Source organism: Dakarella massiliensis, from assembly GCF_001182045.1.
GTDB classification, from domain to species: Bacteria; Pseudomonadota; Gammaproteobacteria; order Burkholderiales; family Burkholderiaceae_F; genus Mesosutterella; species Mesosutterella massiliensis.
Map to the genome: position 1 here is coordinate 862,407 of NZ_CVTY01000007.1, position 57,671 is coordinate 920,077.

Consider the following 57,671-nt stretch of genomic DNA (forward strand, 5'->3'; position numbering starts at 1 on the left):
TGTTCCGGAGCAGAGCGAGTTCATCAAGATACCCCGCGATATCGGCGGGTTCGGTCCGAAGGTTCCCGCTGTCGCGCCTCGCGCCTGAAGGCATATCCGGCGCGTCGGTTTCAAGCACAATGCTTTCTATCGGAAGCGTAGCCGCGAGACGCCTGATCCGGCGGCTGCCGCTATACATCATTGCGCCGCCGAATCCGAGCTTGAGCCCAAGAGAAATCAGAATCCTCGCCTGCTCCTCGGAGCCATTAAACGCGTGCGCGACACCGCCTGAAATCGGAATCCGCCGAAGCCACTTGGTGACCCAGTCGACAGACCGCCTCACGTGAAGCGAGACCGGCATGCCGGTGTCCCGTGCCACCTTCAGCTGGGCGACGAACACCGCTTCCTGTTTCGCGCGGTCGAGATCCGGCACAAAACCATCCAGCCCAATCTCCGCGACCGCCACCACGCGGCTCGCGGGATCCGCCATTTCGCGCCTGAGCGCGTCACGCAGCTCGTCCGCCACTTCGGGGGTCACCGCGGGACGGGCGGTCGCGAGCGGATGAACCCCGAGTCCGACGCACCACCCAGACTCGGCCCCCACCTGGAGACATTTCGTCCAGTCGCCTGAAATTCCCGCCGCAATGAGCGCGCAGCCGACACCCGACTCTTTCGCCCGACGGAAGACATCCGGCCGGTCGCGGTCAAACTGCTCGGACTGCATGTGGTTATGCGTATCGATAAGACAGGCCACGGCCCCCTCCTCCCGATCACTCCTCAAAGGGTTCGATCGAGCCGCCCTTCAGCCTCAGAATCCGGCCGCAGCGCTTCGCGAGCCCCAGGTCATGCGTCACAATGATGATCGCGGTGTTCTTTTCGCTCGCGAGACTGAGGAACCGGTCCCAGACCGCCTGCGCGGTGTCCTGATCAAGGTTCCCTGTCGGTTCGTCCGCAAGAATGCAGGCGGGAGAGGTCACGACCGCGCGGGCAATCGCGGTTCGCTGCCGCTCGCCACCTGAAAGCTGGGACGGCAGGTGATCAAGCCGCTCACCGAGCCCGATTTCTTCCAGCACCGCCTTCGCGGCCGCATTGGCTTCCGCCTCGGGCGTTCTCCGGATATAGAGCGGCATCGCCACGTTTTCCAGCGCCGTGAATTCCGGAAGCAGATGGTGGAACTGATAGACAAAGCCGAGACGCCGGTTTCTCAGGTCGCCGCGTGCCTTCTCATCCATCGCACCAATATCGACGCCATCCACCACGACGCGCCCGGCGTCGGCGTCATCCAGTCCGCCGATACAGTGAAGGAGTGTCGACTTGCCGGCGCCTGACGCCCCGACAATCGCGACGGTTTCCCCCGGTTTCACGCGGAGCGACACATTCTTCAGCACCGGCGTTTCACGGTCTCCCTCTCGGTACGCCTTGGCGAGACCCTCAACCTCAATCGCAAACTCACTCATATCTCAGAGCCTCAGCAGGCCGGATGCGGGACGCACGCCAGCTCGGATAAACGGTCGCGGCAAGCGACAGAATAAGAGACAAAACAGCAATCGGAATAATGTCCGACGCCCGGGGTTCGGACGGCATGCCGGAAATCAGGTAAATCGACTGCGGGAGGAATTCCACATGGAAAACCGCCTCGATCGCGGACACGATCGAGCCGAGATTGCAGGAGATGAGGAGTCCGATCGCGACGCCGGATGCCACACCGATCACGCCGATCACCGCGCCCTGGATCATGAAGATCTTCATGATGGAGCCAGGCGACGCGCCAAGCGTCCGGAGAATCGCAATATCTGACTGCTTCTCGGTCACGGTCATCACAAGAGTCGACACCAGCCCGAACGCGCCGACAAGCACGATGAGGAAAAGAATGATCGACATCATCCGCTTCTCCACCTGCACGGCGGCGAACCACGTCTTGTTTTCCACGGTCCAGTCACGGGCGAAGTACCCAGGAGGCAGCGACTTCATGAGGCTCTCGGAGACTGCGGGCGCTTCCTGCATGTCCGCCACGCGGACACGGACGCCCATCGGACCCCCGGTGCGGAAGAGAGCCGCGGCGTCCTCAATATTCATGAAAAGCATCGTCGAATCGTACTCGAAGTGTCCGGCCGTAAAGATCCCGGACACCGTGAGCGTGCGGACCCGCGGAATCATGCCGGCGGGGGTGGTGGTGCCCTGAGGGACGACAAGCGCGATCTTGTCTCCGGGCGCCACGCCGAGCCGCGCGGCGAGCACCGACCCGATCACCGCGTGAAAGCTCCCCGGGGTGAGGGAGTCGAGCGTCCCTGCGGGCATCGTGGAAGCGACCTCACTCGCCTTCACTTCTTCCTTCGGGTCGACCCCTTCCACCATGGTGCCGATCACGCGGTCACCGGTCGAAATCAGCCCCTGCCCTTCAACGAAAGGCGCGGCGCCCCGCACTTCGGGGTTCTTTTCCGCGACCGCGGCGAGCGACCTCCAGTCCGACACGGGACCCGTGCCGCTGGAAATCTGGATATGCGGAATCACGGACAGCATCCGGTCACGGACCTGGGTCTGGAACCCGTTCATCACGGAAAGCACAATGATCAGCGCCATCACGCCGAGCGCGATCGACACGACAGACGTCGCTGAGATGAAGGAAACAAACCGGTCCTTCCGTCCGGTTCGCCGGCCGGAGCGCGTATAGCGGAGGCCGATCAGAAATTCAAAAGGCAGAGACACGGAGCTCAAATCCTGAAGTGTTGACTGTTGACTCCGGGCGGATCCCGGAGCTGTGCACACATTCTAAGCAAGAGCGGACCTAACCCGGGACCGTCTTCCGTCTAAAATAGGATCCCTATGTCCACTGCCTATTACCTGCTCCCCGGTGCCCGTCTGCCGAAGGACGTCGCTCCCGCTGTCATTCCTCGAATCGACCGGTCGCTCCTCGACCCCATCCTGGAAGGGCTCGGTGCCCCTGTCTGCCAGAGGCTCGCCGAGGGGCTGACGCTGCCCTTTGCCCGCTGCACCCATCACCTCTGGTTCTGGGGCGTGGTGCCGCGCGGCAAGACCACTCCGGCTCACGCGGCCTACGTGTGGCTCGAGGATCATGGTCCGACGCTCGGGACAGAAATCTGGTCCGTGACACCCTGCGTTGAGGAGAACGGTGTTTACCGGTCGCTCGGCAGCGATCCCCTCACCGCGGAAGAAATCGACCGCTGCTCGGAACCGCTCCGGAAGACGCTCGCGAAATTCGGCTTCGTGCTCCAGCAGTGGGATACGCTCTGGTACGCCACCCGCATGAAGGACTGGGAGGCCGTGCTCCGCCCCTGGGAATGCCAGAACGGCATGGGGCTGGATGAAGGCGCGATCGCGGGTGACCGCGATATGGCGCTTGAGTGCCTCAGGGCATGCGCCGAAACGATGGCCGGCACCGAGGTGACCGCGGACCGGAAGGCCGCAGGCCGCCCCGCTCCGAACGCGGTCTGGATCGCGGGAGGCGGGCGTCAGATCCGCTTCTATCCTCCGACCCTGATCCGCGCCGTGATGTCTGACGAGCCTGTCCTCCGCAGCTGGGCGATGGAGGCCGGAATGCTCTGTCAGTTTGTGAGCCACACGACAGGAAAAACGTGGCCTGAGGAAGCCGCCCCCGGCGACATGATCGCCGTGATCAGTGACCTCTGGGAACCGTGGCTCCGGGGGGACTGGGACGCGTGGCTCGCCGCGCTCCCTGGTGTTGCCTCCAAGATCGCGGAACTGAAGGCCGCCGCTATCGCGCGGAAGACTGAAAGCACTGCTATCGTAGCCTGCGGCCTCGGCACCACCGCGACGCTCCTCCCCAAAACCGAAGGACTGAAGAGCCGATTCCTCAGCCGGTTTGCCAAAAAGACGCCCCCCGACTACTCCTGGCTCACGGATTCAGACTGAAAACACTATGAAGACCCGCTTTATTACCCGACACTACGATCCGGCCGCCGCCGCAAGGCTGCAGTCGGAAGGTTTCTCCCGTCCTCTCGCTCAGGTGCTTGCCGGGAGGCGGATTGTCGGGAGAAGCGAAATGGAAACGGGGCTCGCCGGGCTGATTCCGCCCACGGCGCTTCCGCACGCGGCAAAGGCTGCGTCAATGCTTGCGGACGCCCTGGAGAAAGGGGAATCGGTTGCCGTTGTCGGCGACTATGACTGTGACGGGGCAACGGCGAGCACGGTTGCGTATAAGGGGCTGCGGCTTCTCGGGTTCCGGCCGGAGAAAGTGTCCTGGTTCATTCCGGACCGCATGTCGATGGGCTACGGGCTCTCCCCTGTGGTGGTTGACGCGCTCACTGAAAAATACGGCCGCCCTGACATCATTCTCACCGTGGATAACGGCATGGGAAGCGTGGAAGGCGTGGCGCGCGCAAACCAGCTCGGTATCCGCGTGATCGTGACAGATCACCATCTCCCGGGCGAATACCTCCCTGCCGCGGCCTGCATCGTGAATCCGAACGGACCTGACAGCGCCGGAGCGCCGGGGAACCTCGCCGGTGTCGGCGTGATCTTCTACGTTCTGATCGCGCTCCGCGCGGAGCTTCGGGCCCGCGGCGCCTTCGCGGCCGGACAGCAGCCGAAGCTCTCCAGGCTCCTTGACCTTGTCGCGCTCGGGACCGTGGCGGATGTTGTACCGCTCGACCGCAATAACCGCATTCTTGTGGCGCAGGGGCTGAAGCGGCTCCGGAGCGGCACGGGAAGCGCGGGACTCACTGCGCTTTACACACTTGCGAATCAGAATAAGCGCGATATTTCCCAGATCTCGGTCCGCGACCTCGGCTTCACGCTTGCGCCCCGGATCAATGCCGCCGGCCGTATCGCCAATATGGAGATCGGGATCCAGTGCCTGCTCGCGGGAGAGGAGAACGCCGCCGAGCTTGCTTCGCAGCTCGAAGACATCAATGATCAGCGGAAGGCGCTCGAACGCAGCATGCAGGAAGAAGCGCTGGATTCGCTCTCCGACGCCGATATCGAACACCGCATGAGCCTCGTGCTCAGCCACCCGGACTGGCATCAGGGGCTTGTCGGCCTTGTCGCGAGCCGCGTGAAGGAACGGACTCACCGCCCGGTGATCGCCTTCGCGCCGACCAAAAACGGCCTTCTCCGCGGCTCGGGCCGCTCGATCCCAGGGCTTCACCTCCGATACTGCCTCTCGCGGATTGACACAATGTTCCCGGGGCTGATTCTTCGCTACGGCGGCCACGCGCTCGCCGCGGGTCTCACGATCCGGGGGGACGGCCTTGAGCAGTTCCGCGACGCGTTTGAAAAGGTGGTATCGGAAAATATTTCACCTGAGCTTCTCACGGAAGACGTCGTTGTGGACGGAGCGCTCGCGCCTGAGGAGATTTCCTTCGGCCTCATCCGGGAAATTGATTCAGTCGTCTGGGGACAGTCCTTTGAGGCGCCGCTTTTCGCGAATGAATTCGATATCGTCAGCCAAACCCCGCTCCGGAGCGGCGAGCATCTCAAAGCGACCGTGTCGACCGCGGGTCAGCATTTCGACGCCATCTTCTTCCGCCGCAGCACGCCGCTTCCGGACCGCGTGAAGCTCGCCTATCGGCTGGACATGAACGAGTGGAAGGGCCGGAAGTCGCTCCAGCTCATGATTGAAAACGCTGAGGAGTAGGCGCTCCGCCTCCGTCCTCAGACTGACACGGGGTCAAGGGATTTCACCCGATCCGGTAAGCCCCCGCGCGGCTTTGCGGCGCCCCGTTCTACTTTATAATTTTCTTTTTTCGTTTCTGTACAGTAAGAGATATAAATGGAAGCTGAACAGCTTAATCAGATCGGGAACAGCATCACCGATCTGGGAGACCGACTTTCCGGTCTCAGGGGGTATCTTTGACATCGACCTCAAAGCCCGACGTCTTGAAGAACTGAACCGCGAGATCGAGAACCCCGATCTCTGGAATGACCCGAAGCATGCCGAACAGGTGTCCAAGGAGAAGAAGCTCCTTGAGGATACGGTCGGAACCTACCGCCAGCTTGAGGCCGGCATCCGCGACGCGGGCGAACTCTTCGAGATGAGCCGCGAGGAAGAAGACTGGGATGCGGTCGCGAGCGTCGGTGAAGACGTGAAGTCGATCGAAAAGAAGGTTGAGCAGCTTGAGTTCAAGCGCATGTTCAATAATCCGATGGATTCCTCGAACTGCTACCTTGAAATTCAGGCGGGCGCAGGCGGCACGGAAGCCCAGGACTGGGCCTCGATGCTCGAGCGCATGTATCTGAAATACACGGAAAGCAAGGGCTTCAGCGTGAAGCTCACGAGCGAAACCGCGGGCGACGTCGCCGGTATCAAGAACTGCTCCATTTATATTCAGGGTGACTGGGCCTACGGCACGCTCCGCACCGAGACCGGCATTCACCGTCTCGTGCGTAAGAGCCCGTTCGACTCGAACGCCCGCCGTCACACGTCCTTTGCTTCTGTCTACGTGTACCCCGAAGTCGATGACTCGATTGAGATCGAAATCAATCCGGCCGACCTCCGTATCGACGTGTACCGCGCCTCCGGCGCCGGCGGCCAGCACGTTCAGAAAACGGAATCCGCTGTCCGAATCACGCATATCCCGACCGGCATCGTGACGGAGTGCCAGGACGAGCGCTCACAGCATCAGAACAAAGACCGCGCCATGCAGCAGCTGCGCGCGAAACTCTATGAGTTCGAGATGAACAAGCGCCGCGCCGAGCAGCAGAAGCTGGAAGACGCGAAGGACGACATCGGCTGGGGCCACCAGATCCGCAGCTACGTGCTCGATCAGAGCCGCATCAAGGATCTGCGTACGAACGTCGAAAACACGAACACCACCGCCGTGCTGAACGGCGACCTCGATCAGTTCATCGAGGCGAGCCTGAAGCAGGGCGTCTGACGCCTGGCGCTCACGGAATAATTTTTAAATCAGGAACTGAAATGGCTGAAGAACAGAAGATTGCGCCGGAAGCGGATTCCGCCGCAGAAGAGAATCACATCATCGCTGAGCGCCGCGCCAAGCTGCAGCTGCTCCGCGACGCGAATGCCGCCTACCCAAACGATTTCCGCCGCAAGGACTACTTTGCCGATCTGCACGCGAAGTACGACGCCGAAGACCGAGAAACGTTTGAGTCGTCCGAAAAGGTTGAGGTTCAGACCGCCGGCCGCATCATGCTGAAGCGCGTGATGGGCAAGGTCTCCTTCCTCACCGTGAAGGACATGACCGGCACGATCCAGTACTTCGTCACGCGCGACGCGCTCGGCGAAGAGGCTTACAAGAACTTCAAGACCTGGGACGTGGGTGATATCGTCGGCTCCACCGGCTATCTCTTCAAGACGAAGACCGGTGAACTTTCCGTTCATGTCGAAACGCTTCGCCTTCTCACGAAGTCGATCCGTCCGCTTCCCGATAAGCATAAGGGCATCACGGATCCGGAACTGATCTACCGCCAGCGTTACGTCGATCTGATGACGAATGACGTGTCGCGCAACCGCTTCATCACGCGTTCCAAGATGATCACGGCGATCCGCGACTTCATGACGCAGCACCGCTTCCTCGAAGTCGAAACCCCGATGCTGCACCCGATCCCGGGCGGCGCGAACGCGAAGCCCTTCATCACGCATCACAACGCGCTTGACGTTGATCTCTACCTCCGAATCGCTCCGGAACTCTATCTGAAGCGTCTCGTGGTGGGCGGCATGGAACGTGTCTATGACATGAACCGCTGCTTCCGCAACGAAGGCATGGACGTCCGTCACAACCCGGAATTCACGACGATCGAGTGGTACGCCGCGTACTGGGATTACCGCATCCAGATGGACTTCACCGAAGAACTGATCCGCTACGCCGCGATCAAGGCGACGGGCTCCGCCGTCGTCCAGTATCAGGGTGTCACGGTGGATCTCTCGCAGCCCTTTGACCGTCTCACGCCGAAGGAAGCGATCATGAAGTACTCGGACTACACGTCCGAGCAGATCGATGACGAGGCGTTCCTCCGCGCTGAACTCGCCCGCCGCGGCGAGCCGCAGAAGGATTTCGCCGGCTACGGCACTCTCCTCATGGCGATGTTCGACCTCGTCGCCGAAGCGAAGCTGATCCGCCCGACCTTCCTCATCAACTTCCCGACCGAAGTGTCGCCGCTCGCCCGCGCCTCTGACAGCGATCCGAGCATCTGCGAGCGCTTTGAGCTCTACATCGTCGGACGCGAACACGCGAACGGCTTCTCCGAGCTCAATGATCCGGACGATCAGGCCCGCCGCTTCAAGGCTCAGGCTGACGCGAAGAGCAAGGGTGACGACGAAGCGATGTACTACGACGCGGACTACATCCGCGCTCTCGAGTACGGCCTCGCCCCGACCTCCGGCTGCGGCATCGGTATTGACCGTCTCGCCATGCTCCTCACGGACGCTCCGAGCATCCGCGACGTGCTCCTCTTCCCGCAGATGCGCCCCGAAGCGGATCTTCTGAAGTAAGAGCGCCATGACCGATACCAAGTGGCGGATTGGGAAATCCTTCGCGAAGTATTCGAAGCAGGCATCTGCCTCACTCGATCCTTCACGGAAGAGCCTTGTGATCGGCGGCAGAGCGGCCGGGGCGGTGTCTGAGGACGACGCCCGGCTGATCGCGGAGCGGATCGAAGGCGCGTCCTTTGACGGCGAGTCACTCGTGATCGGCGCCGCGTCTGACAGCGAGGAAATGCTCTCCGCGATCCTCGCGCTTGCCGCGGCCCTCCTCCGGGACGAAGGCAGGATTCACCGCTGGCGCGGCGAACTCGTGGACGTTCAGATGCCGGAAGGCGGTCCCCGCATCGCGGTGCTCGAGCGGAGCGCGTTCCGTCTCCTCGGTCTTCTCACGGTCGCCGTTCATATGAACGGTGTCACACCGGACGGCCGGATCTGGACCTCGCAGCGCTCTGACACGAAGGACATCAATCCTGGCAAGTGGGATAACCTCGCGGCCGGCATGGTGGCTGCGGGCGAAACCCCGCTTGACGCCATGAAGCGCGAAGCGGCGGAAGAGGCGGGGCTCGCGCCCGAGGACTACGAGCTCGTTCCCGAGACCGTGTTCCTCACGAGCCGCCCGACTGAGTCCGGCTGGATGCTGGAACGCGCCTACTGCTACACCGCGCGGCTGCGTGACGGCGTGACGCCTCATAACGTCGACGGTGAAGTGCAGGCGGCTGAACTCCTCGACGCGGACGCCATGGCGGAGCTCATTGCCCGCGACAAGGTGACGAGCGAAGCGTCTCTCGCCGCTCTCCACTGGCTTGCGGCGAAAACCGGGAAGACGCTCCCCGAAGGTTTCTATCAGGCGTTTGTCTGACCGATTTCCTTCACCCGCGGTTTAAAAAAATGAGCGCCGGAATCCTTTCCGGCGCTCATTTTCTTTTGTCTGACTCAGGTATCAGTCTCAGCAGGCAAGCGCTGCCACCATCACCGCCTTGATCGTGTGGAGACGGTTGCCGGCCTGTTCAAAGACGATGGAGGCCGGAGACTCAAACACCTCTTCCGTCACCTCGACACCGGTCGCGAGTTCCGGATGCGCGGCGATCACGGCCTGCCCGACCTTCGTTTCCGCGTTGTGGTACGCGGGGAGGCAGTGCATGAATTTCACGCGCGGGTTTCCTGAGGCCTTCAGGAGCGCGGCGTTCACCTGATAGGGCATCAGGTCGTGAATACGCTGATCCCAAACGTCCGTGGGTTCACCCATCGAGACCCAGATGTCCGTGTGGATGAAATCGACGCCCTTCACGGCTTCTTCCGCGTTTTCGGTCAGCGTGATCTTCGCGCCGCTCTCGCGCGCGAAGGCTTCGCACATATCGAGCACCGACTTCTCGGGCCAGTAGGCCTTCGGGGCGCCGATACGAACGTCCATCCCCATCTTCGCGCCGATCATGAGAAGCGAATTCCCGGTGTTGAAGCGGGCGTCCCCCATGTAGGCGAAGCTGATCTGGTTAAAGGGCTTGTGGCAGTGCTCACGCATCGTGAGGAGGTCACAGAGCATCTGCGTCGGATGCCATTCATCGGTGAGGCCGTTGAAGACCGGAACGCCGGCATACTTCGCGAGCTCTTCCACGGTCTTCTGGGCGAAGCCGCGGTACTCGATCGCGTCATAGATCTGGCCGAGCACCCGGGCCGAATCTTTCACGCTCTCCTTGTGGCCGAACTGAGAGGCCGAGGGGGCAAAGAAGGTCGTATGCGCGCCCTGATCGGCCGCCGCCACTTCAAAGGCGCTCCGCGTACGGGTCGAGGTCTTCTCAAAAATCAGGGCGATATTCTTTCCCTTCAGACGCGGCACTTCGTAGCCGCCTCGCTTCGCCCGCTTCAGGTCTTCCGCGAGGTCGACGAGATACGTGATTTCAGCAGGAGTGTGGTGACAGAGGCTGAGCAGGCTGCGATTCCGAAGATTGAACGGCATTTTTTGATCCTTATAAGAAAAGCCTCGCAGGAGGGGCTGCGAGGCTTTCAATAATAACGCAGAGCGGCTTTCGAGAAATCTGACCGGAGGCCGCTTCAGCGCCTGGCGCGGCAGGCGTTACTCACGCTCATCGAGCCACGCCTGCAGAATCGCTTCGAGAATCGCTTCAGAGGACTTCTCGGGATCATCCGAGAATCCGGGGAGCGCGCACACCATATCGTGCAGCTCCGTGAAGCGAAGCGTCGTCGGATCGAGATCGGGATCGTTGTCGTAAAGGGTCTCCGCAATGGTCCCCGTGTCCTTCCAGGTGAGCGCCATATCAGTCGTCCTCGGAAACCTGATTACGGGTGTACTTCGGAACTTCGATCGTGAGATCCTCGTCCCCCACCTTCACCTGGCAGGAAAGACGGGACAGAGCGCCGACACCCCAGGCCTTATCGAGACAGTCATACTCTTTGTCTGACGGCTCCTCGAGCGAATCAAACCCCTTACGGATGATCACGTGGCAGGTGGAGCAGGCGCAGGACATTTCGCAGGCGTGCTCAATCTTCACACCGTGCGAGAGAAGCCCGCGGATCAGGTTCTCACCCGTCGCCATTTCAAACTCCGCGCCCTCAGGACAGTATTTCGGGTTCGGCAGAACAGTAATCTTCGGCATCAGATGCCTCCTATTCGTTAAATGTCATTCACGTTCTGGCCCGCGAGCGCCTTCTGAATGCTGCGGTCCATACGGAGTTCGGCAAAATGCTCAGTACCCTTGGCGAGCGCGTCCATCGCGTCCTTGATCGCCTGGGTGTCATCTGCTTCAGAAAGCGTGAGCGTGTGGCGCACGAGGTCAAGAATCTTCGCTTCTTCTTCCTTCGAAAGCAGATCGCGGTCAGCAGCAAGCGCGGAGACCGTCGATTCAACAATACGCTTTGCTTCAACCTGCGCTTCACGCAGATCACGCGCGGCCTTGTCTTCCTCAGCGTTCTGGTTGCCTTCGCGGAGCATCTTCACGATGTCGTCATCGGTGAGGCCGTAGGACGGCTTCACTTCGACAGAGCTCTCAACACCGGTCGTCTGCTCACGGGCGCTGACAGAAAGCAGTCCGTCCGCGTCCACCTGGAACGTGACGCGGATACGCGCGGCGCCCGCCACCATCGGGGGGATGCCCCGGAGCTCAAACCTCGCGAGCGACCGGCAGTTATCGACGAGCTCACGCTCGCCCTGCAGCACGTGGATCGCCATCGCGGTCTGACCGTCCTTGAACGTCGTGAAGTCCTGGGCGCGGGCCACCGGAATCGGGGTGTTCTTCGAGATCACCTTCTCAACGAGGCCGCCCATCGTCTCAAGACCAAGAGAAAGCGGGGTGACATCGAGAAGGAGGAAATCGTTTTCCACTTCGTTGCCAGCGAGCTTATTTGCCTGGATCGCGGCGCCGATCGTCACCACCTTATCGGGATCGATACCGGCGAGCGGCTCCTTCCCGAAGTAGTCGCGGATCAGACGCGGCACCATCGGCATGCGGGTCGCACCGCCGACAAGCACTACGCCCTTCACATCCGCGGCATTGAGCTTCGCGTCAGCGAGCGTCGCGCGGACCGCGTCAAGCGTCTTCTGAAGCAGCGCCTTCGTAGCATCTTCAAATTCAGCGCGGCTGAGCGGAAGTGACACCTCGCGCCCATCCTCAAGCTTCACCTGGAATTCAGTCGATTCGGCGTCAGTCAGACGCTCCTTCGCGGCGCGGCTTTCTGCGAGCAGCCGACGCTTATCCGCGGGGGTAAGGCTGGTGTCCGAAACGCCCGTCTTTGTGATAGCCCAGGAGAAAACCGCGCGGTCAAAGTCGTCGCCGCCAAGCGCCGAATTGCCGCCCGTCGCGAGTACCTGGAAAACACCGCGGTCAAGCTTCAGAATCGACACGTCAAACGTGCCGCCGCCGAGGTCATAGACGATGTAAATTCCCTCTGCCGCCTTATCGAGACCGTAGGCCAGAGCAGCGGCCGTCGGCTCGTTCAGCAGACGGAGAACATTGAGGCCGGCAAGGCGCCCCGCGTCCTTCGTCGCCTGACGCTGTGCGTCATCGAAGTAGGCCGGGCACGTAATCACGGCGCCCACGAGTTCTCCTTCGAGATCCGCCTCAGCCCGGGCGCGGAGCACCTTCAGGACTTCAGAGGAAACCTCTTCAGGCGTTTTCACGCCGGCCGCGGTTTCAATCTTCACCATGCCAGGGTTATCAAGCAGACGGAACGGAAGATGCGAAGGATCCGCAATTTCCGAAAGGGTCCGCCCGATCAGCCGCTTCGCACTGGAAATCGTATTCTGCGGGTCTTCGGCCGCGCGCTGAAGCGCCTCGCGTCCGACCTGCACCGTGCCGTCCGCGAGATACCGGACGACAGACGGAAGAAGAGCTGAGCCCTTCTCGTCCTCGAGCACGACCGCTTCGCCGTTCTTCACGGTCGCAACGAGAGAATTCGTGGTTCCAAGATCGATTCCGACCGCCAGATGGACGGAGTGCGGAACCTCAGACATTCCGGGTTCTGCGATCTGAAGCAAAGGCATGGATTTTTTCCTTATTTTTTTCTTACTGATGGATGGCGGCGGCAATGTCGCGGGCCATCTTGTCGACGAACATCAGGCGGCGGACTTCAGGAACCGCTTTTTCGGGGCTCTGCTCATCATCGAGAAGGGCTGCGAGGCGGTCCACGAGCGCCGTCTTCTCCTCCTGCACAACGGAGGCGAGTTTCGCGAGAGCTTCGGGGGAATTCTTCCCCGCTTCAAACTTTTCGCGCCACTCCATCTGCTGCATGAGGAAGTCGACTGGCATGCGGGTGTTGTTCTCGGCGTTCACGGGGAAGCCCGCGGACTCGCAGAGATAAATCGCCCGGTTCAGGGGATCTGAAAGTGTGGAAAGCGCTTCGTTCGCGCGCTGAGACCACTGCTCGGCCACGCGCTTCATCGCGGGGGTGGCCGAAGCGAAGCGGTCGGGGTGAACCTGGAGCTCGACCCGGCGGTAGCCTTCGTCGAGCGCCTTCTGATCCACCCGGAATTTTCTCGGCACGCCGAGAAGCTGGAACATATCAAGCTTATCTGCCATGACCGGGGCGACCTTCTTCAGACGCTGAAGGACTTGCCGCAGCCGCAGTGGTCTTTTTCGTTCGGGTTATTGAACTTGAAGCCTTCCTGAATGCCCTCGCGGGTGTAGTCGAGCTGGGTGCCGTCGATGTAGACGAGGCTCTTCGGATCCACGATCACCTTGATGCCGTGGGAATCGAACACCTGATCATCCGGTTCGAGAACGTCAGCGAACTCGAGCTTGTAGGCCATGCCGGAACAGCCCGAGGTCTTCACGCCGACACGCAGGCCGATGCCCTTGCCGCGCTTCTCCAGAAACTGGGAAACGTGCTTGGCGGCGGCTTCAGTCATAGAAACGGTCATTCTTCTGCTCCTTTGCCTGGTAATCAGGCCTTCTTCGCCTGCTTCGCGCGGTAATCAGCGATAGCAGCCTTAACGGCGTCTTCGGCAAGAATCGAACAGTGAATCTTCACCGGCGGGAGCGCAAGCTCTTCGGCGATTTCGGAGTTCTTCAGAGCGGCCGCTTCGTCGAGCGTCTTGCCCTTCACCCACTCGGTCACAAGCGAGCTCGAGGCAATGGCGGAACCGCAGCCGTAGGTCTTGAATTTCGCGTCTTCAATGATGCCGGTCTTGTCGTCCACCTTGATCTGAAGGCGCATCACGTCGCCGCAGGCCGGGGCGCCGACCATGCCGGTACCGACGTCATTCGCGTCGGAATCGAGCGTGCCGACATTGCGGGGATGTTCGTAGTGGTCGATGACTTTTTCGCTATAGGGCACTTTAGTGTCCTCCTTTCAACGCTCCGGGCGGTGTCTTCCGCCCGGATACCGGTTAATTACTGAATCTGTTCCGAAGGGAATCCGGCCTTACATCTTGGCCCACTGAACCTTCGTCGTATCGATGCCCTTCTGGTGCATTTCCCAGAGCGGGGAGAGTTCGCGAAGCCGCGTCACGGCTTCCGTGAGCTCCTTGATCGTGTAGTCGATCTCTTCCTCGGTCGTGAAGCGGCCGAGCGTGAAGCGGATCGAGCTGTGAGCGAGTTCATCCGGGCGGCCGAGAGCCTTCAGCACGAAGGACGGCTCAAGCGACGCGGAGGTGCAGGCGGAGCCCGACGACACGGCGAGATTCTTGCAGGCCATCATGAGGGATTCGCCCTCGATGTACTCGAAGGAAACGTTCAGGTTGAAGCCCACGCGATGTTCCCAGGAGCCGTTCAGCACGACGCACGGGATGTTCTTCTGGATGCCTTCCCAGAGGCGGTCGCGGAGCTTGCGGATGCGTTCATTCTCCTCGTCCATATCCTCCTTCAGGATGCGATAGGCTTCGCCCATGCCGACGATCTGCTGCGTCGCGAGCGTGCCGGAACGCATGCCGCGCTCGTGTCCGCCGCCGTCGATCTGGCATTCAATACGGACGCGGGGCTTGCGGCGGACGTAAAGAGCGCCCATGCCCTTCGGGCCGTACACCTTGTGGCTCGACATGCTCATGAGGTCGATCGGCTGATTCTTCATATCGAAGTGGAGCTTTCCGATAGCCTGCGTGGCGTCGACGTGGAAAAGCACGCCGTGCTTGTGGCAGATCTCACCGATTTCGAAAATCGGCTGAATCGTGCCGATTTCGTTATTCACGCCCATGATGGAAACGAGCGTCGTATCCGGACGGATGGCGGCTTCAACAGCTGCCGGATCCACGAGACCATCACCGTCAACATCGAGGTAAGTCACCTCGTAACCTTCGGATTCGAGACGGCGCATCGAGTCGAGAACCGCCTTATGTTCGGTCTTCTGCGTGATGAGATGCTTGCCCTTATCCTTGTAGAAGTGGGCAGCGCCCTTCAGAGCGAGGTTGTCAGCTTCCGTGGCGCCTGAGGTCCAGACGATTTCACGCGGATCGGCGTTGATCAGCGCTGCGACCTGACCGCGGGCCTCTTCGACCGCCTTCTCCGCTTCCCAGCCGTAAGCATGGCTGCGGCTTGCCGGATTGCCGAAGATTTCCGTGAGGTACGGAATCATTTTCTTTGCAACCCGCGGATCAACCGGAGTCGTCGCGGAATAATCCAGGTAAACAGGCAATTTAAGCATTTAAAAGTTTCTCCTCGCTGTAAGGACGCTCAGTTACTTCTGAGTTTCCTTTTGGGCCGTATTCTTATGGCTCCGCCGCATAGCAGCCGGGGCAATTTTCACGTAGGCAATGCCGGACTGGGCAAGCTTCTGCCGCTCTTTGTTCTGCTCGACGAGTTTCGCGAGCGTCGCCTCAGAAAGCACATCTTCGAGTTTCTGATTGAGCGACGCCCACAGCTCGTGCGTCATACATTCAGCGCCGTCGTGGTGGCAGCTTGTTTTGCCGCCGCACTGCGTCGCGTCCAGATTGTCCTCAACAACATTGATGATGTCGGCAGCCGAAATCTCGCAGGCACCGCGGGCAAGGCAGTAACCACCGCCAGGTCCCCGGACGCTGACAACGAGTCCGGCGCGACGCAGCTTTCCGAAGAGCTGCTCGAGGTAAGCAACCGAAATCGATTGCCGCTCGGCGATCTCCGTCAGCGAAACGGGGTTCTCGCCGGCATGGATAGCCATATCGAGAAGAGCCGTTACAGCAAAGCGTCCTTTGGTCGTCAGTCTCATTATTTTTCGGTTCCCTATTCAATCCCACCTAGATGAAACACAGAGATCATACACCAATACCCGACAATTTAACTCAGGATTAAGTACGACGTGAGGCTTATTCGTATGGGGTAAAAAAAAGGCCGTCAGGAGACGGCCTCTAAATAAGGGGAAAAAATAAAACCTCTGAAACTAGTGCTCCGCTTCTCCCTTCTGGGGCTGGGGAGCCGGGGCATACATCGATACACGGCGCTTCACGATTTCAAGCAGCCCCTGGCAGGCATCCTCACAGTAGTCGAGCACCAGGTTGAAGCCATTCGTACCGCCGTAGTAGGGGTCAGGGATGACCGCGGCGTCGTACTCGCTCGCGTAGCGCATCAGCAGGTGCAGCTTATGGCGGAATACCGGGGGGCACTGGCGCTGAAGCTCTGAGAGATTCTCCCAGTCCATCGCCAGAATAAAGTCCGCGCTGGAATAGTCATCAAGCGTGATCTGGCGAGCCCGGTGGGCGGACAGATCGTAGCCGCGCTTGCGTCCGGCCAGCTGAGAACGGACATCAGGCGCTTCGCCGACGTGATAACCATGGGTGCCAGCGGAATCCACTGCGACTTCGGAACCTATGCCGGCGTCTGTCACCATTTTGCGAAAAACAGCTTCGGCAGTGGGGGACCGGCAGATGTTGCCCATGCAGACAAAAAGGACTTTGATCATATATTCCGAGAGTAAAAAAGTAGCTGTCCGCCGCCAAGGCGGGCAATTATCCGCTCTATCGTACCGCTTTTATTTACGAATTCAAGAGTAGGAATGATACGGATTGTTGCAAACGCTGTTCTTTTCCGTGTTTCAGGCCTTTTCGGGCAGGTCCGGAACCGAGGCTCCGAAGAGCCTTTTCTTAAGCGCATCAAGCTGATCACGGACTGCCGCAGCCTTCTCAAATTCGAGATCACGGGCATAGGCCGCCATCTGCTTCTCCAGCTGCTTCACGCGCTGAGAGACCGCCTTTTCGTCCGAGAGATCCGTCGTGTCCTCCTCAGACTTCACCTCAGGCGCCCGGTAGACGCCGTCAATGATGTCGCGGACTTCCTTCTTGATGCCCTTCGGAACAATATGGTGCTCTTCATTAAACGCCATCTGCTTCGCACGGCGGCGGTTCGTTTCCGTGATGGCGGCCTTCATGGAGTCCGTCATCTGATCCGCGTAGAGAATCGCCTTCCCTTCCAGATTCCGGGCCGCGCGGCCAATCGTCTGCACAAGGCTCCGCTCGCTTCGGAGGAAGCCCTCCTTATCCGCGTCCAGAATGGCGACAAGTGACACCTCAGGAATATCGAGACCCTCACGAAGCAGATTGATGCCGACCAGAACATCAAACACTCCCTGACGGAGATCCCGGATGATTTCGACACGCTCCACCGTATCGATTTCAGAGTGAAGGTAACGCACCTTCACCTTATTCTCGGCGAGGAACTCCGTGAGGTCCTCCGCCATCTTCTTCGTAAGCGTTGTGATCAGCACACGTTCGCCCTTGGCAGTGCGCTCATAGATTTCAGAAAGCACATCATCCACCTGGGTCTTCGCGGGCCGGACCTCAACCTCCGGATCGAGAAGCCCGGTCGGACGCACCACCTGCTCCACCACCTGAGCCGAGTGCTCGAGCTCCCACTGCGCGGGGGTAGCTGAAACGAAGATCGAGCGGCGCATCTTGTGCTCAAACTCATCAAACCGGAGCGGCCGGTTATCGAGCGCCGAGGGAAGGCGGAAGCCGTATTCGACGAGCGTCGTCTTGCGGGAGAGATTCCCGCGGTACATGCCGCCGATCTGCCCCATCGTCACATGGCTCTCGTCAAAAAACATGATGGAGTCCGCGGGGAAATAGTCGAGCAGGCACGCAGGCGGCTCCCTGGGCTTCAGCCCCGAAAGATGCCGCGTGTAGTTCTCAATGCCCTTGCAGAACCCCACTTCCTGCAGCATCTCAAGGTCAAAAAGCGTCCGCTGCTGAAGGCGCTGCGCCTCCACGACCTTCCCTTCCTTCTGGAAGAATTCGACGCGGTCCCGCAGTTCCTCTTTGATGGACTCAATCGCCCGCATCACGTCATCCTTCGGCGTCACGTAGTTCGAAGCCGGATAGACCACGAACCGCGGCACCTTCTGAATCACGTGACCGGTGAGCGGGTCAAAGAGACTCACCTCATCCACTTCATCATCAAAGAGCTCAATCCGGACTGCCGTTTCCGAGTGTTCCGAGGGGAAGATATCGATCGTGTCGCCCCTGACGCGGAACGTGCCGCGGCGGAACTCCATGTCGCTTCGCTTGTACTGCATGCCGACCAGCTGCCGCACGAAGTCCTCGCGGGTCTTCGTGTCACCGCGCCGGATGATGAGACGCATCTTCGTGTAGCTCTCAGGCTCCCCGATGCCGTAGATCGCGGAGACCGTCGCCACGATGATCACGTCGCGCCGCTCGAGGATTGATTTCGACGCGGAAAGCCGCATCTGCTCAATGTGATCATTGATCGCGGAATCCTTCTCTATATAGAGATCCCGTGACGGCACATATGCTTCCGGCTGGTAGTAGTCGTAGTACGACACGAAGTACTCCACTGCGTTTTCCGGGAAGAAATCCCGGAATTCCGAGTAGAGCTGCGCTGCGAGCGTCTTGTTCGGCGCCATGACGAGCGTCGGAACCCTGGTGCGCGCAATGATGTTCGCCATCGTGAAGGTCTTTCCGGACCCCGTGACGCCAAGAAGCGTCTGCCCCATCAGTCCGTCATCAAGCCCCTCACAGAGTTTTCGGATTGCCTCAGGCTGATCGCCGCTTGGCTCATAAGGCGCATGAAGGATGAAAGGCGAATGGGGAAATGAAATGACTTTATCCACGGAACCTCGCTTTTTTAACGCATTTGTTTGGCATTACCCGGCGTGCCATAAGGAGAAAATCGTAGCACCTGACGCCCTTTTGGGAACGGCCGGGGCATACACTCTGTATATACTTTTATTCACGGCTTTTTTCCATAACCCACTCCGAAGCACTCCTTCCCGACTGCTTGTGACGCCGGGACGCCGATGCTTCTCTTTTATTGCTGGAATCACATCAATATGACAGATAAGCTCTTTGCAGAAGTTGCTGGTGCCCCTGAAGACCCCATTCTGGGTGTCGGTCAGCAGTACAAAGCCGATCCCCGTGCCGAAAAGGTGAATCTGAGCGTCGGTGTCTATCAGACTGAAGAAGGCAAGATCCCGGTTCTGCGCGCTGTGCGTGAAGCCGAAACCCGCCTCTACAACGCCGCCGCCCCTCACGGTTACGGCCAGATTTCCGGCAATCCGGCTCTCGGCGCTTTTGTCCAGGAACTGCTGTTCGGCAAGGACTCTGAAGTCGTCCGCTCCCGCCGCGCCTGCACGGTGCAGTCGCTCGGCGGCACCGGCGCTATCAAGCTCGCCGCTGACCTCCTCCACGTTGTCGTCGGCAAGACCAAGGCCGCGACCTCTGTTCCGACCTGGGGCAACCACAACGCCATCTTCAAGCAGGCCGGCTTCGACGTTTCCCACTACCAGTACTACAACAAGGCTGACGGCACGATCGCCTTTGAGCAGCTGCTCGCTGACCTCCGCGCGAAGGAAGCCGGCACCGTCGTCATTCTGCACGCCTGCTGCCACAACCCGACTGGTCTCGACTTCACGGCTGATCAGTGGAAGGAAGTCCTCCAGATCGTGATCGACCGCGGCCTCGTTCCGCTCCTCGATATCGCCTACCAGGGCTTCGACCGCGGCCTCGAAGAAGACGCTTTCTCGATCCGGCTCTTTGCTGAATCCGGCATCAGCTTCCTCGTCTCCTCCTCCTTCTCCAAGTCCTTCAGCCTGTACGGTGAACGTGTCGGCGGCCTGACGGTTGTCTGCCAGAATGCTGATGAAGCGGCCCGCGTGCTCTCCCAGGTGAAGCAGATGGCCCGCGCCAACTACTCCAACCCGCCGAACTACGGCGCCTCCCTCGTCGCCACTGTTGCCGGTGACCCGGTGCTCCGCGCTCAGTGGGAAGAGGAACTCGGCGAAATGCGCGCCCGTATCCGCTCGATGCGTGTTGCCCTGAAGAACGCGATGGACGCCGAAGGCTCCCCGCGTGACTTCAGCTTCGTGACGGCACAGGACGGCATGTTCTCCTTCACGGGCTTCACCCCGGATCAGGTTGAGCGCCTGAAGAAGGAATACGGTATCTACGCTGTGGCGAACGGCCGTATCTGCATTGCCGGCCTCAATAACCACAACGTGCAGTACGTGGCAAAGGCTTTCACCGCCGTTCAGAAGAACTGAACGCGGTATACCGTAAATGCGTCAGAAAAGATTCCTTCAAAAATTTTTTCTTGACAATACGAGGATAAATCTGTAAAGTTAATCCTCGTTGATTCCCCGATAGCTCAGTCGGTAGAGCAACGGACTGTTAATCCGTGGGTCGTTGGTTCGAGCCCAACTCGGGGAGCCAGAATTTCAAAAGCCAGAAAGCGAAAGCTTTCTGGCTTTTTCTGTTTCAGCCCCGCAAACCGGGGCTTTCCGTAAATGAAAAGGGCGCGTCGCTGCGCCCTTTTCTGTTATTAAATCAATAAGTCACTAATCCGGAATGCCGCGTCCAAACCCCATCCGGAGTCCAAGTTCGCGCGCCCGCTCGCGGGTAAGCACATAGCCATAAATCCTGCGGCGCCCATCCGGATCCTTTTCGATATAGACCCCCTGAAGCTCAGGCGTAAATCCGGGAAGCCGGTTCACCCCTTCTTCAAGCGCGAGGAAGTAATCAAGCACCACACCCTCCCAGACTTCACCCGGAACGCAGGTGATGACACCCGGAGGATACGGGAGCGCTCCTTCAAGCGCGATCCGGCCCCGGGCTTCAGAAAGCGGAATCAGCTCGCAGTTCCCGCGCACCAGCTCGTAATTCGCCGCCTGGGGAAGCATCGCGCGGCGCGGCAGCTCATCCTTTCTGAACATCGCCTTCTGGATCGACTTCAGATCGTACTCGCGGTAGTAGTCGTGAAGCTCCTGGCAGAGGTCGCGGATTGTATAGTCGCGGTACCGTTCGGCGTGATTCCGGTACAGAACCGGGAGCACTTCGGAGAGCGGTGCGTTCGCGTCCAGGAGCCGTTCGAAATGCGCGATCCGGTTCACGAGGTTTTCCATCTTCGCGAGATCTTCCGCCGGAGTCATGAGGAAGAGGATCGAATTCAGGTCCGCCTTCTCCGGCACGATACCGTTTTCACGCAGGTACTCAGCGAGGATCCCGGCCGGCACGCCAAACGCCTCATACTCCCCGCGCTCCACATTGATGCCGGGAGTCGTGAGAAGGAACTTGCACGGATCCACGAAGTACTGATCGGGACCGTAGTCCTCAAACCCGTGCCACTTCGCGCCAGGCTCATACTTGAAGAACCGGAGGTCCTTCGCGATCTGCTCGGTCGGATAGCTGTCCCAGGGCTTCCCGTCCACCTCAGGCGGAATAAACGGGCGGATATAGCGGCAGGTCTTCAGAAGATACTTTCTCGCCTCGATCCCGACCTTCACGCAGTCATCCCAGAGGAGACGCCCGGACGCGCCGGCATGCATCTGCGCGTTGACGTCAAGCGCCGAGAAAAGCGGATAGAAGGGGCTGGTCGACGCGTGCATCATGAAGGCGGAGTTAAGCCGCTTATGCGATACGTAACGCTTCTGCCCCTTGATGTGGCTGTCCTTCTTATGGATCTGTGAGGTCTGAGAGAAACCAGCAAGCTGCTTATGCACGGACTGCGTGACAAAGATCCCCGGATCCTCAGGGCCCAGTTCAAGAAGGAGCGGCGAGCAGTCCTTCATCATCGGAATGAACTGTTCGTACCCCACCCACGCGGAGTCAAAGAGGATGTAGTCGCAGAGGTGACCGATCCGGTCAACGATCTGACGCGCATTCCCGATCGTTCCGTCATAGGTGCCGAGCTGAATCACCGCGAGGCGGAAGGGGCGCTTCGCTTTGGCGCGCTCCGGATCCGCTTCCGCCGCGATTCTGCGGATGTAATCCTCATCGAAGCAGTGGTTATCGATCCCGCCGATGAACCCATAGGCGTTCCGTGCGGTTTCGAGATACACCGCCGTGGCACCCGCCTGAATCAGGGCGCCGTGCTGCACGGACTTGTGGTTATTGCTGTCGTAGAGCACCAGGTCACCCGGCGCGAGAAGCGCAGTGAGCACCACCTGGTTTGAGGCTGACGTACCGCCGAGCACAAAGTACGTGTTATCGGCATTGAACACCTTCGCCGCGTTCCTCTGGGCCTCGTACGGGTAGCCCTCGTGAATCAGGAGGTCTCCCATCGACACGTCCGCGTTGCAGAGATCCGAGCGGAAGATGTTTTCACCGAAGAAGTTATAGAACTCGCGCCCCACGGGATGACGGCGGAAAAACGCGCCGCCCTGATGCCCCGGGCAGTCAAACTGGCTCTTCCCCTCCTCCACATACTTCTCAAGCGCGCCGAAGAATGGCGGGAGAAGCGAGTCCTCATAGCGCTGCGCGGCGGCGTCGATCTGACGGCCGTTATAAGCAAGATTAGTGGGATTGTTATCAATCACCTGGGAAACCTGACCGATCAGATCCGGAGGAAAGGTTCCCGTACCGTCCTTCACAAGGACAATCGGTATCTCAAAGGCGTGCGCCTTGACGCGGGAGAGCAGACCGCGGTCCGCCTCGGTCGCCGTCATGACAATGACAGAGGACTCCGTCAGGTCAGAGGAGCGGATATCGACAACGGTTCTTTCCGCCTGGAAGGCTTTGCGCGCTTCAGGCGTAGCTGCGATGGAAAGCTTTTTCAATTTTCCCTCTTCAATCGATAGGAACACTCCGGATCCTTCGCTTTGCGACTCTGCAGCCAATGAGGAAAGTCGGATCTGCTCCGGCAGGAGTTGACGATCAGGTGGTTCCGCTCAGGGCGAAACCGGCGTTTTCATGATACCAACTGAGGGGGTCAGCGTCTGCGGAAATTCTTCAGGAATTCGTAAGCAATTGACGGGAAAAATTTCGGCGCGAGGTCGGGCGATTTAGCGTAAAACGCTGAAGGAATAAAAAATCCGCACTGCGTAAACAGTGCGGATTTTTGGAAACTGGTGGAGAAGAGGAGGATCGAACTCCCGACCTCAGCGATGCGAACGCTGCGCTCTCCCAGCTGAGCTACTTCCCCGTGAGATTTAGTATTTTACAGAAATTGCCGGAAAATGCAAACCTGTCATCAGCGGTCAGCCGCATTCCCGTGTTTCCGCAAATTACTTCTTCCAGGTTCCGTTGCGGACGATCACGCGATAACCATCGGGATCCTCAAAAGCGGCGGAGTCACCGTCAGCGTAAAGCTGCGGGTTCGTCACCTGCTGGAAGCCGGCATCAAAAAGCTGCCCGAGTGTCTTCTTCCAGACTTCGTGCTCCGGAATGGAAAGCACAATAAAGTGATTGGGAGTCGGAGCGCGCGGCACTTCATCCTCGCCCCGCTTCTGCGAAAACTCGAACTGGTAGGGCCAGTCCTTGTGCCCGCAGATCACGCCGTCCCAGCCAACCTGGGCCTCATAGCGGTCGAGAACCTCGAACCCGAGCCCATTGCAATAGAAATTGATGAGCTTTTCGAGATTGTTCGTTGAGCGGGAAAGACGAATCTTCGGAACGACGGAATCCATGTAACGCCTCCACTGAAGGAAAACACATATAGTTAACATTATGGACAGGAGAGGCCCTCAAGGCAAAGATTTATCACCGCTCCAAAGCCCGGATTCCGGCCCAAACGCTCTATATGGCTGAATATGAAACAGATAGATTTTCACTTCAATGTCGGTAACCGACTCTTCTACGCCTGCCGTTTCGTGAATAAGGTCTGGGGAATGGGACTGTCGGTCGCCGTATGGAGCTCAGACAGGATGCGGCTCGATGACTTCAACCGCCGTCTCTGGGCGTTTGATGACATGTCCTTTATCCCGCACGCCTTTGCGGGAGGACCTGACGCGGAGTCGGCCCGCGTGATTCTTTCTCCTGATCCGACGGCTCTTCCGGATTCCGACGTGCTGCTGCTTCTCGATGAGGGAACGCCGCCTGACTATGAGAATCTCTTCCAGCGGTTTGACCGCGTGGTGGATATCGTCTCCTCCATTCCGGAAGAAACCGAAGCGGCCCGCAACCGCTATAGAATCTATCTTCATCACAAGTATCCTCTGAAGGCTTACGACCAGGGAAGGCGCTGAACACCATGACGGTTCAAAATTCAAACCCCATCCACACTCCGGTTCTCGCCCATCCTCTGCCGCTCAACTGGGGAAAGCTCAGCAGTCTTTCCGCTCCGATTGATCTGGCCGGAATCTCCGAGCTTTATCAGAGAATCGCTCCCGCCGCTGCCCCGCAGACGGAACCCCCGGCAGCAGCTCCCCGACAAGAAGGTGTCACCATGCAGAATAACGGCTCCCCGGCCCCGTCCTTCAACACTCCGAATTTCGGCAGGACAGAGCCTCAGAGTCCCGCTCCGAGCACCAGTTTCCCGCCCGAAGTCCCGGTTTTTTCGGGTGACGGCGGCTTTGATGAGCTGATGCGCGAGCCCCAGAAGCCGGCGGCTCCCGCTCACCCGGCGGCACAGGCTCCCCGCGAGGAACCCGTGTTCTCGAGACCTCAGAGCGAACCGGCCGCGGAACCCTCGCCCTTCGGCGTGTCGTCCTTCAAGACCCCGTCCTATGTGCCGCCCCATCAGCCGGATCCCGTTCCGGTTCAGGCTGCCTCTCCCCAGCGGGATCCGTCCCAGGAACTGGTTTCCTATCTGCAACCGATACTGGAACGCGCTATTTCGGACCGCCTCAGCACCGTGATCGACGCCGCGGCCCGGTCCGCGGCTGATGCCGCGGCAGACCGTATCCGCTCTGAGGTACTGTCGAAGATTGATCTCATCGTGCGCGACGCGGTCGAGCACGAAACCTCCCGTTTTCTGAGAATGAGAAGGTAACACCTGGCCTCCTGCCGGATGAATGACGGCCGGCTCCCCCGCTTCTCCCGGGAGCCCCGTCTCACTCTCTTCCGCCGGTTCACTCCGGATCGGCCCCGAAACACCACAGTCCCTCTGTTATCTCTGTCTGAAACATGAGAAAATAGCGGGTTACTTTATGTATTCGTATGTCAAGGCTCCTTTGAAATGACTACTCCTCTGATGACAGAGCTCGCCAAGAGCTTCGAACCCGCTTCCATTGAAGCGCACTGGTACCCGGAATGGGAAAAGCGCGGCTACTTCCGCGCCGGACTCGATCAGAACAAACCAAGCTTCTCGATCCAGCTCCCGCCGCCCAACATTACGGGCATCCTGCACATGGGGCATGCGTTCAATCAGACCGTCATGGATTCGCTCACCCGCTATCACCGCATGGCGGGCTACAACACGCTCTGGCTCCCGGGCACCGATCACGCCGGTATTTCGGCTCAGATCGTGGTTGAGCGCCAGCTCGAAAAGCAGGGAATCGATCCCCACTCCCTCACCCGCGAAGAGTTCATGCAGAAAGTGCTCGAGTGGAAGGAATTCTCCGGCGGCACGATTCTGAAGCAGATGCGCCGCCTCGGTGACTCCGTGGATTGGGAGCGCACCTACTTCACGATGGATGAAAAGCTTTCGCGCGTTGTCCGGAAGACCTTCGTCCAGCTGTACCGCGAGGGCCTGATCTACAAGGGCACCCGTCTCGTGAACTGGGATCCGAAGCTGCAGTCCGCGGTGTCTGACGTCGAAGTGGAGCCTGAAGAGGAAGACGGACATCTCTGGGAAATCCGTTACCCGGCAGCCGATGGCGGAAAGGACGTTATCGTCGCGACGACCCGTCCTGAGACGCTGTTCGGCGACGAAGCGATCGCCGTGAACCCGGAGGACGAACGCTACAAGGATCTCGTCGGCCACACGGTTCACCTGCCGCTCTGCGACCGTGAGATTCCGGTTATCGCGGACTCCTACGTGGACTGCGAATTCGGTTCCGGCTGCGTAAAGATCACCCCGGCTCACGACTTCAACGACTTTGAGGTCGGCCGCCGTCACAATCTGCGCTGCATCTCGATTCTCACGAAGGACGCGAAGATCAACGAAAACGCGCCGGCGAAGTATGTCGGCATGGACCGCTACGAAGCCCGCAAGGCCGTGCTGAAGGACCTTGAGGAGCAGGGCCTTCTCGTCGGCACGAAGGCGATCCGCCACATGGTGCCGCGCGTGCCGCGTACCGGTGAAATCGTTGAGCCGATGCTTTCCGAGCAGTGGTACATGGCGATGAGCAAGCCCGCGGGCGAAGGCTCCACCCATCCGGGCAAGAGCCTCGCTGATATCGGTCTTGAAGCGATGGAATCGGGTGATGTGAACATCTTCCCGGAACAGTGGCAGGGCGTTTACCGCCACTGGCTCACGAACATCCAGGACTGGTGCCTCTCGCGTCAGCTCCTCTGGGGCCACCAGATTCCGGCCTGGTACGACGAAGCGGGCAACTGCTATGTCGCTGAGACCGAAGCCGAGGCTCAGAAACAGGCGGGAGAAGGCGTGAAGCTGCGCCAGGACCCCGACGTGCTCGATACCTGGTTCTCGTCCGCCATGGTGCCGTTCTCCACCCTTGGCTGGCCTGCCCCGCAGGGTGACGACAAGATCGCCTACGATCTCTACCTCCCCTCCTCCGTTCTCGTGACCGGCTACGACATCATCTTCTTCTGGGTCGCCCGCATGGTGATGATGACGAAACACTTCACGGGCCGCGTGCCGTTCCATGACGTGTACATGCACGGTCTCGTCCGTGACGCCGAAGGTCACAAGATGAGCAAGAGCGAAGGCAACACGATTGACCCGCTCGACCTGATTCAGGGTATCGATATTGAAGGTCTCATCAAGAAGAACACGATGGGGCTGCGCCGTCCTGAAAAGGCTCCGAAGATCGCCGCGAAGCTCCGCAAGCAGTTCCCTGAAGGCCTCCAGGCCTACGGCGCTGACGCACTCCGCTTCACGATGGCCGCCTACGCGACCCTCGGCCAGAATGTGAACTTCGACACGAAGCGCTGCGAAGGTTACCGGAACTTCTGCAACAAGCTCTGGAACGCCACCCGCTTCGTGCTGATGAACGTTGAAGGCAAGGACTGCGGCTTCCAGGGCGGCGAAATGTCGCTCAACTATATTGATCAGTGGATCATGAGCGAACTCTCGCGCACGATCGAAGCCGTGACGAAGGGCTTTGAGACCTATCGTCTCGACCTCGCCGCGAACGCGATCTACTCCTTCATCTGGGATGAGTTCTGCGACTGGTACCTCGAGGCCGCCAAGGTCCGTCTGAACAACGGCACCGAGGCTGAGCAGCGCGCCACGCGCCACACGCTCGCCTCCGTGCTTGAGGCGACGCTGCGTCTCGCCCACCCGATCATTCCGTTCATCACGGAAGAGCTCTGGCAGAAGGTGTCGCTCATCACCGGCAGCCGCAAGGCTGAGGATGAAGCTTCCATCATGGTCGCTCCGTACCCGAAGGCTGAAGACTTTGCCCGCAGCGACGACGCTGACCGCGCCGTGGCTGTGACGAAGAAGATGATTGAAGCCGTGCGTTCGCTCCGCAGCCAGATGATGCTGCCGCCCTCTCAGAAGGTGCCGCTTGCGATCCAGGGCCCGAAGGAGATCGCGGCCGCTGTCGCTCCGTTCCTGCAGGGTCTTGCCCGTCTTGAGTCTGTGGATCTCGTGGACAACATCGATACGCTGAATCAGGACGCTATCGCTCCGGTCTCAATCGTTGACGACTGGCGCCTGATGCTCGTCGTGAAGATCGATGTGGCAGCTGAGCGCGCCCGACTCGAGAAGGAAATCGAGCGTCTTCAGAACGAAGTCCGCAAGTGCGAGGCAAAGCTCGGCAACGAGCGCTTCGTCTCCAAGGCTCCGGAAGCGATCGTCAATCAGGAGAAGGCACGTCTCGCCGACTTCCTGAAAGCGCTTCAGAACAACACGGAGCAGCTCGCGAAGCTTCCCGCCGCCTGATCGCGGTGAGTGTCTGAGGGCATGATCCTTCAGGCCGACATTCCCGGGTGAGGACTCTCTTCCCCCGGGAATTTTTTTGTCCCCCTTCAATCCGCTATGATTCAGAGCACCGGAAAAATGGATTGCGAGGTAATGACAGCATGCAGGTGAATACTCTTCTGAAGCCGACCTGGATCATCCCGATTGTCCCCGAAGGCGTTGTGCTTACAAAGCACGTGATCGCGATCGCGGATGGAAAGATCGCGGCAATCGTTCCTGAATCCGAAGCCTCTCAGTTTGAGGCGAAGGAAGTCGTGGAGCTGCTTGGCGAAATCGTGATGCCGGGTTTCGTTAACCTGCATTCGCACGCCGCCATGAATCTGCTTCGCGGCGTCGGCCCTGACCTCAGTCTGATGGACTGGCTGCAGAAAAAGGTGTGGCCGCTTGAAGGCCGCCTGATGAGCCCGGAATTCGTGTACGAAGGCAGCCGCCTCGCCGGAGAGGAAATGGTGCAGAGCGGTGTCACCTGCACGAACGACCATTACTTCTTCCCGGTGGACGCCGCGGCGGGGCTTCGCGAGAGCGGCATGAAGTGCGCGGTATCCGCGTTCCTTATCGGTTTCCCCTCCGCCTGGGCGAAAACTGACGACGAATATCTGAAGAAGGCGGGGGAAGTGATTGAGCACTTCCGGGGTGACCCGATGGTGCATGTCACGGTGAGTCCGCATGCGCCTTATACCGTGTCTGACGACGCGATGAAGAAGCTCGCCGCCCTGAGTGAACGGAATAACCTCCCGATCCATATTCATGTGCAGGAAACTGAGAGCGAAGTGAGCGACTCCCTGAAGCAGTATGGGATGCGTCCTATTGAGCGGCTGAAAAAACTCGGAATCGTGAATGAGCGTCTGATCTCAGTTCACTCCGTGCATCTTTCTGACAGCGATATCGATACGCTCGCGAAAGCGGGTTCGAGCGTCTGCCACTGCCCGAGCTCCAACCTCAAGCTGGCAAGCGGTTTTGCGCCTGTTGCTAAAATCATGGATGCCGGAATCAATCTCGGCATCGGCACTGACGGAGTGGCGAGCAACGACAAACTCGATATGCTTGGTGAGACACGTCTCGCCGCCCTCCTCGCCAAAGCTGTTGCCAAAGACCCCACGGCGGCCCCGGTACACAAAATGCTGTACGCTGCGACCATGGGGGGCGCCAAAGCCTTGGGATGGGACCGGGAAATCGGCTCTCTGGAAGCAGGAAAATCCGCCGATCTCTTCAGCTGTCTCCTCGAGGAAATTACCAGTATTCCAGTACTTGAACCTGCGGCTCAGTTGCTTTACAGTGCAGGTAGGGAAAGTATCACCCACGTCTGGATCAACGGTCAGCTTGTTGTAAAAAAACAACAAAAAGCCGAGTCCTTTAGGGGGATGTCCCGTACGAAAGCACTCGACATCGCTCACACGTGGCAGAATAAGTGTTAAGTTGTAGCCTGTGCGGTACACCTTTTTTCATAGAAGGCGCTTATACTTGCACAGCGTGCACGCAGTTATCAGCAGAGGGGGCGAAACCCTGCGTACTGCATTAGATAATGGTCTTCCGTAAGGGAGATCAAAAAAAAGGAAAGAGGAAAAAATGAACACTTCCGCGAAGATTGGTGGCCTGCTTGCTGCCGTCATGCTCGCCGCTTCTGGCTCCGCCATGGCTGCTGAACCGGTCAATCCCTATGTCACCTCCAGCGATGGCAAGGTTGTGATGGATCCGTTCGGCCTTTGCTGGCGCACTGGCTTCTGGACTCCGGCTCTGGCCGAAGCCCTGGGCTACAACGGTGCTGGCTGCCAGTGTGATAAGGAAATCCTGAGCAAGGCCGCCTGCACGGCTCCTGCTGCTGCTCCGGCTCCTGCTGCTGCTCCGGCTCCGGCCCCGGCTCCCACTCCGGCCCCTGTCGCTGTTGCTCCGACCAAGGAGAAGGTGACCCTCTCCGCTGACACCCTGTTCGATTTCGACAAGGCCACGCTGAAGGCCGAAGGCCGCAAGACCCTGGATGATCTCGTCTCCCGTATGGCTGGCGTGGATCTCGAGGTTGTCACCTCCACCGGCTACACCGACCGCATCGGTAAGGACGCTTACAACATGAAGCTGTCCCAGCGCCGTGCTGACGCCGTCAAGACCTACCTGGTCAACAAGGGCGTCAACGCCAACGTCATTACCGCCACCGGTAAGGGCAAGGCTGACCCGGTCGTGAACTGCCCGAATCCTTCCAAGAAGGGAAATATCAAGAACTTCAAGCAGCTGATCAAGTGCCTGCAGCCGAACCGTCGTGCCGTCATCGAAGTGACCGGTACCCGTGTCGCCAAGTAATTGAAAGCTGACTCTTAAGTCTTCGGACTAAAGAGCTGAACCTCGTCCGGTTTCCGGGCGAGGTTTATTTTTTGTGTCTTTTCTGTGAAGCCTGCCGTGTCTCAGAAATCCCTCACCTCTTTCCTCTTTGATATGGACGGAACACTGGTAGATTCCGCCGCGGGGCTTGCCGGAGCCGTGAATGATGTTCGCGCTTCCTTCGGATTTCCTCCTCTCCCTGCCGCGGATTTCCGCGAAGCGGCCTCAGAAGGATCCGCGACTCTCCTTCGCGTCGGTTTCGGTGTGACGCCTGAGAATCCTCGCTACCCGTCGCTCCGGGAATCGTTCTTCACGGCTTACGAGGCACGCTGCCGGAAGCCGACTCTCTTTCCGGGTGTCACGGAGCTCCTTGCCGCGCTCGACCGCAAAGGGCTTGTCTGGGGCATTGTCACCAATAAGCCTCAGGAATTCGCCGAAGCGATTGCCGCTTCCACCCCCGCCATGGCGCGCTGCGCGATCGTCGTCGGCTCCCGCCCCGGCGTTCCTCTGAAGCCGGCCCCTGACGGGATCCTCCGCGCCCTGAAGGACCTCACCCTGAAGCCTGAGCAGACGCTCTACACCGGGGACGACAGACGGGATATCGAGGCCGGCAAAGCGGCCGGCACATCCACCCTTCTCGCCCTCTGGGGTTATCGCCCGAAGGACGCGGACACGTCACTCTGGGATCCGGACTTTACGGCCTCGTCTCCTGAGGACATCATCCGGCTCCTTCCCTGAGTGCGGCTGGAAGACCGTCCCCCAGCCTGCCTCATAAAAAAAGTAACGCATTGATATAATGCCCGTTCCCCTGGAAGCCCCTCCTACAGAGGGGTCGGATGGCGCTCTCCCGCCCCGGCGGCCCCTTCCTGTCTTCTTTCCTTTCTGCCATCGAACGATCGCGGCCTCCGCCGCGGGAAAACTCATGAAACCACAGAATCCCCCAATGACACTCTCCTACAAACTGATCCTTTCCCTTTTCTCGGCCGCTTTTGCCGCATCCCTGATCGCCTGCTTCTTCAGCTTTCCGGCTACGGCCGGCGGCATTGCCGGAGTCGCGGTCTGGCTGCTTTATCTTCTCTACATGGTGATCGCGGTCGCCCGCCAGGCAAATCGCCTGATCATCCGCACGCTGCTCGTTCTGATGACCGCGAACGTGGCGCTGGCATCGGTGCTTCTCATCTATCTCGCGCTCCGTCCCGCCGCCAACCCCTGCCCGCTCGTGCTGGGACCACTCGGCCTCCTCACGCTCGCCGCGGACTTCACCTTCCATATCTGCCTCTATAAATTCTTCAGTTTCCACGAGGCGCTTCGGAACGGCAAACGCGAAATCTGACACGGAAATCATTTCCTCACATATCGTTACTTCGTACGCTATTCAATAGCTTCTGATTTCCGGTTAGCTCTTTAAAAAACCCCTCCTCTGACAGGATGAAGGGCTTTTTTCATGGTGTGATCCAGTGCCTGGATAAGAGCACCAGAAAGACTTTTTGCCTACTAACCCGAACTGACTCTTCACCCTTTATCTCCTTCTATTTCTTTCTTTTCAGCTCTCACAATGGGTTATTTTGGTTTAAATCTATTAGACTGATCTCAGTCATAGTTGGAGAGTTCTGACCCACGCGCTGTCACGAGCCTGCGCGCCGACAGAAAAAGAAGGATCAAATGATGAAGCTCAACCGTCTTTCCAAGGTTGCAATCGGCGTCGCCGCGGCCTGCGGCGTTTATTCTGCGATCGGTTTCTGGGGTGTTCCCGCGGGACTCAAATGGGCGGCTTCTAGTCCGGTGTCCGACATTCTTGGGCGCAAGGTTTCGATCCAGGAAGTGAAGTTCAACCCGTGGACTCTGGAGCTCTCGGCTAAGGGAGTGGAGATGGCGAGGCGTGACGCCTCGGATCAGCCCGTCTCAATCGGAAGTCTCTACACGAATATGGCAGGCTTCTCTTCACTCACACGCTTCGGTGTTGTGCTCGATGAGCTGAAGGTTGATCACGTGAGCGGGCTGCTCTCGATTGATGAAAACGGAAAGACGAATTTCCAGGACATCATCGATAACATCAACCGCCGCTTCCCGCCGACGGAAGAAAAAAGCAAGGAACCCTTCCGCTTCAGCCTCAACAATATTTCTCTCACGAATTCAGACTTCCACATCGTGGTTCCGTCGCATCACGTGGATGAGAAACTGACTGAAATCAATCTCGGTCTTCCCTTCATCGGGTCTATCGGCACCGACCGTGATATCTACGTGAAGCCTGAACTCACGCTGAAAGACAATGGGGCGCCGTTTGAGCTGCATGGCGAATCGCTTCCCTTCAAGAACACGAAGGCGACCCGGGTGCATCTCGCGCTCGACGGCTACGATCTGCCGCACCTCGGTGCCATGCTGCCGCTGGATATGGATGTCACCTCCGGCACTCTGAAACTGAATGCCGACATTACGTTTGCCCAGGGTGTGGATGGAGGAAAGAACACAATCCTCGTCGACTTCACGGGGAACGCGGATGACTTCGCGGCCGCTATGCGGGGATCTGAAGCCAAGACGAACGCGATCGCCTTCAAGAGCCTCAAGATCGATCAGGGATCGGTTGATGTGATCGGCCGCGCGGCAACCGTAAACGGCATCACGCTTGAAAGCCCGACGATCGCGCTTGAGCGGCTCGCAGACGGATCAATCGCCTGGGCGAAGGTAGCGGGAACGTCAGATAAAGCGGAGCCGCCCAAGACGGATGACGCTAAGGCGGATGAAAAGAAGCCTGAGGACACCACGCCCGCTTTCGCCTGGACCGTGAAGAACGCCGCCATCACTGACGGTACGCTCCGATTCATTGACCACGCGGCGCATGACGCCCGGATCGACGCCTCAGCTCTCAATGCCACCGCTGAAAATGTCACGATGATCCCGGGGCAGACCACGAACTTTGATCTCTCAGCAAAGATTCTCGACGGCAGCCTGAAGACGAACGGCAGCCTCGATATCAGCGCTCTGAAGGGAAAGGCCTCTGTTGACGCCCAGAACCTGAATCTCGACCGGATCTCGGGCTACGCGGAACTCGCCGGTCTCACGATCGCGAGCCGGGCAACCGCGAAGGTCGACGCCGAGTATTCGCTGATGGAAGAAAAGCCCTCAGTGAGTGCCGGCGGTACGCTGAATCTGAAGAATTTCGCGCTGACGAAGAAGGGGGAGAGCCCGCTCTCCGTCAAGGCGGCTAACGCCCGGGCTGAGAGCTTCAAGGCGCTCTACGACGGCGATGTATCGCTTGACCTAGGGAAGCTCGCACTCGCGAAGCCCGCAGTAGAACTCCCGAAGAGCTCCTTCAGCGCGGGGTTCGGCGGAATCGACGCGCAGAATTTCTCGCTTGGCTGGAAGGGCAAGACTGAGGCGCTCCGCCTCGGCGCCCGGTCGCTCGCGCTCGCGGCTCCGGAAATTCACGCCGGCAGCTTCTTCGGCAAGGCCGGCCGCCTCTCCGGGAACACGGTAAAGGTTGGCTGGAACGGCAAACAGGATACGGTGACGTTTGACGGCGGCAAGGTCCGCGCGGAGAACACTGACCTCACGGCCGGCAACTTCAAGAGCACCATCACGGATTCGAACGCTGCGAAACTCGCGGTCGACTGGAACGGAAAGAAAGAACTGCTTGGCGTGACCTCTCAGACCACCGGGCTCGCGGGACTCGACTTCAAGGTTGATCCGGTGACAGGCGGCTCCACCGCCGTGAACGCCCAGGCACTGTCACTCAGCGTTGCTACGCGTGAGGACGGCGGCGTCTCCGTCAAAGCGGCGGACGTGAATTCCAAGGGCACCCGGCTTCAGGTTACCGGCGGCACTCCTGTGAAACTCGCGGTCGGCACGCTTGACGTCAAGAAGAGCGCGCTGGATATCAAGAAAGCGCTTGCCTTCACGGGATCCAGCGTTTCCGCGGGTGACATTCAAAGCACGGTCGACCTTCTTAACTTCAATACGGGCCACGCTGATATCAACTCCATCAGCTTCACGCGTGACTCCGACATGAGCCTCAAGGTCGCGAGCGCGAATCTCAGCAAGGCTCAGGTTATTTCGCCTGTGAACGCCGCGAAGGTGTCGACGCTTTCAGACACCGTCTCCGCGTCGAACTTCGACTGGAAGAGCGGCTCGTCCGGCCACGCCAATCTCGCCTCCCTCAATATCAACTCCACCGCCTTTGAAATCTCGGGCGGCAAGTCAAAGTTCGGCCGCGTGGACCGTACGACGGTAACGGGCGTCGAAGCGCCGGCCGCCGGCACCATACGGGTATCCGCGGTTGAAATCGCGAAGCCCCGCATGATGCTCTCGCGTGACGCGAAGGGGAACCTGGATATTGATCCGCTGCTCGGAAAGCGGAAGGCTGCCACTGAAGCGAAGAAAGTGCAGGCTGTGGTAAAGCAAAAGGTGGAGGAAGCGAAGAAAAAGGCCGGCGTTACCGGCTCGCAGCCGATCCGTATCGGTGAATTCCGGATCACGGACGGCGGCTTCTCCTTCGTCGATAATTCGATCAAACCTGCCGGTCAGTTCCGGTTCGCCGATCTCAATACCACAGTGAAACCGGTCGCGATCGGAGGCGAAAACACGCCTTCGTCACTCACGATGACCGGCGTCGTGAATGGGGTTTCCAAGATCAACGTCACGGGCAGCGGCTCGCCTTTCGTAGATAAGGGGAAACTCACCGCCAAGGGAACGATCTCCGCGGTCTCGATGCCGTTCTTCTCGCCCTACACCGTTCACTATGTGTCCTACCCGATTCAGAAGGGCAACCTCACGATCAAATCGGATATCTCGCTGAAGGACAAGACCTACCTCAGCGTCGATAACCACATCCTGATTGAGCAGCTCGCCTGGGGCAACTACATCCCGAACGACACGTCGACCAGCCTCCCTGTGACGCTCGCCACCGCGCTCCTCACAGACGGTCAGGGGAATATCGAATTTGATCTGCCGATCTCGGGCAACCTCGCGGATCCTGAGTTCTCGTTCTCGAGCCTCATTCTCACAGGGCTTGAAAACCTGATCATCAAGGTCGTGGCAGCGCCTGTGAATCTGCTTGCCTCGATCGGAAACCTCGTGCTTGGCGGCTCTTCCTCCAGCGCTGCGGCTTTTGTCCCGTACATGTCCGGCAGCGGCCACATGACGGCTGATCAGCAGAAGAGCACGCTCGCCCAGATCACGAAGGCGCTGAAAGATACCCCCAAGATGAAGGTTGAAATCACGCCGGTGGTCAGTGTGAAGGGGGATGACAACGCGCTCCATCAGAACACGTACCGCGGCCTTCTGAAGATCGTTCAGTCGACGCTTCCTGAAGCTGAACGGAGCCGTGAGAAGGCAGTCGACGCGCTCTATGCCCTCCAGTTCCCCACCGACAAGGCAAGCCATACGCTTGAAGAGAAGGAGGCGAAGCTCTACACCGCTGTGCAGCCTGATGCGAGCAACCTGCATAACCTCGCTGACTGGCGCTCGAGGAATCTCTCGAAAGCACTTGCCGACGCGGGTATCGCGGATAAGCGGATCTTCATCACCGCGCCTGAAATGGATAAGAAGGGGAACCTCGGCGGCGTGAAGATCAAGTTCATCAAGTAACCGGCTTAACAAAAAAGGATCCCCGTGAAGGGGATCCTTCTTCAGTCTGCAGGCCCGGCAGCAGTGCCGGGCCGCTCTTTTTTATCAGAGCGTATCCTTCTTCGACGTGAAGGAGTCGCTGTAGGTGCAGTCCTTATCGAGACCGGCTGCCGTCAGCGCGTTCACGGCATCCGTCACGAGACGCGGCGTACCGCAGATGTAGGCGTCATACTGGGACGCATCCGGATGATCCGCGAGGAACTGATCCTGCACGTGACCCACGCGGCCAGTCCAGCCTTCGGACTCGTCCGGGCGGCTGAGCACCGGGCAGTAGTGGAACCACTCGTGCTCGGCGTCCCACTTGCGGCAGAGCTCATCCATGTAGAGGTCGACCTTATGGCGGCCGCCCCAGTAGAGATAAACCTGGTGAGGCTTGGCGCTCGGGAGCTTGATGAAGTTTTCAATCATCGCCTTCGCCGGAGCGAAGCCCGTGCCCGTCACGAGGATCAGGATATCGTGCGGGGTGCGCTTATGCAGGTGGAAGTCGCCCGCGGGAGCGGCGATTTCAAGCTTCGTGCCAACCTGGATCGGCTCACCCTTGACGCCAAAGAGACGGTCCGTGAAGAGACCGCCCGGGACGTGGCGGATGTGAAGCTCAAGGCCATTCTCAGCCGGCGTATCGCAGGCGATCGAATAGCTGCGGCGTTCCTTGTTTTCCAGAAGAATGTCGACAAACTGTCCGGGGATGAATTCGATCGGCTTGCCGGAATCGGCCTTCAGCACGAGGCGGATCGCATCGGGGGCCACACGGTCCATCGCGGCAACCGTAACGGGGATGTTGCGCACGAGCTTCTTGATCTGCACGGCGATTTCCACGTCACTCGCGGCTTCCGTGCTGCAGGTCAGAATCTTCGGGCCGTGGGACGGCACACCTTCCTTGCTGCCCGGGGCATACGTGATGAAGTCGCCAGAGACAACGTTAGCGGAGCAGGAGCCGCAGAAACCGCTGCGACAGGCGTGAGGGATGTCATAGCCAGCGCGCTCGGCGGCATCCAGAATCCGCTCGCCCTTCTCAGCCGGAAAAGACACATCGGTTCCGGAAATTTTCACCAGAAAAGCCATTCTTTGATTTTCCTTATCGTTTTTCCCGCGGGGGGGGGGCGTTCCCGAAGGAAAGGTATCCATGTAATTCTGAAAAGAATACCAGTACTCCACTGAATCAGCACGGCTTATTCCGGTGACACTATCCCACTTTCGGGGTAAAGTGCGATACACAGTAAATGCTCTTTCCAAAAACTTTTTTCGGAGACGAAATGACGGATTCATCTATTGAGGCGATTTCCCCAAAGGCAGTGGCGGCGGCCCTCTCGCGGGTCCGCACCCAGAGACCGCTCGTGCAGTGCATCACAAATGACGTCGTACAGGAAATCACGGCCAATGTGCTTCTGGCAGCCGGAATGTCCCCGGCCATGGTGCCGGCTCCGGAAGAAGCCGCGGCCTTCGCTCAGTTCGCTGCGGACGCTCTACTCTGCAATGTCGGAACACCTTCTGAAGAAAACAGCCGGGGCATGAAGCTCGCCGCGGCGACGATGTCTGAAGCCGGAAAGCCCTGGACACTCGACCCCGTGGGAGCGGGCGGCACCGCCTGGAGAGACGATCTGATTTCCGATCTGATTGACCTCAGGCCCACCGTGATCCGGGGAAATGGTTCTGAAATTCTTGCCTGCGCCGGGTTTGCCCATCAGTACAAGGGCGTCGACTCACTCGACTCCAGCCGCTCGGCGCTCGACGCCGCCAAGGCGCTTGCCCAAAGGTCAGGCGGCATCGTCTGCGTGTCAGGCGAAACGGACTACGCGACTGACGGTACCCGCGTGCTCGCGGCGGTGGGCGGCAACGTCATGGCGACGCTCGTGGTGGGCACCGGATGCTCGCTCTCCGCTCTGACCGCGGGTTTCGCCGCGAAGGCGGAGGATCCGCTCGTCGCCACCATCGCCTGCTGTCAGTTCGTGAAACGGGCCGCGGAAATCGCGGGGAAAGCCTCCCGGGGCCCGGGTTCCTTCCACGACGCTTACCTCGACGCGCTCTACACTCTGCAGCCCGAAAACTTTCTTGAAGAGGCCGTCTGATGGCGCTCCCTGATCTGTCGCTTTACCTGGTGCTCGACCCCGTACTCTGCGGAGGCGCGGACGGCATGGTGTCCACCGCGGTCGCTGCTGCCCAGGGAGGGGCCGGCATTATCCAGCTCCGGGCTCCGGACTGGAAGAAGCGGGAGCTCGCGGCCTGCGGACGAGCTCTGATCCGCGCCCTTGCGCCCTACGGCGTGCCGCTCGTCGTAGATGATCAGGTGGATGTCGCGATGGCAATCGGCGCGGCCGGCGCTCATGTCGGGCAGAAGGACCTCCCGGCAGAAGACGCGCGGCGCCTCATGGGACCGGAAGCGATCATCGGGCTCTCGGTCTCAAACGCGGCGGAGCTTGAGGCAAGCCGCAGCCTCGCCGCGGCCGGCGTGGTCGACTATCTCGGTATCGGTCCGATCGAAAGCACCTCCACGAAACCAGACGCGGCCGCGCCTCTCGGGCTCCCGGGGTTTGCTGCGCTCGCTGCCGTGAAACCCTGCCCGGTTGTCGCGATCGGCTCCGTGAAGATCCATAACTCCGCGGCTCTCGCCGCGGCCGGAGCGGACGGCATCGCTGTCGTTTCGGCAATCTGCGGCACCGCGGATCCCCGCGCCGCGTCAGAAGCGCTTCTCGCGGCTTTCCGTTCAGGATTGAAAAAATAACCTTAGGTGTCAGGAAGGGCCCCGTTTCCCTGAATTGATTCCGCCGCCAAAAGAAGGCGGAGCCGCGGGGCAATCCTGATAAAATCGAGCTGCTGACCATACGGTCTGAGGCTCACGCCCGGACCGTACGGAACCTTATTTCTTTTGAGGCATCCGAAGAATGGCTTTGTTCTCTGAAAGCAAACTGAAAAAACTCCGCTATCCCTACAACACAGCAAGGATGGTGAGTCTCGTGAAGGCAATCGAAACCTCGGACGCAGGCGGCAAATACTGGTCCAAAACCGAGGCTGAAGAGATCACCGCGGAGCTGATCCGGGAAACCACCCCGGGCTCCAAGGCGTCGGACTTCATCCAGAAGCGCGCCGCGCTCGCCTTCTCCCGGATGTCGAAGCGTTCCCCGACGCTTCTCACGATGAAACTGAACTACGGCTCCCGATCGCTTGTCGCGCTCTGCCTCATTCTCGGTTCCTACCTGCTCGGCGCATTCGGTGAGCGGTTCCTGTCGACCGACGCGGAAATCAATCTCTTTTCTCCGATCTACCTCTTTATCTTCGGGTGGAGCCTCTTCCTCTACGCGGCGCTCATCATTCTGGGGCTTGTGAGCATTGTCCGGCGCCGTCATATCGAATTCCCGCTCCGCACGACGCTCGCGAAACTTTCCGATGGACTTTTCGCCCCGAAGATCATCACCTCCGGTATCCGCCAGGAGTTCCTGAAAATCTGGACTCCGACCGTTCTGAGGCTCTCCCAGTTCCGCATTGCCCGCATTCTGCACTGGGCGTTCCTCGCCTTCACGGCCGGCGTGATTTCCAGCATCATCGTCCGGGGACTCGGCCACACCTATCTGATCGGCTGGGATATCGTCGGGCTGCATAATTCGCCGGATAACGTCTGCGATATCTTCAATACCCTCTTTGGCTGGATCCCCGCGGCACTGAATCTCGGCCCGCTGCCGGACGTGAACACGGTGGCCGCGATGCGTCTCGACCGTCTGCAGGACGCCGCTACAACCTCAGCCGCCGCGGCTTCCGCTTTCGCGCCCGCCGCCTCCTGGCTCCCGCGTCTCTTCATTCTCTACGGCGTTGTCGTGCTGATCCCGCGTCTCCTTCTGATCCTCTGGGATACGATCGGGATCCGGATCCGCTCCGAACGCCTCCCGTTTGAGATGGATGGGTATTTCGCGGATATCCTCCGCACCGCTGAAGCGGCTGTCGCGGGTGTTGCCGCTGCCACAGCGGCCGCCGCCGAAACCGTGCACGAAGCCGCCGCGTCGGATGTGAAGGACGCGGTTGAAGTGAAGCCTGATGAGGAATCCGGAAAGCAGTCCTGATTCCTTACGAAGTCTTCTTTCCTTTTAGCCGCTTTCCAATCCGGAAAGCGGCTTTTTTGATGCCTCCATCAGGAGCGCCTGCTCGCCCCCCCCTTCCTTCAAAAACGTGAAGCAATCGGGTTCAGACGGCTTCAGGGGACCTCCTGCCTGACCAAACCTTATTCATCCTGCTCCACGCTCTTTCCGCCCTCAAAGGGGGCTCTCCGCCGCGCCACTCCCGGGGCCGGCGGATATCCGTCGCCAGGGTCCGCTTCCGGCCAGACGCTTTACAGGTAAAAAAATTCCCGGGCTGGAAAAACCAGACCGGGAATCTGAAGATCAGAGTCTTTCAGAAAGCGGATTCCTTACGGAACCATTTCGGAAATCTCAGGCTTCTTCACCTTGTGCACGAGGTCTTCACGCTTCACCTTCAGGTACATGGCGATAGCGGCTGCAACGAACACGGAAGAGTAAACCGAGCAGCAGATACCGACCGTCAGAGCCAGAGCGAAGTAGTGCAGCGCCGGGCCGCCGAAGAAATACATCGACAGCGTCATGCACAGCGTTGAGGAGTGGGTGATCACCGTACGGGAAATCGTCGCGGTAATAGCCGAGTTAATCACCTCAACCGTGCTCGCCTTTCTCATCGTCCGGAAGTGCTCACGCACTCGGTCGAAAATAATCACGGACTCGTTCACCGAGTAACCGAGCACGGCGAGCAGACTGGTCAGCACCTGCAGTGAGAACTCCCACTGGAAGAACGCGAACAGACCGGCAACAATCACCAAGTCATGCATATTCGCGATCACGGCGGCGACTGAGAACTTCCACTCGAACCGGAACGCGAGGTAGATCATGATGCCCAAGCAGACAAGCGCGAGAGCGGTGGCGCCGTCAGTGGCGAGCTGCTTGCCGACCTGAGGACCGACAAACTCGACGGAGTGCTGCTTCACGCCCGGAGTCTGGGCGGAAAGAATATCCATCACCTGCTTCGCCTGCTGGCCGGAGGTTTCATTTCCCTTCAGCGGCACGCGGATCAGGATGTCTTTGGCCGTACCGTAGTTCTGCACGGAGACCTCAGGCGAGATCTTCTCGGCCAGAACCTTTCGGATCTGATCCGTGTCAGCAGCGCTCGGATACGTCACTTCAATGTTCGTGCCGCCCGTGAACTCAATCGAGAAGGCAAGCCCCTTCGTCGCAAGGAAGAACACGGCGAGGCAGAACATGATGATCGATGCAATATTCAGGTACAGCGAATAGTGCATGAACGGGATCGTTCGGCGAATGCGGAAAAATTCCATTATTTATCTCCTTGATCCGTTCGGTTATTTACCCGCGGACCCGGTGCCGGCAACCTTCTTGGGAGGGTCGGGGCGCCAGATCTTGCCGATGTGAATCTTCTTCAGGTGCTTCTGACGGCCATAGACCAGATTCACAAGACCGCGGGAGACAAACACCGCCGTGAAGAGCGAGGTCAGAATACCGAGACAGTGCACCACAGCGAAACCGCGGATCGGACCGGAGCCGAAGATCAGCAGAGCGATACCGGCGATGAGAGACGTCACGTTCGAGTCCACAATCGTCGCGAAGGCTCTGTCATAACCTTCCTTGATAGCCACCTGAGGCGTCCTCCAGGCTCTCAGTTCCTCTCGGATACGTTCGTTGATCAGCACGTTCGAGTCGACGGACATACCGATTGAAAGCGCGAGAGCGCCGATACCCGGCAGCGTGAGCGTTGCCTGCAGCATCGAGAGGATGGCAACAATCAGGATCACGTTGAAAAGCAGCGTGATCGCTGAAATGATGCCGAACACCTCGTAGTACATCATCATGAAGATCGACACCACGATGAAGCCGTAGATCGACGCCTTGAAGCCCGCGGCAATGTTTGCCTGGCCGAGGCTCGGGCCGACAAGTCGTTCTTCCACGATTTCCATCGGAGCTGCCAGTGAACCGGCTCTCAGCAGCAGAGCCGTATCCGTCGCTTCGATCGTCGTCATCGCACCGGAAATCTGCACGTGACCGCCGCCAATTTCCTGACGGATCACCGGGGCCGTCACCACCTGGCCGTGTCCCTTCTCGAAGAGGATGATCGCCATGCGCTTGCCGACGTTATCGCGGGTCACTTCCTTGAAGATCCGGGCGCCCTTGTTGTCGAGCGTCAGATTCACGGTCGGTTCCTGCGTCTGGGAGTCGAAGCCCGGCTGCGCGTCCTGAAGGTTTTCACCGGTCAGCAGCACGCGGCGGCGGACGAGCACCTGGTGGTTCTCGCGGTCAGTGAAGACCTCGTCACCGAACGGAACCGTGCCGGATGCCATCTGGGTATAAGCCTCAGGCGTGTCATCCACCATGCGGATTTCGAGCGTTGCCGTACGGCCGAGAATGTCCTTAGCCTTCGCCGTATCCTGCACGCCCGGCAGCTCAACCACAATGCCGGTCGCGCCCTGCTGGGCAATCACAGGCTCCGCAACGCCGAGTTCATTGATTCGGTTATGCAGCGTGGAGATATTCTGCTTGATCGCGTAGTCCTGAACATCGCGGATCGCCTTATCGGTCATGCGGGCGACAATCTGATAGGTGCCGCCGTCCTGACGGTCTTCAAGCGCGAGATCTGGATCGGTGCTGCGGATCAGATCGAAGGCCTTATCGCGGGAATTCTCATCCGCGAACTGCATCACGATCGTGTCGCCGGAGCGGTCAACGCCGTTATTGCGGATGTCCTTATCGCGGAGCTGCGTGCGGATATCAGCGGCGTTCGAGTCAATACGCTTATGAATGGCGGCCTTCATATCAACTTCGAGACGGAAATGCACGCCGCCACGAAGGTCAAGACCAAGGTACATCGGCTTGCCGCCGATCGCCGAGAGCCATTCCGGAGTGTTCGGCACGAGGTTCAGCGCGATCACATAATCCGGGTTCGTCGGATCCGGGTTCAGAGCCCGTTCCAGCACCTCACGGCCCTGAAGCTGGAGCTCGGAGTCCGTCACGCCGAAACGCACGCGGACGCTGGCGCTCGACTGCTGGCTGCCGGCATCCAGGTGTACGGCCTGAGGCTTGATTCCTGCGGATCGCAGCGCGTCCTCAACCTTCGCCATGGTGGCATCCGTTACCTTCACCGTCGCCTTTCCGGGAGAGACCTGAATAGCAGGCGACTCGCCGAAGAAGTTCGGGATCGTGTAGAGAATACTGATGACGAGGGCAAACAGGATGATGAGGTATTTCCAAATGGGATAACGATTCATCTTGACTACCCAAAACCCGGCCTGATAAGCCGGGCATAAAGAATAATGCAGACCCGCTCGGGCGCTGTATCCAGCGTGAGCAGGGCCTGCCTCAGGAAGCCCGGAAAGGCTTCCTCAATAAATCTGTCCTGCGCGAAACCGGCTTCTCAGAACTTGACGGTTCCCTTCGGGAGCACGTTCGCGATGGTCTGACGGGCCATGACGATCGTCACCGGGGTGCCTTCGACGGTCGAGATCTGGATCTTGACGTTCTGTTCGTCGAGATCAGCGACCTTGCCCATGATGCCACCGGCGGTCATCACTTCATCGCCCTTGTTGAGACCTTCGACCATCTTCTGGTGTTCCTTCGCGCGCTTCTGCTGCGGGCGGATCAGGAAGAGCCAGAAAACGACGATGATGAGAATGAGGGGCAGGAACTGCATAAGAGCGGCGGAAGCACCGCCGGCTGCGGCGTCTGCCGCGAGAGCATCAGAAATCAGAAACATGAGGTCTCAAGTCCTTGTTTATTCATTAGCCGAAAAGGGTACAGTCCCCCGGCCGGAAATCAATCAGCTGATTATAAAGGAATAGGCCTCCCCGCTGTGCCAGCCGGGGAGGCCCTTCAGAGTGCAGAGCGTCAGCCTACGCCGCGGGCGCGGTCGCGGTAGAACTGCTCTTTCCACTCCTCAAACGTTCCCTTCTCGAGCGCGTCGCGCATCTCAGCCATCAGCGTGAGGTAGAAGTGAATGTTGTGGATCGTATTCAGACGGGCGCCGAGAATCTCACCCACCTTGTGCAGGTGGTGGAGGTACGACCGATCGTAGTTGCGGCAGGTGTAGCAGTCGCAGCTTTCATCGAGCGGCGCGAGGTCCTTGATGTACTTCGCATTCTTGATCTTCACGTCGCCGTAGCGGGTGAAGAGCCAGCCGTTTCTCGCATTCCGGGTCGGCATCACGCAGTCGAACATGTCGATACCCTGGGAGACGCCTTCAACCAGATCCTCAGGCGTACCGACACCCATCAGGTAGCGGGGCTTGTCGTCCGGGAGCTGGCTCACGATCTCCTCTTCGATCCGGTTCATCTCAGCCTTCGGTTCTCCGACCGAGAGGCCGCCTACCGCGTAGCCGTCAAAACCGATATCGACGAGTCCGTGAAGCGACTCTTCGCGCAGGTGCTTATACATGCCGCCCTGAACGATGCCGAAAAGCGCGTTCGGGTTCCCGAGGCGGTTGAATTCGTCCTTGCAGCGCTTCGCCCAGCGAAGCGACATGCGCATCGAATCCGCCGCCTGCTTCTCAGTCGCGGGCTTGCCGTCGATTTCGTACGGCGTACATTCGTCAAGCTGCATCACGATGTCGGAATTCAGCACAGTCTGGATCCGCATCGACTCTTCAGGCGACAGGAAAAGACGACGGCCGTCAATCGGGGAGGCAAACTTCACGCCCTCCTCGGTGATCTTCCGGATACCGCGAAGTGAGAAGACCTGGAATCCGCCCGAATCGGTCAGGATCGGACGATCCCAGTGCATGAAGTCATGCAGCCCCTTATGGAGCCCAACCACTTCAAGCCCCGGACGGAGCCAGAGGTGGAAGGTGTTGCCCAGAATGATCTGGGCGCCGTTGTCCTTCAGCTCCTCCGGCGTCATCGACTTCACGGTGCCGCAGGTGCCGACCGGCATGAAGATCGGCGTCTGCACGACGCCGTGATTCAGGTGCAGTTCACCGCGGCGGGCTTTGCCCGACGTTTTCAGAACTTTAAAAGATAGCGCCACGGGCGTGTCCTCCGTTATTTGGCCTGGGGGGCATTCTCGAGGAACATCGCGTCCCCGTAAGAGAAAAACCGATATTTGTTTTCAATCGCGTGACGGTACGCGTCAAGGATCCGCTCGCGGCCCGCGATGGCGGAAACAAGCATCACGAGAGTCGACTTCGGGAGATGGAAGTTCGTGATCAGAGCGTCAATCGTATTGAACTTGTAGCCCGGGGTCACAAAGAGCGTCGTATCGCGGGCACCGGACTGAATCCGGCCCGGAGCCACCGCCGCGGCTTCAAGCGTGCGGAGCGACGTGGTGCCGACCGCCACAATGCGGCCGCCCTTCGCCTTCGTCTCATTCACCTTCGCCGCCACTTCAGGCGACACCGAGTACCACTCGGAGTGCATCTTGTGCTCGGAAAGCTTCTCCTCACGGACCGGCTGGAAGGTGCCGGCGCCGACGTGCAGCGTCACATACGCTTCGTCGATCCCCTCTGCCTTCAGTTCATCGAGGAGCTCGCGCGTAAAGTGCAGACCCGCGGTCGGCGCGGCCACCGCGCCCGGGATCTTCGCGTAAACCGTCTGATAGGTCGACTCGTCCTTCGCGTTCGCGTCGCGCTCAATATAAGGAGGCAGCGGCGTGCTGCCGAACTTATCAAGAAGCGGCAGCACAGCATCCGGGAACTCGAGCTCAAAGAACTCGCCCTCGCGCTCACCCACCTTCACCGGGAGCTTCTCACCCTCGTGGTTCTCGAAAATCACTTCCGTCCCCGCCTTCGGGGACTTGCTCGCGCGCATCATCGCGATCGCGCTCTTCTCTCCGGTCACGCGCTCAATCAGAGCCTCAACTGCGCCGCCCGTGGCCTTGTGACCGCGGAGGCGAGCCTTGATCACGAACGTGTTGTTCATGACGAGGAGATCGCCCGGACGGAGGAGCTTCTTGATGTCGTGGAAAAGGAGATCTTCGTATCCGCCCTCAGGCACTACATGCAGCAGCCGGCAGTTGTCGCGCTGTTCCAGCGGAAACTGGGCAATAAGTTCTTCGGGAAGATCGAAATCAAAATCAGATAGATATTGTTCTGTCATGGCTTGACTGGCCAGATAAAGAAAGGAAACGTGGAATTATACGCAGTGGGCAGATTTCGGCAGAGAGAAACCCAAGAGAAACGTAAATTTGACAGATGTCAAATCTTCTCAAATGTTAAATGAGAATTATTTTCAATTTGTGATAGTATTTGGCTCATCAGTTCCACGGGGTCGGGACTGGTTAAGCAGTTGGATCGGCAGAGCTTCTCCTCTCTGCTGGTTTTCAGGTATCTCTTTTAGGGGCGGCGTGGACAGACGGCCGCCCCCTTTTTTTTGCGGTTTGGACCAAAGAGAAACCTTTTTTGGCATAATATGACGTCTTTGCATCATGCATTGTCACATTGCCCGGGTGGCGGAATGGTAGACGCAGCGGACTCAAAATCCGCCGACTAAACATCGTGAGGGTTCGAGTCCCTCCCCGGGCACCATCTGATTTTCCCCTTCCTCTTCAGCTCGATCGCGTTCCGCGGTCAGGCTTCCCGTACTCCTCAGACGCTTATCTCGTGATATCAAACGAGAGCTGCACGTCAGACGCTTTTCCCCGGATAATGCGGCACTCGACCGGAATATGCCCATAGGTCTTCGAGACACGCTTATAGAAAATCAGCGGCATGTTGGCGAGTTTCGGCGCGAGAAGCCGCTTTGCGAGGTCTTCGGTCCCGATATCCCAGGCGATGAAGTTTGAGGTCTCCACAATCTCAACACCGAACTCCCGCTCGTAGAAGCTGTAGAGCGACTCATCGGGTTCGAGATGCTTATCAAACCGCTCGAAGGTGAGCCCCTTGAAATAGTCACCCCGGAGAAAGAGCTCATCGATTCCCTGAAATTCCCCGTTTTTATCGATCTGGTGACGGAGCACGTGGATCACAGGATCGTCCTTCTTCAGGCGAAGGCGGACAGAGAACTCGTCTCCCGCGGGAATGGTTTCGAGGAAGAGGACCTTCCGGTCCACCATGATCATCGGCATGCCGTCCCGCGTCTGGAAGGGCTGAAAGCGGTTCCAGAAGCCTGCGCCCCCGTCCCGATAGGACCGGACATAGGTGCCGGATCCCTGACGGCGCCAGAGGATCCCCTCTTCACAGAGTTCCCCCACCGCGTGACGGAGCGTTCCGACACTGACTCCGAGTTCGCGCGAGAGCTCGCCTTCCGGCGGCAGCTTCGCCCCGGGGAGCCACTCCCGCGTCTCCAGACGCTTCAGGATCTTCCGTTTTGCTGCTTCGTAAAGCGGTACGCCGTTTCCCATCTCCCCTTCTCTTTTTTTGCCCGGAGTATACGGATCACATCCGGATTTTCACCGCGAAAGATGTATATGACTTCGGTTTTACCCGTTATTTTAAACAGCAAACGTCACAATAAAGTGTTATATGCGGGCATCAGATCCGCGCTATTCCGGCGGTTTCACCGGACCTTTTATTGGAAGGAGACATCAAGATGGCAGATGCATTTGACCGTTACGTACCCGAAATGATCGAAACCCGGCGCCGTATTCATAAGCGCCCGGAGCTCGGTTGGACGGAGTTTGAGACCACCGCGATCGTAGCGAAGAAACTCACTGAACTCGGCTTTGAAATCCATCTCGGCCGTGAAGTAGTGAATCCCGAAGCGGTCCTCGGACGTGATCCGAAAGCGGTCGAAGAAGCCATCGCCCGTGCCCGCGAGGCCGGAGTGCCGGAGGAGCTTCTCAAGCGGATGAATGGGTACACGGGCTGCGTCGGAATTCTCGACACCGGCCGCCCCGGTCCGACGCTTGCCTTCCGTCACGATATGGACGCGCTCCCGATTCAGGAGATCACGGATCCCGCGTCTGACCATCTGCCCGCGCGTGAAGGCTTCGCCTCCACGTTCAAGGGCAAGATGCACGCCTGCGGCCACGACTCCCACACCGCGGTCGGCCTCGGCGTCGCGCACTGGCTCGCGGATAACAAGGACCGGCTCTGCGGCCGCATCAAGCTGATCTTCCAGCCTTCCGAAGAAGGGACTCGCGGCGCGGGCGCCATGGTGGCGGCTGGTGTCGTTGATGATGTTGACTGGTTCTTCGGCGCACACGTCGGCGTCACCGCGAAAACCGGACATATCCAGCTCTGCGCGGACGGCTACCTCGCGACCACGAAGTTCGATGTGAATTTCACCGGCATTCAGTCCCACGCCGGTGCGAAGCCTGAGGCCGGCCGCAGCGCGCTTCTCGCCGCCGCTAACGCCGCGATCATGCTGAACGCCATTTCCCGCACGTCAGAAGGTGACACCCGGGTGTCCGTCGGCCGGCTTGACGCCGGTGAAGGACGCAACATCACGCCGGCTCACGCCCACATGGAGTGCGAGGTCCGCGGTTCCACGCATGAAGCAAACGAATTCATGTTCTCCCGCGCGCAGGAAGTCGTGAAGGGGGCGGCCGACATGCTCGGCGTGAAGTACGACCTCATCAAGACTGGTCAGGCCACCACACTCGTCACAACGCCGAAGGCTATGGAAACGATGCGAAAAGCGGCTGAAGCGGTTCCCGGCGTCACCGTAGAGGATATCCACCACTGCGGCGGGTCCGAAGACTGCACGCTCTTCATGCGCCGGGTCGCGGAGCACGGCGGAAACCCGGGCTTCTTCCTCTTCGGCTGCGAGAACAAGGGGCACCACCGTCCGGACTTCGATATCCAGGACACGGTGAACCTGAAGCCGGGCTTTGAAGTCTTCACGAACATTGCCACGGCGGTCTGCGGGCGCAAAGACTGACCTCTGATACCGGGGCACCGCTGGCCCCAGCGGTAAGAAAAAGGGCGATCCGTCGGGATCGCCCTTATTTTTGGCTTCCTCAGGCCGCTTTCACAGGCCCCAGCTCCGGGAGCCAGAGTTTCACGGCCGCGCCTCCATCCGGCATATTCGCGGCGGACACCTTCCCGTGATGCGCCTCAGCGATCACGCGCACCAGAGCGAGTCCAAGCCCCGCCTTCCGCTCTCCGCTTTCCGCAGGCGGCGCGGAAGAGGCTTCTCCTGCCGCCACCTCGGCCGTAAAGGCTTTGATCCCCTGCGGGATGCCCTTCCCGTGATCCCGCACCACGATCTCGACCCCGTGATTCTTCCCCTGAGCCGAAATCTCAACCGGCGTTCCCTTCGGGGAATACTTTTCCGCGTTATCGATCAGGTTCTCAAGCGCCCGCATGACGAGCGACCGGTCGATCCGGACCTTCGGCAGGTCAGACGCGACATCCGTCTGAATGGTCTTCCCGGAATCGATGCTCCAAAACTGTCCTGCGGCTTCCGTAATGAGCTGCGAGATATCTGCCCCCGTGAGGTCGAGTTCCGCGTTACCGGCCTGCAGCCGCGCCATTTCCTTCAGGTTCCCGGTAAGGCGGCGAAGCAGCGCGGCCTGCCCCTGAATCGAGGACACCGCGGCTGAGTACGGGCTTCCGAGCAACTCAGGGAGAAGTTTCTCCGTGGTCTTCAGAATCGAATTCACCGGGAAACTGATATCGCGGGACACAGCGCCGAGCAGCGTCGCGCGCATCCGCTCGGCTTCACCCCGGATCATGGCGTCCTTCGCGATATTTGAGTACTCAATTCGCTCAATGGTCTGTGCGACCTGTACAGCACAGGCGTCAAGCAGCCGCTTCGTGTCGGGATTCTCAAGCGTCAGGGCTCCGGTCGGGCTGAGCGCCATCACGCCCCAGCACCGCTGCCGCGTGAGAAGCGGAATCATCCGTTCCTTCGCGGCTGAGAGCGTCATCGTCCCAAGACCTGCTTCCTGCGAGTGGTCGTAAGACCACTGCGCCACTTCAATATCGGGGAGCTTTTTCGCTTTGAAGCTGAGCCGGTCATCGTGATCCGGGAACCCAAGCGAGATATCCGCCTGAAGGAGCGGCGAGAGATGACGCTGCACCACTTCCGCCACCTGCTCCACCGTGATCGACTTCGTGAGCTCCTTCGCAAGCTCCGCCACCGCAGAACTCCGGAAGTCGCGCACGCAGGCGAGATCCGCTTCGCGGCGCAGCTTCCCCGACATCAGGCCGACATAGACCGCCGTGATGAGGACAAGGAAGAACGTGAAGATGTACTGCGTGTTATTCGTCGTGAACTTCAGAATCGGCGGCACGTAGAAGAAGTCAAACGCGAGTGCCGCAAGGAACACCGCCCAGGCGGCCGGTCCGCAGCCCCACACGGCACCCACCGCAACCGCCATCAGGAGAATCAGAATGATGACGTTCGCGGGTTCAAAGATGGAAAGCAGGAACGCGGTGGCGACAAGCGTTGCCGCGCAGGCGAGCGTCGCCCAGAGGTAATTGATCGCCGGCGCGTTCCCTTCGCCGTTCAGCCACTTCGATCGCTCACGGGTCTTTGAATCCTCAAGCGCGATCTGCACCACATCGAGATCCGGATATCGGGTGAGGAGCTTATCGGCGACTCCTGCGCGGAAGATCGCGAACCTGGACCGGGGTTTCGCGCCGAGCACGATCTTCGTCACATTGCGGCGCCGCGCGTATTCCGCTATCACGGCAACCGGATCGCTCCCTGACAGCACCGTCGTTTCAGCTCCGAGCTGACCGGCGAGATTCAGCACATCGAACACCCGCTTCTTCTCTTCACTGTCAGGTCTCGAAGGATCCTCCACGTGGACCGCGATCCACTCAGCTTTCATGCGGTTCGCGAGGCGGGCCGTCTCACGCACGAGACGCGCGCTGTCGGTGCTCGTACCGATCGCGACGAGAAGCCGGTCCTGCGCTTCCCACACGGTCGCGATGGCACTCTCCTGGCGGTACGCCCGCATCTGCGCGTCCACGCGGTCCGCCGTGCGGCGGAGCGCAAGTTCACGGAGCGCGATGATGTTTCCCTTCCGGAAGAAGTTATGCGCGGCGCGCGCCGCGATATTCGGGAGGTAGATCTTCCCTTCGTCCAGCCGCTTCAGGAGTTCGTCTGCCGGAATATCGACGAGTCTCACCTCCCAGGCCTCATCAAAAATCCGGTCCGGCACGGTTTCGCGGACCGTGATCCCGGTGATGCCGGCCACCACGTCATTCAGGCTCTCGAGATGCTGGACGTTAAGCGCGGTGTAAACATCGATCCCGGCTTCGAGCAGCTCCTCCACATCCTGCCAGCGCTTTGCGTGGCGGCTTCCAGGGAGGTTGGAGTGCGCAAGCTCATCCACCACAAGGAGCTGGGGGTGGCGCTTCAGCGCCGCCTCAATATCAAATTCGTGAAGGTTGCTGCGGCCCTGAACGGTGCGCTTCGGAAGAATCTCAAAGCCGTCAAGCAGCTCACTCGTCTCCTCGCGGCCGTGGGTTTCCGCGAGCCCCACCACAACGTCGACCCCGGCCTTCCGCTGGGCCTTCGCCTCGGTGAGCATCGTGTAGGTCTTGCCTACCCCGGCGCAGGCGCCGAAGAAGATCTTCAGCTTTCCCCGGCCGCTCTCATCCTCTGACTGCTGTATGGAGGCCAGAAGCGCGTCCGGATCGGGTCTCTCTTCGGTATCGTCTCTCATGTGCATGCCTCCTCTCTGTCAGTCTTTACTTGGTCTAGCGGCGCTTTCCGCCTTTGCTGCTCACGCTCTTCTGCTGCTTCTGTTCCGCGGCTCTCCGGTCAAGCTCCATATTGAGCGCGAGAACATTGATGCGCTCCTCCCCGAGAAAACCGAGGAACGGTTCCTCAGTCATATCGTGAATGAGCTTCTCGAGATCCTGCTTCTTCATTTTTCTCGCTTTTGCCACACGCTCCACCTGCCAGAGCGCGTCTTCCGGCGTGATATCCGGATCAAGCCCTGAGGCGGAGGTCGTCGCGAGATCCTGCGGCACCGGTCCCTTAGCGTCCGGATTTGCCTTACGCTGAGCCGCCACCCGGTCGCGCACTTTATTGATGAGCCAGGGGCTCGTCGGACCGTCATTCGAGCTCGTCGACGTCATGGCGTTATTCGCGCCGCCCGGGATCGCGCTCGGGCGCCCCCAGAAGTACTTCGGCTCAGTCCATTCCTGTCCGATCAGGCGGCTTCCGACCGGTTTCCCGTCCTTATAGACAAGAGACCCGTTCGCCTGATCCGGGAAGGCTTTCTGAGCGATCACAGTCACCAGCGCGGGGTAACCGACGCCGCAGACAATGCCAAGCAGGAGAAAGAGGATGATCGCGTTTTTCGCGGCTTTCAGAACCATGGCCTTTGCTCCTAGAAGATCCCGAGATAGGCAAGCGCCATATCGATCGCCTTGATCAGCACGAACGGCACAATCAGACCGCCGAAGCCATACACAATCACGTTCCGCCGCAGAAGCTTGAGCGGCGAAGAGGCCTTGTAGTGCACGCCGCGGATCGCGACCGGGATCAGCAGCAGAATGATGAGCGCGTTGAAGATCACGGTTGAAAGCACCGCGCTTTCCGGTGACGAAAGATGCATCACGTTCAGCACGGAAAGCTCAGGATAGGTCGTCGCAAAGGCGGCCGGAATAATGGAAAAGTACTTCGCGATATCGTTGCTCACGGAGAACGTGGTGAGAGCGCCGCGCGTGAGGAGCATCTGCTTGCCGATATCGATAATGTCAAGAAGCTTCGTGGGGCTTGAGTCGAGGTCAATCATGTTCCCCGCTTCCTTCGCGGCCTGAGTGCCGTTCCCCATCGCAACCGCGACGTCCGCCTTCGCGAGCGCCGGGGCGTCGTTCGTCCCGTCCCCTGTCATGGCGACGAGTTTCCCCTCAGCCTGATAGCGGCGGATGATACGAAGCTTATCCTCCGGGGTTGCTTCACCCACGTAGTCATCAAGCCCCGCCTCGGCTGCCATGGCGGCCGCTGTATAGCGGTTGTCGCCTGTCAGCATCACGGTCCGGATACCCATGCTCCGCAGCTGATTGAACCGCTGCCGGATCCCGGTCTTGATCACATCCTTCAGTTCCACGATACCGAGGACACGGCCGTTTTCAGCGACGATAAGCGGGGTCGCACCGCGGCGGCCCATGCTGATTGCCTTCTGTTCAGCTTCTTTCGGGAGCGACATGCCTTTCTGCCGGAGCCAGGCGCTGATCGCGGACAAAGCACCCTTACGGATGCTGCGGTCTCCAAGGTCTAACCCCGACATACGGGTCTGGGCGCTGAAGGCGACAAACTTCGCGCCCTTGAAGGAATTGATATCAATCTGAACGTTGTAGCGTTCTTTCGCGAGCCGCGTGATCGAATAGCCTTCAGGCGTCTCGTCCGCGATCGAAGCGGCTGCCGCGGCCGCGGCGAGCTCGGCCACCGTGACACCCTGAAGCGGCACGAAAGCGATAGCCTCGCGGTTCCCGACCGTAATCGTGCCGGTCTTATCGAGCAGCAGCACGTCAACGTCACCCGCCGCCTCAATAGCGCGCCCCGACATCGCGATCACATTCGCTTTCAGCATGCGGCTCATGCCGGCAACGCCAATCGTGGAGAGGAGACCTGCGATCGTGGTCGGCACCACGCACACGAGGAACGCGACCACCGTGATCACGCGGACCGGCGCCCCGCGGGACGCCATTTCAGAGGCGTAGAGCGAAAACGGCACGAGTGTCGCGCAGGAGAGAAGGAGAATCACGGTCATAGCGATCAGCATGATCGTGAGGGCCACTTCGTTCGGGGTCCGGCGGCGCCGCGCGCCGTCCACCATCGTAATCATCTTGTCGAGGAACGAGTCCCCCGGCTCCACATTGATCCGGGCAATCAGCCGGTCAGAAAGCACGCGCGTACCGCCGACGATCGCGGAGTTCGGGCCGCCCGGCTCCCGGATCACCGGTGCGGATTCACCGGTCACCGCGGATTCGTCAACGGAGGCGACACCGTCAATCACTTCGGCGTCCGCCGCGATCACGTCTCCCGGCTCAATCAGAATGAGGTCACCCTTCTTCAGGTTCTCAGCGAGCACGAGCTCGGGCGACGTCACGTCGTCCACGGACTTAATTCGCTTCGCGAGAATCTCACGCCTTGTGCCGCGGAGCGCGATCGCCTGGGCGCGCCCCCGCTCCTCCGCGAGCGCTTCCGAGAAGTTCGCGAACCAGAGCGTGATCCAGAGCCAGATCATGAGGGACATCGAGAAAAAGATGTCGTGCGCGTGTCTCGGATAAGAGTGCGGAAAGATAAGTTCGTAAACCGTGAGCACCGTGACAATCACAGCACCCATCCACACGATGAACATCACCGGGTTCATCATGAGCGCCACGGGGTTCAGGCGATAGAGCGCAAGCCACATCGCGTGAAGGATGTGGCGCGGCGTGAAGAGGTGACGCGTAAGCGGCTGGGTTTCCCGATCCATTTCGTTTCTCTCCCTTACGAGTGATAGCCCCAGAAGAGCTGGATCGATTCAACAATCGGACCGAGCGACTGCGCGGGGAAGAAGGTAATCATGGAGAGCAGCACGGCCACCATGATGAACATGAAGGAGAAGACCGGGCCATCCGTCTGAATTGCCTGAACGGAGTTCAGCTGACGGGGCTTGGACGCCATATTGCCCGCGATCGCGAGAAGCGCGGTCAGCGTGATCATTCGGCAGATCCACATGCAGATCGCGAGCGCGGTGTTATAGAAGAAATCGTTCGCCGCAAGCCCCCCGAAGGACGAGCCATTGAAGTTCGAAACCGAGGAGAAGGCGAAAAGGATCTGCGTAAAGCCATGCGGGCCCGGCGCGGATACCGCGTCAACGCCCTGAGGCGTGAGGCAGGCAATGGCCGTGCCGATCAGCGTGCAGATGGAAGGCATCAGAAGCGAGACGCAGACCATCTTCATGTCATAGGCATCGATCCGCTTCCCCAGATACCGGGGCGTTTTGCCGACCAGCATACCGAGAATGAAGACCGCGACGATCGCGAGACCGAGCATTGTGTAGAGACCGGAGCGGGAGCCGCCGAAAATCACGTCACCCACCTGGATCAGCCAGAGCGCGACACCGCCTCCGATCGGCATCATCGAGTCAAACGACCCGGCAGAGGATCCGGCAGCGCTTGCGGACGATCCCGTCGCGAAGAGCGACGTGAGAAGTGTGCCAAAGCGGACTTCCTTACCCTCCATATTTCCGAGCCCGCGTGACACACCGAGTTCTGTCACGAGAGGATTCGCCATGCTTTCCGACCAGGCGATCAGCATGAAGGCACCGATAAAGAGCACCATCATGCCAAAGAGAATCGAGAAACCGGATTTCACGTTCCCTGTCATCCGGCCGTAGGCGAAGACAAGGCTCGCCGCCATGAGCAGCATCAGGATGATCTGGATCATGCAGACCACGGCGGTCGGCGCGGCGAAAGGATGAGCTGAATTCGCGCTGAAAAAGCCGCCCCCAGTAACCGCGAGCACCCGGATCGCCTCCTGGCTCGCCACAGGACCCACGGCAATCTTCTGAATCGGGCCTTCGATTGTCTTCACGACAGTCATCGCGTCCATCGTCTGCGTGCAGCCCTGCCACACGGCAATGATCGAGCAGATCACCGCAAGCGGCAGGAAAAGCCACAGGATGCAACGCACCATGTCTTCCCAGGCGTTTCCGAGCGACGGATCGCGGCTCTGAATCAGGCCGCGGGCGAAAGCAAAAGCCGCCACGACACCAGTCGCGGAGCTGAGGAAGGTGAGCGTGCAGAGACCGAACGCCTGCGAGAAGAGACTCATCACATTCTCACAGTCGTAGCCCTGCCACGTGGTGCTCGTGGAGAAAGAGACCGCCGTATTGAAGGCGAGGTCAGGGGACAGTCCCTTGAAATTCAGCGGGTTATAAGGGAGATAGCCCTGAAACCGGAAAATCAGGTACCCGATCACGGTCCCCACCACAGTCAGCGCGATGAGCGAGACGCAATACTCCTTCCAGTCCATCGGCTCACGGCCGGATTTCCCGAGCGGCCAGAGAAAAATGGATTCCACCCGGTACATCCAGGGAAATTTCTGCGAGAGCGTCCCGTCGAAAACCGCGCTCATGTAGATCCCGATCGACACGCTCAGCGTGAAAATCACGGCAAAGAGCCCGACGAAAAGCAAAACCGCGGACGTGGTATTCATTCTTCTCTCCGGTTAATCCAGAAGTTCCGCGTTGAAAAGCACGACGATCAGGTAGACGAGAGCCAGTCCCGCCGCAATGCCTGCCATCCAGTACACCCAGCTCGGATCGCCATACATGATTAATGCTCCCGGTATTTCTGGCAGAGCTTCACGAACCCTGCCGCAATAAGAACGAGAAGGACCAAAAGTCCGGCAAAGAACAGGTCTTCGAGCCTCATCTCTTTTCTCCTTTGAATGCCGAAAGCCGGCGCGTCAGGCGCCGGCATCCGGGGACGGGGTCAGTCCCCGTTCCAATGAAAGTCGCTTATTTTATCAAGCCTTTGATCCTGCACAAGCGTCAGGAATCTGACCGCAGGTCCAAGCCCCGGAATAACAGCGTCAGGCCGTATTTCATGAAGCGGCTCAAGGACAAAGCGCCGCTCATGCATTCTCGGGTGCGGCACAACGAGTTCCGGCGGCTCATCAATCGGGCTGTCACCGAAAAGCTCGATATCGAGATCGATCGTCCGGGGAGCGTTATGAACCCCCGCGGGGCGGACGCGTCCGAGATCAAGCTCAATTTTCTGCATCGCGTGGAGCAGCTCTTTCGCCGGGATCGTCACGGCAAGCACCGCCGCGGCATTGGTGTAGTCAGGCCCTGTCGCGTCGATCGGAGCTGTACGGTAGAGGCTGCTTACCCGCACGACGCGGACCCCGGGCACCTCGGAGAGCCGCCTCAGCGCCTCTCCGAGCGCCTCTTCGGGATTTCCGAGATTCGCGCCCAGGCCGATCACGGCCTCTGTTTCGTGCGCCATGGATCAGCCCTCCTGGATATCAGGATCACGCTGCGTGCGGCGGGGAGGACGCTTCTGCGGTGTCAGCTTGCGGTCTGAGGGCGCGGGGACAAAGAATCCGATCGGCGCCTCGGGCGCTGCCGGACGGGCGGCCCCGGCCGCTGGGAGACTCTTCTTCGTCCTCTTCGTCGCGCGGCTTCGGGCCCTGACCCGGAACCGGATTCAGGGCGAGATCGCCCGACGTCGGATCCTTCCTCGGGCGGCGGCTGCGCTTCTTAGAGCCCGCGCCGCGCGCTTCCTTCTCCGCCTGCTCAATCATCTCGTGGCGGCCCGCTTCATCCGCCTCATAGAAGTTCTTCCACCACTCGACGACCTCAACCGGCACTTCGCCGTTCTGGCTCCGGAGCAGCATGAAGTCATAGGCCGCGCGGTACTTCGGATGATTCACCTGCGCGAACGGCATCTTGCCGTAGCGGCGCTCAAACCGGTACTGCAGCATCCAGATCATCTGGATATCAGCCATGTAGCGGCGCTGAATCACGAGCTTTTCGCACTGCGTCTTCAGCACAACGTCGCACGCCTCGTAGAGCGCCTGGGCGCGGCTCTTGCCCTTCTTCTCAAAGGACTCCCAGCGGCGCAGCGTCTGAGGCCAGAGGAGCGTGGCGAAGAGGAACGCGGGAGAGGTTTTCTTCCCCGCGTTGATGCGTTCATCCGTACGCTCAAGCGCGAGCATCATGAATTTTTCGCCCGCGGACTCTGTATTCATCATGTCGAGCACCGGAAGAAGCCCGTGATGCAGCCCTTCCTTCCGGAATGCCTCAATGCAGGCCACGGCGTGACCGCTCGTGAGGAGCTTGATGATTTCGTCAAAGAGACGCGCGTCCGGC

General features: G+C 59.5%; 47 protein-coding genes and 3 tRNA genes (2 of these 50 cut by a window edge). 20 read left to right on the forward strand and 30 right to left on the reverse strand.

Annotation, left to right across the window (positions count from 1 at the left end):
• The 3 genes in view from BN1936_RS10330 to BN1936_RS10340 are tightly spaced (at most 16 nt apart) and all read right to left on the reverse strand, a layout consistent with a single transcriptional unit that may run on beyond the window.
• A protein-coding gene (locus BN1936_RS10330) for a TatD family hydrolase (protein ID WP_049687347.1) crosses the window boundary here: on the reverse strand, nt 1-733 show its 5' portion. The gene continues 95 nt to the left of window position 1, outside the view; the window shows 733 of its 828 coding nt (coding positions 1-733); its start codon is at nt 731-733; the stop codon falls past the left edge of the window.
• Between the two features lie 16 nt (nt 734-749).
• Nucleotides 750-1,436 (reverse strand): ABC transporter ATP-binding protein, encoded by a 687-nt coding sequence (locus BN1936_RS10335; RefSeq protein WP_022444813.1) that lies wholly within the window; start codon nt 1,434-1,436, stop codon nt 750-752.
• Nucleotides 1,429-2,685 (reverse strand): lipoprotein-releasing ABC transporter permease subunit, encoded by a 1,257-nt coding sequence (locus tag BN1936_RS10340; protein WP_022444812.1) that lies wholly within the window; start codon nt 2,683-2,685, stop codon nt 1,429-1,431. The genes BN1936_RS10335 and BN1936_RS10340 overlap by 8 nt, the downstream gene beginning before the upstream one ends.
• A 117-nt stretch (nt 2,686-2,802) precedes the next feature.
• Between BN1936_RS10340 and BN1936_RS10345 the strand changes: the two genes are divergently transcribed.
• The 5 genes from BN1936_RS10345 to BN1936_RS10365 all read left to right on the forward strand — a co-directional run bounded on the left by BN1936_RS10345 (nt 2,803) and on the right by BN1936_RS10365 (nt 9,257).
• On the forward strand, nt 2,803-3,870 hold the full coding sequence (locus BN1936_RS10345) for a hypothetical protein (protein WP_049687348.1): 1,068 nt from the start codon (nt 2,803-2,805) through the stop codon (nt 3,868-3,870).
• Nucleotides 3,871-3,877: 7 nt separating this feature from the next.
• Nucleotides 3,878-5,593 carry a single-stranded-DNA-specific exonuclease RecJ gene (gene recJ / locus BN1936_RS10350; RefSeq protein WP_022444810.1) on the forward strand — a complete coding sequence of 572 codons (1,716 nt, stop codon included), beginning with the start codon at nt 3,878-3,880 and terminating at the stop codon, nt 5,591-5,593.
• A gap of 135 nt (nt 5,594-5,728) precedes the next feature.
• Nucleotides 5,729-6,833 (forward strand): peptide chain release factor 2 gene (gene prfB, locus BN1936_RS10355; RefSeq protein ID WP_148521251.1). Its coding sequence is split into 2 segments (ribosomal slippage): nt 5,729-5,809 and nt 5,811-6,833, totalling 1,104 coding nucleotides; the frame shifts between segments, so codons are not numbered across the junction.
• Between the two features lie 41 nt (nt 6,834-6,874).
• On the forward strand, nt 6,875-8,407 hold the full coding sequence (gene lysS / locus BN1936_RS10360; protein WP_049687349.1) for a lysine--tRNA ligase: 1,533 nt from the start codon (nt 6,875-6,877) through the stop codon (nt 8,405-8,407).
• Nucleotides 8,408-8,414: 7 nt separating this feature from the next.
• The gene (locus tag BN1936_RS10365) at nt 8,415-9,257 is read left to right on the forward strand and encodes an NUDIX hydrolase (RefSeq protein ID WP_022444807.1); all 843 of its coding nucleotides are present in this window, start codon (nt 8,415-8,417) and stop codon (nt 9,255-9,257) included.
• An 87-nt stretch (nt 9,258-9,344) separates the two neighbouring features.
• Here BN1936_RS10365 and BN1936_RS10370 read toward each other — a convergent pair whose 3' ends face one another.
• From BN1936_RS10370 to uvrB, 11 genes are all read right to left on the reverse strand, one after another.
• Nucleotides 9,345-10,352 (reverse strand): ornithine carbamoyltransferase, encoded by a 1,008-nt coding sequence (locus BN1936_RS10370; RefSeq protein WP_022444806.1) that lies wholly within the window; start codon nt 10,350-10,352, stop codon nt 9,345-9,347.
• A gap of 117 nt (nt 10,353-10,469) precedes the next feature.
• Nucleotides 10,470-10,670, reverse strand: coding sequence for a Fe-S cluster assembly protein IscX (gene iscX / locus BN1936_RS10375; protein ID WP_022444805.1), 201 nt, complete (start codon nt 10,668-10,670; stop codon nt 10,470-10,472).
• A 1-nt stretch (nt 10,671) separates the two neighbouring features.
• Nucleotides 10,672-11,010: an ISC system 2Fe-2S type ferredoxin gene (gene fdx, locus BN1936_RS10380; RefSeq protein ID WP_022444804.1), complete on the reverse strand. Its 339-nt coding sequence runs from the start codon at nt 11,008-11,010 to the stop codon at nt 10,672-10,674.
• Nucleotides 11,011-11,027: 17 nt separating this feature from the next.
• Complete coding sequence (gene hscA, locus BN1936_RS10385; RefSeq protein WP_049687350.1) at nt 11,028-12,893, reverse strand: Fe-S protein assembly chaperone HscA; 1,866 nt, start codon at nt 12,891-12,893, stop codon at nt 11,028-11,030.
• 22 nt (nt 12,894-12,915) lie between these two features.
• Nucleotides 12,916-13,428 (reverse strand): Fe-S protein assembly co-chaperone HscB, encoded by a 513-nt coding sequence (gene hscB / locus BN1936_RS10390; RefSeq protein ID WP_022444802.1) that lies wholly within the window; start codon nt 13,426-13,428, stop codon nt 12,916-12,918.
• Nucleotides 13,429-13,445: 17 nt separating this feature from the next.
• Nucleotides 13,446-13,769 carry an iron-sulfur cluster assembly protein IscA gene (iscA, locus tag BN1936_RS10395; RefSeq protein WP_022444801.1) on the reverse strand — a complete coding sequence of 108 codons (324 nt, stop codon included), beginning with the start codon at nt 13,767-13,769 and terminating at the stop codon, nt 13,446-13,448.
• Between the two features lie 23 nt (nt 13,770-13,792).
• Nucleotides 13,793-14,185: a Fe-S cluster assembly scaffold IscU gene (gene iscU, locus BN1936_RS10400; protein WP_022444800.1), complete on the reverse strand. Its 393-nt coding sequence runs from the start codon at nt 14,183-14,185 to the stop codon at nt 13,793-13,795.
• 87 nt (nt 14,186-14,272) lie between these two features.
• Complete coding sequence (locus BN1936_RS10405; RefSeq protein ID WP_049687351.1) at nt 14,273-15,487, reverse strand: IscS subfamily cysteine desulfurase; 1,215 nt, start codon at nt 15,485-15,487, stop codon at nt 14,273-14,275.
• A 33-nt stretch (nt 15,488-15,520) separates the two neighbouring features.
• Nucleotides 15,521-16,030: an Rrf2 family transcriptional regulator gene (locus BN1936_RS10410; protein ID WP_022444797.1), complete on the reverse strand. Its 510-nt coding sequence runs from the start codon at nt 16,028-16,030 to the stop codon at nt 15,521-15,523.
• Between the two features lie 171 nt (nt 16,031-16,201).
• Nucleotides 16,202-16,720 carry a low molecular weight protein-tyrosine-phosphatase gene (locus BN1936_RS10415; protein WP_022444796.1) on the reverse strand — a complete coding sequence of 173 codons (519 nt, stop codon included), beginning with the start codon at nt 16,718-16,720 and terminating at the stop codon, nt 16,202-16,204.
• A gap of 132 nt (nt 16,721-16,852) precedes the next feature.
• Nucleotides 16,853-18,883 (reverse strand): excinuclease ABC subunit UvrB, encoded by a 2,031-nt coding sequence (gene uvrB, locus BN1936_RS10420; protein WP_022444795.1) that lies wholly within the window; start codon nt 18,881-18,883, stop codon nt 16,853-16,855.
• Nucleotides 18,884-19,102: 219 nt separating this feature from the next.
• Here uvrB and BN1936_RS10425 point away from each other — a divergent pair, with 219 nt between their 5' ends.
• The gene (locus BN1936_RS10425) at nt 19,103-20,311 is read left to right on the forward strand and encodes an amino acid aminotransferase (protein ID WP_049687352.1); all 1,209 of its coding nucleotides are present in this window, start codon (nt 19,103-19,105) and stop codon (nt 20,309-20,311) included.
• Between the two features lie 93 nt (nt 20,312-20,404).
• A tRNA-Asn gene (locus tag BN1936_RS10430) sits at nt 20,405-20,480 on the forward strand.
• A gap of 125 nt (nt 20,481-20,605) precedes the next feature.
• Here the strand turns inward: BN1936_RS10430 and BN1936_RS10435 are convergent.
• The 3 genes from BN1936_RS10435 to BN1936_RS10445 form a co-directional block, all read right to left on the reverse strand.
• On the reverse strand, nt 20,606-22,822 hold the full coding sequence (locus BN1936_RS10435) for an ornithine decarboxylase (RefSeq protein WP_049687353.1): 2,217 nt from the start codon (nt 22,820-22,822) through the stop codon (nt 20,606-20,608).
• 289 nt (nt 22,823-23,111) lie between these two features.
• A tRNA-Ala gene (locus tag BN1936_RS10440) sits at nt 23,112-23,187 on the reverse strand.
• Between the two features lie 82 nt (nt 23,188-23,269).
• Nucleotides 23,270-23,671, reverse strand: a complete 402-nt coding sequence (locus tag BN1936_RS10445; protein WP_022444792.1) for a VOC family protein — start codon at nt 23,669-23,671, stop codon at nt 23,270-23,272.
• Between the two features lie 123 nt (nt 23,672-23,794).
• Here BN1936_RS10445 and BN1936_RS10450 point away from each other — a divergent pair, with 123 nt between their 5' ends.
• The 8 genes from BN1936_RS10450 to BN1936_RS10485 all read left to right on the forward strand — a co-directional run bounded on the left by BN1936_RS10450 (nt 23,795) and on the right by BN1936_RS10485 (nt 35,928).
• Nucleotides 23,795-24,229 (forward strand): DNA polymerase III subunit chi, encoded by a 435-nt coding sequence (locus BN1936_RS10450; protein WP_022444791.1) that lies wholly within the window; start codon nt 23,795-23,797, stop codon nt 24,227-24,229.
• Between the two features lie 5 nt (nt 24,230-24,234).
• Nucleotides 24,235-24,975: a hypothetical protein gene (locus tag BN1936_RS10455; protein ID WP_049687354.1), complete on the forward strand. Its 741-nt coding sequence runs from the start codon at nt 24,235-24,237 to the stop codon at nt 24,973-24,975.
• Between the two features lie 186 nt (nt 24,976-25,161).
• Nucleotides 25,162-27,996: a valine--tRNA ligase gene (locus BN1936_RS10460; RefSeq protein ID WP_049687355.1), complete on the forward strand. Its 2,835-nt coding sequence runs from the start codon at nt 25,162-25,164 to the stop codon at nt 27,994-27,996.
• A 140-nt stretch (nt 27,997-28,136) separates the two neighbouring features.
• A complete protein-coding gene (locus BN1936_RS10465; protein ID WP_049687356.1) occupies nt 28,137-29,450 on the forward strand; it encodes a TRZ/ATZ family hydrolase in 1,314 nt (437 codons plus the stop codon).
• 151 nt (nt 29,451-29,601) lie between these two features.
• Nucleotides 29,602-30,327: an OmpA family protein gene (locus BN1936_RS10470; RefSeq protein WP_049687357.1), complete on the forward strand. Its 726-nt coding sequence runs from the start codon at nt 29,602-29,604 to the stop codon at nt 30,325-30,327.
• Nucleotides 30,328-30,423: 96 nt separating this feature from the next.
• Nucleotides 30,424-31,083 (forward strand): HAD family hydrolase, encoded by a 660-nt coding sequence (locus tag BN1936_RS10475; protein ID WP_148521253.1) that lies wholly within the window; start codon nt 30,424-30,426, stop codon nt 31,081-31,083.
• A 184-nt stretch (nt 31,084-31,267) separates the two neighbouring features.
• On the forward strand, nt 31,268-31,678 hold the full coding sequence (locus tag BN1936_RS10480) for a hypothetical protein (protein ID WP_022444785.1): 411 nt from the start codon (nt 31,268-31,270) through the stop codon (nt 31,676-31,678).
• Between the two features lie 329 nt (nt 31,679-32,007).
• The gene (locus tag BN1936_RS10485) at nt 32,008-35,928 is read left to right on the forward strand and encodes a DUF748 domain-containing protein (protein WP_049687360.1); all 3,921 of its coding nucleotides are present in this window, start codon (nt 32,008-32,010) and stop codon (nt 35,926-35,928) included.
• Between the two features lie 84 nt (nt 35,929-36,012).
• On the opposite strand, the gene BN1936_RS10490 is transcribed toward BN1936_RS10485, so the two are convergent.
• Complete coding sequence (locus tag BN1936_RS10490) at nt 36,013-37,029, reverse strand: 2Fe-2S iron-sulfur cluster-binding protein (protein ID WP_022444779.1); 1,017 nt, start codon at nt 37,027-37,029, stop codon at nt 36,013-36,015.
• Between the two features lie 191 nt (nt 37,030-37,220).
• On the opposite strand from BN1936_RS10490, the gene thiM reads away from it, so the two are divergent.
• The 3 genes from thiM (at nt 37,221) to BN1936_RS10505 (ending at nt 40,016) form a co-directional block, all read left to right on the forward strand.
• The gene (thiM, locus tag BN1936_RS10495; RefSeq protein ID WP_049687361.1) at nt 37,221-38,033 is read left to right on the forward strand and encodes a hydroxyethylthiazole kinase; all 813 of its coding nucleotides are present in this window, start codon (nt 37,221-37,223) and stop codon (nt 38,031-38,033) included.
• On the forward strand, nt 38,033-38,686 hold the full coding sequence (gene thiE / locus BN1936_RS10500; RefSeq protein ID WP_049687362.1) for a thiamine phosphate synthase: 654 nt from the start codon (nt 38,033-38,035) through the stop codon (nt 38,684-38,686). The genes thiM and thiE overlap by 1 nt, the downstream gene beginning before the upstream one ends.
• A gap of 160 nt (nt 38,687-38,846) precedes the next feature.
• On the forward strand, nt 38,847-40,016 hold the full coding sequence (locus tag BN1936_RS10505; protein WP_082164578.1) for a DUF2868 domain-containing protein: 1,170 nt from the start codon (nt 38,847-38,849) through the stop codon (nt 40,014-40,016).
• 344 nt (nt 40,017-40,360) lie between these two features.
• On the opposite strand, the gene secF is transcribed toward BN1936_RS10505, so the two are convergent.
• From secF to queA, 5 genes are all read right to left on the reverse strand, one after another.
• Nucleotides 40,361-41,296, reverse strand: coding sequence for a protein translocase subunit SecF (gene secF / locus BN1936_RS10510; RefSeq protein WP_022443482.1), 936 nt, complete (start codon nt 41,294-41,296; stop codon nt 40,361-40,363).
• A 24-nt stretch (nt 41,297-41,320) separates the two neighbouring features.
• Entirely contained in the window at nt 41,321-43,237 is a 1,917-nt protein-coding gene (gene secD, locus BN1936_RS10515) for a protein translocase subunit SecD (RefSeq protein ID WP_022443481.1), read from the reverse strand.
• Nucleotides 43,238-43,383: 146 nt separating this feature from the next.
• Nucleotides 43,384-43,722: a preprotein translocase subunit YajC gene (gene yajC / locus BN1936_RS10520; RefSeq protein ID WP_049687364.1), complete on the reverse strand. Its 339-nt coding sequence runs from the start codon at nt 43,720-43,722 to the stop codon at nt 43,384-43,386.
• Nucleotides 43,723-43,853: 131 nt separating this feature from the next.
• The gene (gene tgt / locus BN1936_RS10525; RefSeq protein WP_022443479.1) at nt 43,854-44,987 is read right to left on the reverse strand and encodes a tRNA guanosine(34) transglycosylase Tgt; all 1,134 of its coding nucleotides are present in this window, start codon (nt 44,985-44,987) and stop codon (nt 43,854-43,856) included.
• A 14-nt stretch (nt 44,988-45,001) separates the two neighbouring features.
• Nucleotides 45,002-46,054: a tRNA preQ1(34) S-adenosylmethionine ribosyltransferase-isomerase QueA gene (gene queA / locus BN1936_RS10530; RefSeq protein WP_049687365.1), complete on the reverse strand. Its 1,053-nt coding sequence runs from the start codon at nt 46,052-46,054 to the stop codon at nt 45,002-45,004.
• A gap of 343 nt (nt 46,055-46,397) precedes the next feature.
• Here queA and BN1936_RS10535 point away from each other — a divergent pair.
• Nucleotides 46,398-46,482 (forward strand) — tRNA-Leu (locus BN1936_RS10535).
• Between the two features lie 68 nt (nt 46,483-46,550).
• Here BN1936_RS10535 and BN1936_RS10540 read toward each other — a convergent pair.
• A complete protein-coding gene (locus tag BN1936_RS10540; protein WP_022443434.1) occupies nt 46,551-47,297 on the reverse strand; it encodes a GntR family transcriptional regulator in 747 nt (248 codons plus the stop codon).
• Nucleotides 47,298-47,485: 188 nt separating this feature from the next.
• On the opposite strand from BN1936_RS10540, the gene BN1936_RS10545 reads away from it, so the two are divergent.
• Nucleotides 47,486-48,778 carry an amidohydrolase gene (locus BN1936_RS10545; protein ID WP_022443435.1) on the forward strand — a complete coding sequence of 431 codons (1,293 nt, stop codon included), beginning with the start codon at nt 47,486-47,488 and terminating at the stop codon, nt 48,776-48,778.
• A gap of 79 nt (nt 48,779-48,857) precedes the next feature.
• Here the strand turns inward: BN1936_RS10545 and BN1936_RS10550 are convergent, their stop codons facing one another.
• The 6 genes from BN1936_RS10550 to pcnB all read right to left on the reverse strand — a co-directional run.
• Complete coding sequence (locus tag BN1936_RS10550; protein ID WP_082164602.1) at nt 48,858-51,518, reverse strand: sensor histidine kinase; 2,661 nt, start codon at nt 51,516-51,518, stop codon at nt 48,858-48,860.
• 34 nt (nt 51,519-51,552) lie between these two features.
• Nucleotides 51,553-52,179 (reverse strand): potassium-transporting ATPase subunit KdpC, encoded by a 627-nt coding sequence (gene kdpC, locus BN1936_RS10555; protein ID WP_022443437.1) that lies wholly within the window; start codon nt 52,177-52,179, stop codon nt 51,553-51,555.
• A gap of 11 nt (nt 52,180-52,190) precedes the next feature.
• A complete protein-coding gene (gene kdpB / locus BN1936_RS10560; protein ID WP_049687367.1) occupies nt 52,191-54,284 on the reverse strand; it encodes a potassium-transporting ATPase subunit KdpB in 2,094 nt (697 codons plus the stop codon).
• Nucleotides 54,285-54,298: 14 nt separating this feature from the next.
• On the reverse strand, nt 54,299-56,011 hold the full coding sequence (gene kdpA, locus BN1936_RS10565) for a potassium-transporting ATPase subunit KdpA (protein ID WP_049687368.1): 1,713 nt from the start codon (nt 56,009-56,011) through the stop codon (nt 54,299-54,301).
• A 278-nt stretch (nt 56,012-56,289) separates the two neighbouring features.
• A complete protein-coding gene (gene folK, locus BN1936_RS10570; protein ID WP_022443443.1) occupies nt 56,290-56,805 on the reverse strand; it encodes a 2-amino-4-hydroxy-6-hydroxymethyldihydropteridine diphosphokinase in 516 nt (171 codons plus the stop codon).
• A 25-nt stretch (nt 56,806-56,830) separates the two neighbouring features.
• Nucleotides 56,831-57,671 carry the 3' portion of a polynucleotide adenylyltransferase PcnB gene (pcnB, locus tag BN1936_RS10575; protein ID WP_082164579.1) on the reverse strand. 698 nt of this gene lie beyond the right edge of the window, so only the last 841 of its 1,539 coding nucleotides appear in the window; the start codon falls outside the window, past its right edge — the gene reads right to left on this strand; its stop codon occupies nt 56,831-56,833.

Coding starts and splice junctions, on each gene's coding strand:
- BN1936_RS10335 (WP_022444813.1), bottom strand. CDS start 1,436: ATGAGTGAGTTTGCGATTGAGGTTGAGGGTCTCGCCAAGGCGTACCGA.
- BN1936_RS10345 (WP_049687348.1), top strand. CDS start 2,803: ATGTCCACTGCCTATTACCTGCTCCCCGGTGCCCGTCTGCCGAAGGAC.
- recJ (WP_022444810.1), top strand. CDS start 3,878: ATGAAGACCCGCTTTATTACCCGACACTACGATCCGGCCGCCGCCGCA.
- lysS (WP_049687349.1), top strand. CDS start 6,875: ATGGCTGAAGAACAGAAGATTGCGCCGGAAGCGGATTCCGCCGCAGAA.
- BN1936_RS10365 (WP_022444807.1), top strand. CDS start 8,415: ATGACCGATACCAAGTGGCGGATTGGGAAATCCTTCGCGAAGTATTCG.
- BN1936_RS10370 (WP_022444806.1), bottom strand. CDS start 10,352: ATGCCGTTCAATCTTCGGAATCGCAGCCTGCTCAGCCTCTGTCACCAC.
- iscX (WP_022444805.1), bottom strand. CDS start 10,670: ATGGCGCTCACCTGGAAGGACACGGGGACCATTGCGGAGACCCTTTAC.
- fdx (WP_022444804.1), bottom strand. CDS start 11,010: ATGCCGAAGATTACTGTTCTGCCGAACCCGAAATACTGTCCTGAGGGC.
- hscA (WP_049687350.1), bottom strand. CDS start 12,893: ATGCCTTTGCTTCAGATCGCAGAACCCGGAATGTCTGAGGTTCCGCAC.
- hscB (WP_022444802.1), bottom strand. CDS start 13,428: ATGGCAGATAAGCTTGATATGTTCCAGCTTCTCGGCGTGCCGAGAAAA.
- iscA (WP_022444801.1), bottom strand. CDS start 13,769: ATGACCGTTTCTATGACTGAAGCCGCCGCCAAGCACGTTTCCCAGTTT.
- BN1936_RS10405 (WP_049687351.1), bottom strand. CDS start 15,487: ATGCTTAAATTGCCTGTTTACCTGGATTATTCCGCGACGACTCCGGTT.
- BN1936_RS10410 (WP_022444797.1), bottom strand. CDS start 16,030: ATGAGACTGACGACCAAAGGACGCTTTGCTGTAACGGCTCTTCTCGAT.
- BN1936_RS10415 (WP_022444796.1), bottom strand. CDS start 16,720: ATGATCAAAGTCCTTTTTGTCTGCATGGGCAACATCTGCCGGTCCCCC.
- BN1936_RS10425 (WP_049687352.1), top strand. CDS start 19,103: ATGACAGATAAGCTCTTTGCAGAAGTTGCTGGTGCCCCTGAAGACCCC.
- BN1936_RS10445 (WP_022444792.1), bottom strand. CDS start 23,671: ATGGATTCCGTCGTTCCGAAGATTCGTCTTTCCCGCTCAACGAACAAT.
- BN1936_RS10450 (WP_022444791.1), top strand. CDS start 23,795: ATGAAACAGATAGATTTTCACTTCAATGTCGGTAACCGACTCTTCTAC.
- BN1936_RS10455 (WP_049687354.1), top strand. CDS start 24,235: ATGACGGTTCAAAATTCAAACCCCATCCACACTCCGGTTCTCGCCCAT.
- BN1936_RS10460 (WP_049687355.1), top strand. CDS start 25,162: ATGACTACTCCTCTGATGACAGAGCTCGCCAAGAGCTTCGAACCCGCT.
- BN1936_RS10465 (WP_049687356.1), top strand. CDS start 28,137: ATGCAGGTGAATACTCTTCTGAAGCCGACCTGGATCATCCCGATTGTC.
- BN1936_RS10470 (WP_049687357.1), top strand. CDS start 29,602: ATGAACACTTCCGCGAAGATTGGTGGCCTGCTTGCTGCCGTCATGCTC.
- BN1936_RS10480 (WP_022444785.1), top strand. CDS start 31,268: ATGAAACCACAGAATCCCCCAATGACACTCTCCTACAAACTGATCCTT.
- BN1936_RS10485 (WP_049687360.1), top strand. CDS start 32,008: ATGATGAAGCTCAACCGTCTTTCCAAGGTTGCAATCGGCGTCGCCGCG.
- BN1936_RS10490 (WP_022444779.1), bottom strand. CDS start 37,029: ATGGCTTTTCTGGTGAAAATTTCCGGAACCGATGTGTCTTTTCCGGCT.
- thiM (WP_049687361.1), top strand. CDS start 37,221: ATGACGGATTCATCTATTGAGGCGATTTCCCCAAAGGCAGTGGCGGCG.
- thiE (WP_049687362.1), top strand. CDS start 38,033: ATGGCGCTCCCTGATCTGTCGCTTTACCTGGTGCTCGACCCCGTACTC.
- BN1936_RS10505 (WP_082164578.1), top strand. CDS start 38,847: ATGGCTTTGTTCTCTGAAAGCAAACTGAAAAAACTCCGCTATCCCTAC.
- secF (WP_022443482.1), bottom strand. CDS start 41,296: ATGGAATTTTTCCGCATTCGCCGAACGATCCCGTTCATGCACTATTCG.
- secD (WP_022443481.1), bottom strand. CDS start 43,237: ATGAATCGTTATCCCATTTGGAAATACCTCATCATCCTGTTTGCCCTC.
- yajC (WP_049687364.1), bottom strand. CDS start 43,722: ATGTTTCTGATTTCTGATGCTCTCGCGGCAGACGCCGCAGCCGGCGGT.
- queA (WP_049687365.1), bottom strand. CDS start 46,054: ATGACAGAACAATATCTATCTGATTTTGATTTCGATCTTCCCGAAGAA.
- BN1936_RS10540 (WP_022443434.1), bottom strand. CDS start 47,297: ATGGGAAACGGCGTACCGCTTTACGAAGCAGCAAAACGGAAGATCCTG.
- BN1936_RS10545 (WP_022443435.1), top strand. CDS start 47,486: ATGGCAGATGCATTTGACCGTTACGTACCCGAAATGATCGAAACCCGG.
- BN1936_RS10550 (WP_082164602.1), bottom strand. CDS start 51,518: ATGAGAGACGATACCGAAGAGAGACCCGATCCGGACGCGCTTCTGGCC.
- kdpC (WP_022443437.1), bottom strand. CDS start 52,179: ATGGTTCTGAAAGCCGCGAAAAACGCGATCATCCTCTTTCTCCTGCTT.
- kdpB (WP_049687367.1), bottom strand. CDS start 54,284: ATGGATCGGGAAACCCAGCCGCTTACGCGTCACCTCTTCACGCCGCGC.
- kdpA (WP_049687368.1), bottom strand. CDS start 56,011: ATGAATACCACGTCCGCGGTTTTGCTTTTCGTCGGGCTCTTTGCCGTG.
- folK (WP_022443443.1), bottom strand. CDS start 56,805: ATGGCGCACGAAACAGAGGCCGTGATCGGCCTGGGCGCGAATCTCGGA.